Source organism: Enhygromyxa salina, assembly GCF_000737335.2.
Classification (GTDB): domain Bacteria; phylum Myxococcota_A; class Polyangia; order Nannocystales; family Nannocystaceae; genus Plesiocystis; species Plesiocystis salina_C.
Genome location: NZ_JMCC02000064.1, coordinates 1 through 53,425 on the forward strand (window position 1 = coordinate 1; position 53,425 = coordinate 53,425).

Below are 53,425 nucleotides of genomic sequence, written 5' to 3' on the forward strand. Positions count from 1 at the left end.
GCGCGGTCGCGTCGGGGCCCGGCGGCGAGCGGCGCTGGGAGCTGCACCAGCCGCCGAGCACCGGCGCCGTGTGGTCGATCGAAGCTGACGCGCCGACCCGGGTGATCATCGAGCGCGTCGAGCCACGATCGCCGCGCTACGCCGCGGTCGAGGTCGAGCAGGAGCTGCTCGAGTGGATCGCCAACGATGGGGCCATGGATCAGATGCCCACGCTGATCGGACCAGCTGACGACCTCTCCCGCCGCCTGGCGCTTCACGCCGCGCTGGCCGGCGAACTGAGCCGGCTCGGCGGGGGGGAGCGTCGCTTCGAGCGCGCGATCGAGGCGTGGCGGATGCTCGCGGCGATCAACCAGATCGATCGCGCGCGGCCGGACGTGCGGCCCTACTATGTGCGCGATCGGGCCCGGGACCGGCCGATTGGCCTCGACGACACGAAGCCGGTGCGGCTGGCGGTCAAGAACAGCAACGACTATCGCCTCGCGGACCAGCCGCGCAGCTGGACGATCGATCGCAAGGGTCCTGGACAGCTGCGGATCTCGGCGCGGGCGTGGGCGCCAGCTGGGTCCACGCTGCAGGCGGCCGAGCTGCGGGTCCACGCTGGCGGTCGCGTGATCGAGCGGCTGCTGCTCAGCGATCGCGCGGCGATGTACAGCGTCGATCCCGACACCGCGCTGCCGCAGCTCGAGCCCTTGTTGACCGAGGCCGGCGATCCGGTCGGCGAGTTCGCCGATCTGACGGTCGTGCTCGCGCCAGGTCGCCGCGACTACCAGATCGAGCTGGTCGGGGGTCCGGCGTTGATCTCGATCGAGGGCGCGCGTCGAACCGAGGCGTCGCTGTTGTCGCTGCGTGGGTGGACGCCAGGCAAGCGGGCCAAGGCGGCCACGCGGGGGCTGGCCAAGACCAGCGCGCCCGGACACGAGTGGCTCGAGGTGTTGCTCTCGCGTGAGACCCTGACGCCGCTGCCGATCGTCTCGAACGATCCTCGACTCGACGCGCTGGCCCAGCGCAGCCCGCTGCTCGCTGTCGCGATCTTGGCCCAAGCGGCCAGCGACAGCCGGCTCGACGAGCGCGCGATGGACCACCTCGTCGAGCGGGTTCGGCCGTGGTTGGCGGCCCTGGCTCGAGATCCCAGCGTGGCGCCCGAGGTCCGCGGGCAGCTGCGGACCCAGTGGTTGGTGTTGGCGGCGACGCTGGGTCGCCGCGAGCACTCGCGCTTGCTGGTCGAGCAGGTCGCTGGCGGGGCGGATCCGATCGGCGAGCTGCCGGTCGAGGGTCTGCGGGTGCTCGCCGAGCTGCTCGAGCCCACGCGGGCGTTGGTCCGCAGCCCCGCGCTGGCGCTGCTCGAGCTGGCGCGCACGCGGGCCCCCGCGGATGACGATCTGCGCGCCCAGACCCTGCGCTTGTGGAGCTTGGCGTCGACCTGGTCGCGGCGTCGCCCCGTGTCGCGGCACTCGTCGTCGGCGCTGCCCATGTTCGCCCCGGTCGGCGAGTGGCTGGTCGCGCGCGAGGGGCCGCTCGTCGATCCGGCCGAGCACGCCGACAGCTGGCTCCGCCTCGACATCGGCCGATCCGCGCGGGTCCGGGCCGAGTTGGGACCGCAGACGATCCGCCGCGAGCTCGATGACCCCTCCGACGACGAGACGCCCACGCCGGAGACTCGACGTCTGCGCCTGCTCGCCGTTCATATTGCGACGCCGCTGGGCGAGCTCGAGCCCGCGCTGCTACAGGTCGACGGCCAGCGTTGGTACAGCCCGCAGCTGGCCGGCGTCCAGCGCCACCAAGTGGCCGTGACCGAGGGTGAGCACGAGATCCGGGTCGACGGCCCCCCGGGGACCGTGGCGTGGGTCGACGCCCCACCCGCCGACGTGAGCGCGCTCGATCCCAGCGAAGTCGGCCGACGCGAGCGCATGTGGCCGCTGGCGTCGTCGAGCTGGTACCTGCCAGGTCCGGCGGTGCCCGGCGTGGTCCGCCTCGAGCTGCGCTGGCCCCAGAACATTCCGCCGCGGCCGGTTTGGATCACGATGCATCAAGTCGGTGAGTTCGAGCCGGGCACCGAGCCGCCAAGCAAGACCGTGCTGTTCGATCCTCGCACGCCTGCAGCCGCTGGCGCCACGCAGGAGCTCGACCCGGGTGTCCACGTGATGGACATCGATCTCGAGGCCTTGCCGATCCGCAAGAGCCCGTGGGCCTCGCCTCGCCACGACATCAACCTGACGATCGCAGGACCGACCGAGCAGCTGATGTTCGACGTCGAGGACGGGCTCGAGATCGCGGCGTCGCTGTCGCTGCGTCGGGGCCTGCGTCCAAGCGACCTCGGGGCTGGAGCGGGCGGGGACGCCGAGCTCGACCCAACCCTCGTCGAGGTGTTCGACGGCCTGACCGCGCTCGACGGGGTCAGCATGCTCGAGGAGCTGCGCCAACTCAGCCGGCTGCTGCTGGTGGTCCCCAGCGACCTCGATCGTCGGGCCCGGCGCGCGGCGTTGTTGCTGATGCTCGGCGAGACCGGCAACGCGCGGGCTGATCTGCTGCGGTTGGCGGCGTGGTCGGACCGGGCCGATCTCTTGCTTCGCCAGCGCGAGCGCGCCGACGCGCTGCTCGGTGAGCTCGAGCGCCGGTTCGACGCGCTGATCGAACCCCGCGAGATCGTCGTCACGGATCTGAGCCGCCCGCTCGATCCGATGCTCACCGAGCCCGCGCTCGCGGCCCACATTGGCGCGGAGCGAGCCCAGCTCGAGCCGTGGTTGGGGGTGTGGGGGAAGCTGCGCGAGGGCACCAACGACGACGCGCTGGCGATCGTCGAAGCCGAGCTGGCGCGCCTGCAGCTCGAGCGCGAAGCCAGCCCAGCGTCGACCGAGCTCGACGCCTCGCTGCTGCTCGCCGAGCTCACGCGGGCCCACCTGCTCAGCGCAGACGTGGGTCGGGAGCGCGAGGCCGGGCGCGCGTGGGTGGAGCTCTACGGGCGCATGCAGGGCGACCCAGGACACATCCGCGAGCCGATCGCCGTGGGGCTCGCGGCGGTCGGGCCGCTGCTCACCCATCTCGACGAGCCGGGCAGCGACGCGCGTGACGCTGGCTTGGCGTTCGGTCTGTCGCGGGAGCTCGAGCCAGGCTATGGCCACACCAGCGTGCGCAGGCTGGCGTTCATCGCCGCGCTGCGCAGCGACTGGAGCACCCTCGATCACAGCGAAGACAACGCCGGGTTCGAGCGCCTCGAGCTGCCCGTGTCCGAGCTCGAGCCCGGGCCCTCGGCCCAGGTTCGTGAGGCGCTGTTGGTCGCGCCGTGGTCCAGCGGCGAGTCCGAGCAGCTGATGCCCGGGCGCAAGGGCGTGCTGGCGTGGGACGCCACGCCGGGTCGGGTGACAGCCGAATTCTGGTGTCGCGTCGCGCGTCCCGATCTCGCCCCGGGGCGCGGCGTCGGGGCTGACGATCCCAACGCGTTTGGGCGCGCGCATGTGACCCTGCGCCTGCGCGCCAAGGGCCGCGCCCCGGTCGACATTCGTCAGGAGGTCGAGGTTCAAGACGCCAAGATCCTCACCGTCGAGCTGCCAGTGGGTCGCCGCGCCCGCCACCAGCTCGAGGTCGTGCTCGGCGACGATCCGATCTGGCTGTGCTCATGGCGGACCCGCACGGCGCCGAGCAACGCGAGCGACGACCCGGCGCAGCTGCAGGTGGTCGAGGCGTATCGGCGCGCGCGCTGGTGGACGGCCGAGTCGGGCAAGCCCGTCGAATTCATCGTGCTCGGGCCGGCGAGCTTGCACGTCGAGACGCGGGCGCTGACCACCGCGGACCCCGACAAGCAGGCCCAGGAGTTGATCGCGAGCATCGAGGCGCTCGGTGACGCAGCGCCCGCCGGGGGACCCGAGCGGGGCTTGTTGCCGCTCGATGGCGAGCGCGAGCGCGCCGTGATCACCGAGACCCGGCGCCACTTCGAGGTCGCCCACGCGAGCGGCCACATCGTGCTGCTGACCGAGGCACTGCCCTATCGGGTGCGACTCAGCAGCGACCAAGGTCGCGCGCTGATCCGGGCCCGGGTTCGGCGAGATCGTCCCGACATTCCCCCGCCAGCGCAGGTCTCGATCCGCGAGCTGGACCCGCGGGTGTCGCCCTATGTCGACACCTTCGACTGGCGCAGCGTCGGCCTTGCGAGCCCCGTGCTCGCGCGCGACGAGATCGAGCCGATCCGCAACCGGATTGGATCGCTCGATGCCCGCGTCAGGGTTGGACTCGACGACATCGGCAACGTCGACGACTTCGTCCCGCAGTTCGGTCTGCACGCGCAGATCGGCTGGCGTCGTGAGCTTGTCGAAAATCTGCTGTGGATGCGCGTGGCCGCCCAGACAGCAGTGCGGGTCCAGAGCCCGGTCGCGGCTGGCGGGATCATTGGCCTCGGCGCGCGGCTGCCCGTGATCGGTGCGCGGCTTGGCGCCGAGCTCGACGTGATGGCCCACTCGTTCCTCGGTCGCGCCGAGGCCAGCGTGCGCCTGTACGGCTTCGTCGATCGTCTGTTCTGGCTGGGCCGCTATGTCCAGCTGCGGCCCGGCTTGAGCGTGGGCCTGCGCTACCAGACCTTGAACCGTGCACGGGTTGCGAGCGCGCCCGGGGTGCTCGAGCCGCACCCGCGCGTGTACCAGCGCTACCTCGAGGATCACCCGATCCAGCTGCGTCCCGAGCTCGAGCTGCGCGGCTATCCCTTCCAAGATCTCGCGGTGTTTGGGGTGGCCTCGCTGATGCCCAACCTCAACGGCGATCCGGTCCCGCTCGACCACGTCAACGTCGAGGTTGGGCTCACGGGCATCGGCCGGCGGCCCCGGCCGTGGGTCCCGACCTGGGGGCTGAGCTACCAGCTGTCCTCACGCTTCGCCGATCGAGATCGCAGCTTGACGACCCTGCGTCATCGGGTCGACGCCGAGCTCGGGCTCGGGGTCTGGGCCCGCGACACCGCTCGCGTGGCGTTTGGCCTGCGCAACCAGCTGTATCTATCCAACGGCCCCAGCCCGGTGCGCGACATCATCGAGCTGTGGATCCGCGTGGACGCGGTGTTTGGCCGGCGCCTGCGTGACTACGGGCCCGGCGAGCTGTGGTTTGGCGAGCCGTGGGCTCCGCGCGGTTGGGGTGACGACGAGCACCAGGCTCGCTCGACCCAAGCACAGGGGCGAGCGCTCGCACGACCGCGCTGAACCGAGGCCCCGCACGACCGACCGCGCGCGAGAACTGTACACAAAGCGGATCGCGGCCAATTGCCTACAGGTTGCCGATCTGAGCGTCTGAGCGCGATGTCCCGCTCGCCGGTTCGGGCCACCGCGCGAGAATTGAGGCGTGTGAGCCGATCACGCGCCTTTCGTTCGCGGGACGGGGCTCTTGGCTCGGGTTAAGCTCCCGTGCCCCGCCTGCTTTCATGGCCCCACATCGCTCAGGATCCTTCACTCGCACGCCGCCGCCGGCCGCCGCCGTGGCTGCGCTGGTTCAGCTGATCGAGCAGGTCCTGCCGCCGCTGCAGGCACGCTGTCGGCGTGATCGCCTCGAGCCGCTCGCGCTGCGGATCGCAGAGCTCACCGATCCGCGCGACTTCGCCGGCGAAGATCGGCTGGGCCTGCGGCTCGCGAGCCTCGCCGTGCTCACCGTCCGCGTGATCGGTCAGCTGCAGCTCGAGCTCGCCGAGCTCGAGCGCCACGTCGCGAATCATGTCGAAGCCTACGCGCGGGCCAAGACGGACACCGCTCGCCGCAACCGCCTCGAGCTGATGATCGACGAGACCGCTGCCGACGCCCGCGCGGCCCGGGCCGATCGCCTGGCGCTCAGCCGTCACCTCGATCTCGACGCGCTGCGCGAGCGCTACGACGACCAGCGCGAGGTCTTGGTCGTGGCGATCGAGCTTGGCATCATGATCGTCGGCCCGGCGATCGAGCAGGCGTTGGTCGCCGAGGACTGGGACGCGAGCTCGTCGTTCGTGCACGACGCCTCGCTTGGGCTGTACAGCGAGGTCCGCACCGTGCTGGCCCAGGTCGAGCCGGTCTCGTTCTTGCTCAACCAGCTCAGCTTGCTGCGACGCTGGCCGTCGCGTCTGGCCTGCCTCGAGAGCCTCGAGGCCGCGCTCGCGTGCCTGGGCTTGCCGATCCTGCCCGCGCTGCCAGCGATCCCGGCGCTCCCGCGTGGTCGTGGATATCGCAACGAGTCACCGCAGCGCGGCGTGACCGATCTGCGCGCGGGCTTGTTGGTGATCGCCGAGGACGTCAACGAGCACGAGTGGGTTCAAGCGCGGGCGATCGCCTGCCTGCGGCGCGTTGACCCCGAGGTCCATCGCGCGTGCGTGCGCCGGCGCTTGGGCCTCGACGCGACCACCCCGCCCGAGTGGCCCAAGCGCGACTTCTTGGTGCGTGGGTTGGTGATCCAGCAGCTCGCCGCGCAGCTCGAACACAGCGCCGAGGCCGAGCTCTTGGCCGAGGCGATCGCGCTGGGTGACCCCAGCGAGTTCGTGCGGATCGCCCACGCCAACGCCCTCGAGCACCTGGCGCTCGAGCGGCCCGAGTCGTTCTTCGAATTCGCCCGGCTGCTCACGCGGGTCGGGGACGGCGCGGCCCCGGTCGAGATGCCGCGGGTCCACGCCAGCGCCTGCCTCGCTATGGTTCGCGGGCTGCGAGTCGCGAGCGACACCCAGGCCGGCGAGCAGGTCGCCGAGGTCATCGTCGAGCGGCTCGTCGCCACGATCGTGGGGATCAGCAACCCTCTGATCGCCCGCGTCGCGTGCGAGCAAGCGGCCGCGACCTGCGAGCTGCTCGCCGAAGCCCCCGGTCTCGAGAGCGCGCTGCAGCGACACGCCCACACCCTGGTCGAAGCGCTGCACACCTGCCTGGCCGACGTGAGTCGCAGCGCCTCGATCCACGAGGCCGTGTCGATTGCGATCGAACAGATCGACGTCGCGCTTCGGCGCGAGCGCGCGGCGTGGACCAAGGCGCTGAACGAGGCGGTCCAGCGGGTGCCATCGGGCGGCCAGCGGCGGATCCCGCTGCCGAGCCACGAGGGCCAGCGCCCCAGCCACGACGAGCTCGTGCGGATCTTGCCGATGCTGACCCGCAACGACTGGGGTCTAGACGTCGACCAGCGAGGCAAGCGGCTGTTGGTGCGGCGCGGGGATCATCGGGTCACCCGCATGTGGCGAACGCTTCACGAGCTGCGCCACCCGGCCGGCAACAAGCGCCAAGCGTTTCGGCACACGGTCGGTCGGCGGCTGGTCGGCAAGCTGCGCGCGCACCCGGGCCGGCTCGACGAGGTCACCGCGACCGTGGTCCCGGGTGAGCGGCTCAACCTCGACGCCGAGGGCGGCTGGGGTCGCCACCTGCCCCTCGTTGACGACTTGCTGGGCCTGCAGTGGCTGCGTGGGCTTCGGCGCGATCCGGTCGAGGTCCTGTCGAGCCACGGCGTCACCAGCATGCGCCTGCGCGGCAACCTGGCCCGCCGGCTGTGGTCGCGCTGGCGCTTGAATTTTCGCTACGCGGAGCTCTCGGAGCTGCGCCGTCGCGCGCTGATGGCCGACGAGCCCAGCGAGCGGCGTCGCTACGCCGATGAGCTGCGCAACCGCTACGGCGTCGAGCTCGAGTTTCGGGCCCACCCCTCGGTGATCGGCGAGCGCCCGGTCCCGCCGCGGCTGCGCGCGCTGTTTCCCGGGGACCCGAGCAAGGCCGCGCCCGAACCCGAGGCCCCGACCGAACCGACGCCGGATCCCGAGACCGATCCTGCGCCCGAGGCTGCGCCTTTGGGGCCGGCCGCGGTCGTCGTCGGCACCCACGCGCCAGCCCCCGAACAGCCGCGCGCCTCGCTAATTCCGATCGCCAGTCTCTCGGCCGGTGGCGCCGCGCTGCCGGATCTGCGCGCGGGCATGAACGAGTGGCTGCGCGACAACCTGCACTACTTCCTGACGCTCGAGGGCAACAGCCAAGAGGCGCTGGGCCTGTTCGCGCTGGGGCTGTCGGGGTGGTTTTTGGGCTCCGGCTACGCTCGCCGCCGCAAGATCGCCCAGGCTCGCGCCGCGATCCCGCTGTCGATCGGTGGCTGGGGCACGCGGGGCAAGTCGGGCACCGAGCGGCTCAAGGCCGGCTTGTTCCACGGGCTCGGGTTTCGAACCTTCTCGAAGACCACTGGCTGCGAGGCGATGTTCATCCACTCGGTCCCGCTGGGTCCGCAGGTGGAGATCTACACCTTCCGGCCCTATGGCAAGGCCACGATCTGGGAGCAGCGCAACTTGTTGGTGCTCGCCGCCGGGCTCAAGAGCGAGGTGTTCTTGTGGGAGTGCATGGCGCTCAACCCCGAGTACGTCGACATCCTGCAGCGCGGCTGGATGCGCGACGACTTTGCGACGATCACCAACACCTACCCAGATCACGAAGACATCCAGGGCCCGGCTGGGATCGACGTCGCCACGGTGATCGGTCGGTTCATCCCGGAAGGCAACCTGGTGGTCAGCTCCGAGCTCGCGTTCAACCCGGTGCTGCGAGACTCGGCCAAGGAGCGCGGCGCCGAGCTGCTCGAGATCGGCGACTACGAGGGTGATCTGCTCCCCGATGATCTGCTCGGTCTGTTTCCGTACTCGGAGCACCCGCGCAACATCGCGTTGGTCACCGAGCTCGCCCGGCAGCTGGGGATCGACGACGAGCTGGCGATCGTGTGCATGGCCGACTACGTGTATCCCGATCTGGGGGTGCTCAAGTTCTACCCGGACGTCCAGGTTCGCGGGCGCACGCTCTCGTTCGTCAACGGCTGCTCGGCCAACGAGCGGGCTGGGTTCTTGAACAACTGGAAGCGCACGGGCTGCGTCGATCTGGCCGCGGCCGGGGATCCGGCGCGCATGGTCATCACCGTGGTCAACAACCGCGATGATCGGGTGAGCCGCTCCGAGGTGTTCTCGCGGATCCTCGTCAATGACGTCGCCGTCGACGCCCACGTGCTGATCGGGACCAACCTCGCGGGCCTGCAGATCTTCGTTGACCGCGCGCTCGAGAACTTCGCCGCCGAGCAGGAGCTCGTTGACGCCGAGGCGCTCGTCGCGGGTGGGGCCGGCCACGAGCGCGCCCGCAACCGGCTCAAGGCCCTGTTTGGTCGGGTTCGCGGTCCAGTCGAGGGCTGGTGGGAGCAGCTGTGCACGCTGCTGCGGCTGGGCCTCGCCGCGCTCGGTCGCCGCTTCGATCCCGACAGCGCCGAGGCGCTCGCGCTGCAGTCCTGCGTCGCCAAGCTGCGCGGCAGCGAGGGCAGCCACGAGTTCGAGCCCGTCGTCGCCAGGCTCGCCAGCGACAAGGAGCTCAACGCCGCGGTCCGCCAGGTCCACGATCGCAGCGCCGAAGATCCAACCCTCATCCACCCCCACGAGGTCGGCCGCGCCGCAGACTATGAAGATTTGCTCGCCCACTTGCGTGATCGCATCGCGCGGATCGTGATCGCCGGCCGGTTCGCCGCCAAGCTCGAGCCCGTGCTCGAGGCCCGCAGCCCCGCGGCCCTGACCAGCTTCACGACCGAGCTGACGCGGGCCTGGATCACCTTGTTTCGGGCCCAGGTCATCATCGTGTGGGACTCTGGGGCGACCGGCGATCAGATCATCGATCAGTGCGCCCGGGCCGTCCCGCCCGGCGTCCACGTCACGGTCATGGGCACCCAGAACATCAAGGGCACCGGCCTCGACTTCATCTACCGATGGTTGGCGCTCGACGCCGTGTGCATTGGCCTCGACAAGCTCGACAGCGACGACGAGCAGACCCGCCTCGACGCCCTGCGCAGCCTCGACGCCCACTCGGACTTCGGGTTCACCGACACCGGCATGATGGTCAAGCGCCTGCCCGAGATGACCAAGGGCAGCGGCCAAGAAGCGTCGCTGCGCGCGGCCCTGCGCGAGAAGGCCGACGCGATCCACCGCCAGAAGCTCGCCAAGCTCGACAGCGCGGGCGGGGCCGCGGCCAAGGGCGGGAAATTCTGGACATCGATCGAAGGTTGGATCGACTTCATGGACGGCGCCGTGCGCTACCGGCAGTCGCGGCAGCTCGTGCAAGACCTCGTCGACTTCCGCGTCAGCCACAACAAGATGGCCGTCGAGATGCGCGAGATCTATGCGCGGGCCAAGGGTGGTTGGTTGGGGAAGGCGCTGGCGGCCAAGCTCAAGGCGCGCAAGAGCGGGTAGCGCCGCCAGGCTGCGACCTTGCATCCGCGCGCACGGGCCGAGATACTGAGGCCGATGGAAGTCGATCGTTCGCGCTTTTTGCTGTTGACCGCTGCCCTGGCCCTGGCCGCGTGCAACAAGGAAACCGAGACCAAACAGGACGAGAAGGCCAAAGAGGCGCCCGCGGCCGAGGCCAAGGAGGCGCCGGCAGCTGACAAGAAAGAGCCGGAGCCCGAGGCCAAGGAGTTCGGGGTCAAGGGGGCGCCCGAGCCGAGTCCCGATGGCAACGCGCTGCCCCCGATCGAGCCCGAGCCTGAGGAAGTGCCGGCACCCTCTCCGATCAAGGAGTAGTCGGCGAGCGCCGATCCGCGGCGCATGTCAGTCGCAAAGCGCGACCTTGTTGCCGTTGAGGATCCTCGCCCCGCCAACGTCGACGATCTCCGAGTAGTCCATCACCAGGCACTCCGACAGCTTCTCGTTGGTCAGCACCTTCAGGTCTCCACCGATCGAGGTCACGCCCAGGCCATCGAAGCTGGTCAGCGCGTCGTTGTCCTCGATCAAGAGATCGCCGCCCACGCTCACCAGGCTCTCGAAGCCGGTGAAGTTCTCGATGATCGGACTGCTCACCAACTGGAGGCTGCCGGTGAGTGAGCTGAGCGCCTCGAAGCCGCTGAAGTCGGTCAGGTCGTCGTTGGCGGAGATCTCGAGCCCTTTGGCCGAGGTCAGCGCGGGGAACGAGCCGAGATCCGTGAGGCCGCTGTTGGCGGTGATCGAGATCGAGCCAACCGTGGTGAGCTGCTTGAACTCGATCAGGGTTGGCATCACGTTCATGCCCGTGATGATCAGGGTCCCGACCCGCTCGAGGTTGCCGAGCCCGAGCAAGGTCGTGAGCTGCGGCGCGTAGCGGATCTCGAGGATCCCGACCTCGCGCAAATTCGAGAGCCCGGTGAGATCGGTGACACCATCGGTGATCGTGATGCGCTCGGGTACGCACTCGCCCAGCTGAAACTCCTCGATCTCTGCGTTGGAGCTGATGACGATGCTTGGACCAGGGGTGTCCGTGTCGAGGCAGCTGGGCTCGCCGGTGTCTGTCTCGGTCTCGCTCGCGACGGGGGGATCCTCGGAAGGGCAGGCGGTCAGCATCACCAGCGCGAGCGCGGAGCAGCAGGGAAGGGCAAGGGTAGAAGCACGCACCTCGGGAGTATGCCAGGGATGTCCGTGGACCCCAGACGGATTGTGGAAGTCTCCGTGGGCCCCAGACGGATTGTGGAAGTCGGGCTGGGTGCGACACACGTACGTGCGTCGCGCGAGGCGATCCACGATCGCGCGCCATTGCTGCCCGTGGCACCGCAGCCGCTCGCTCTCGCCGCAGCGATCGCAGGAACGGCGACGCGCTCGCTGTCTCAACCCGTGTTTGTCACACCCGTGTTCGACACCTCGCCCGCAGCTCCCAGGTTCCCGCGCAGCGGAGCGCGCACGCCCCGTCCTCCAACGAGGAGCGCGCTGTGGGTTGCCCGCGGCCTTCCGGCTTCAACGGGTCGAGTTCGTGGCCGCGGCTCGTCACCGGCGGCAACGAGCGGTAGCAGCCGCCGACCGACGAGGGGGTGGCGCGCGGTCAATCGGTAGTATCCGCGGCCGTCCGCGCCGCGCGTTGGCCTCGACAGGTGGTTCGCGTTGGGCCCTGCGGGCACACCACCGCCTCGACCGGCAGTCTGATGGAGCCGCTCCGCGGCGCGTTGGCCTCGACTGGGAGGGCTGGGAGGTCAGGGACAGTCGACGACGGCATCAACCAGTAGCTGCGGGCGCCTCGCGTGCGGGCCTGGACCTCAACAGGTAGTCGGGTCGGCGCTCACGCGACCGCTTGAACCTCAACGGGTACGAGCCGGCGGGCGCCTGTGCCGCCCGGCCGAGGTCTCAATTCAGGTTGCCGCGGGGAGCCGGCCCGCGGGTGTCGGTCATGTCGTCGGGCCGAGTCGTCCCGCGCTCGTCGCTACTCGCCCGCTTCGGGCGCGATGCCGATCTCGGCGCTGACCGCTGCCTCCTCGGCGATCAGCTCGTCGAGGTCAATCAGCTCGGACGCGTCGGGGGCCTGCTCGGGTTGCGGCTCGACCTGGCCGGCTCGCCCCTTGACCCGCTCGCGCTCGAGTTGCTCACGGACCGCGTCGATCGGTCGAAGCGCCGCACGGATCATCGCAATGTTCTCGGGATCATCGTCGCGGATCATGGCCAGGAGCGCGATCAGGTAGTTTTGGATGGTGCGCTGCAGGTCGAGCCCCAGCTCACGGAGGTTGACGCTCGAGCCGCGCTCGCGAGCCGAGCGCTTTTCGATCATTGCTTCATAGTGGCTCTGAGAGTCGCGCAGCGCCTCGTAGAAGTCCGGGCCGATCCAATTGCTGAGCGCCTCGCCGTACTCCCCTTGCTCGATGACGCTCCACAACGTCAGCATGTATTCGCCCTGTTCGAGGTACGACAGTCGCGTGAATTCGACCCCCGACGTGCCCAACAGACGCTCGCGGACGACGCGCGCGAGCTTGGCCTCATCTGCCGCGCTCGCGTAGTCAAACCCATCAGGTTGTTGGTTCGCGGCGAGCCGCCTGACCCCGTCGCGCTCGAACACCTCCCAATGCCCGAGTCGCTCGTAGAGCGCGACCCATAGCAAATCGACGACGCGATCGAGCTCGGCCTCCTCCGCCGGGCTCGAGCCGCTGGTCTCGATGTGTCGATCGACGTACGCCTGCGTGATTGTCTTGATCGCACTACCCATGACCTTGGCGGATTGCTCGAGATCGGGGCTGGCATGCTTGGGTTTGCGCTTGTGGAGCAGCCGCGCGAGGGCGAGCTGTCGGCGGCCCGTGGTGCGAGGAACAAAGAAGTAACGAGCGCGATCGAGGGCCACATTGAGCATGGCTTTTGACCCTATCGAAGAAGCCTGGGGGTGTCGACCACGCGCCCCGACGCAGCACCGCAGGGAGGTTGGCGTTGGGCTCGAGGGGCTCGTCGGTCGCCCATGTCCTCTGGCTGGCGCCATCAGCGCGGGCTCGGCCTGAGCTCGAGGGGCTTGGCGTGTCAATGAGGGCTTGCACCCAGTGATGCAGCTGGGTAAGCTCGCGCGATGTGCGCAGGGCGAACGGGCAACGGAAGAGGAGTTTGGATTGGCATGCTCGGCGCTGCCCTTGCCGTCGCTGGGTGTGCGCCGGACGATGGACCGCAAGGCGAGGATGAGGTTGGCGGGACCGGCGACTTGGGCGGTGAGCTGGGCCCGGGAGGGCCCGGTTGCGATGAAAACTGGGTTGCCCTCGATGGAGCGGCGCCGCCTGCTCCAGACGCCGAGCTCCCCGAGTTTCAGGCGTTGGTGGCAGGCGAGCCCACGGGGACCTTGGACGTGTCCGCGGTCCCGGCAGCGCCGCTGGTTGCCCCGCCGCCCACGTTGGCGACCCGCGAGCCGATGACGCTGGGTTGGGATGAGTTTGTCGAGGCGTACGCCGATCCGTGGCCTGGCGGGTGGCTGATCGACGGCGATCAATTCGTGACCTCGCAGCAGCTTCGGGACATCTACCAGGTGCTCACGAACGATCAAGAGTCGCCAGGTCCCAGGCTGTTGGCCTTCAGCGACGAGATCTTCGACGAAGTGTGGAGCGAGCCCCGCAAGCTCGAGTTGACTTGGTGTGTGGGCGTGGTCTTTCCGCAGCCGAACCTGCAGCCGAACAACGACGCCGCCGCGGAGAAGCACCAGGAACGCTACGAGCGGATCTTGCGGGGCATGGAACACGGCACGAAGGCCTGGGAGCGCGCCACCGGAGTCAACTTCGTGCACCTCGCGGAATTCGATGACCCCGCTGGGGGGATCGGCTCGGGCAGCTGTCAGCCTGGGCAGAACAACATCCACTTTCGCGTGCGCATGGGCATTTCGGACGAGTGCGCGGGCCCGTGCGCGGGGGTCACGAACGCGACGCCGATCACCGAGTTCGATCCCCAGTGGGCGGGCCCAGACAACCCCGGCGGGTTCGAGCGCGAGCTCTTGTTTGGGCCCCGGGCTCTGGATTCCGAGCAGGAGATGCAGATCACGGCCCGCCATGAGCTTGGGCACGTGCTCGGCTTCGCCCACGAGCACCTCGCCTTCGATCAAGACGTGTGCAACGAGTTCACGGTGTGGCGCTCGTTGACCCCGCCTGATCCAAAGTCCGTGATGGCCAACGACACGTGCCCCGGGGCGGCCAAGGATCAGCCGCGGCTCTCGGGCTTCGATCGGCTGGGCGCGTTCTATCAATACTCCCGGGCACGTCGGAACCCGTTGATGATGGGCGGGGCGAGCCTGGTCCACGACTACGCCTACGATGGCAGCGAGCGCCCGGGGATCGCCTGGTTCACGCCGCTGGACAATGCGATTCAACAATGGACGTCGACCGGATCGCCGGGTCAGGCGATTACATTTAGTGCGGTCGAGCGGTGCCTGGATGGGCAGCCGCCGCCGTGCGGCGGAGCTGTCGAGACCTCCGTCGGCCTGCGCCCGAGTCCGCTGTTTGTTTCGGGGACCTCCAACGATCTCGATTTGTTGTTGCTCGGCCCGGGTACCGGGTTACCGGACTTTCTCGTGACCAACGACGGCACGAGCTACTCGTCGGCGGCGTTTGGTGGGCCCGACTTCACGATTCCGGTCATCGGCGCGTTTGGTCACGAGATCGACGACCAGATCATCGTCTATCGGCCCGGGCCCGCCAGCGACAGCCTGCTCGACCCGCGGTCGGGGGCGGTGCACCCGGCCGACTACGCCGACTACGCGTTCCCGATCCCAGCCCGGTTCCGGGGGTTTGGCGGCGGGGGGAACGACGTGCTGTGGTACCAGCCGGACGCACAGACCATCGAGATCTGGGAGTGGGGCCAGATTCCAGAATTTAGCTTCGAGCGCCAAGGCCCCGTGCCGGGACAAAGCATCGAACTCGAGCCAGACGTCGAGTACATGCCGCTGATCGGCGACTTCAACGGTGACGATCGCACGGACCTGTTTTGGTACGCACCGGGGCTCCCCACCGACTGGCTGTGGCTGTCGGTCAGCCCTCAGTTCACCGTGATCTTCGACCGCTTCGAACGGCAGGTGATGAGCGAGTTTCGACCGCTGATCGGTGACTTCAACGGCGATGGGATCGACGACATCTTCTGGTATGCCGCACGCTCCGAGACACCCGATGCCCTCAGCGTCATTTGGCAGTTCGACGAAGGGGGCGGGCACACGCCGCGGGTCTTCTCGATCAACGGTGACTACGCGCCGGTCGTCGGTGACTTTGACGACGACGGATGCAGCGACATACTTTGGCATGACCCGGCGGATCCCGACCACGTCAGCCCGCTGTGGCGGTGCGTCGGCGGCGACGCCTTCGCCTGTGACCCCCCGGTGGAAGCACCGCCGGACGGATTCCCGATCGGAAGCGGACTCTACGGATGAATCGATTCCTCTCCATCATGACACTCGTAGCCGTGGGGTTGACCACGGCCTGCGCTGACGACGGCCCAGCTGCGGTGTGCGAACCCGCGTGTGCTCCCTACGGGCCGTGGCTGCCCGGGGTCGGCGAGTGTGTGGCTGGCAACTGCACCCCGACATTCATGGAGTGCTTCGAGAACACAGAGTTCTCGACATGCCAAGCCCAGTGCGAGGCCGTGGGCTCGACGTGTGCCGAGAACGGCTGCGCGGACGGTACATACATGATCCACTCGAACCTCGAGGACTGCACGAATCCCGAGATGATAATCGGCGGGGTGATCTCGCGCAGGTGCGACGAGGGCATCGACTGGCAGGTGAACACGGCCGCGCGGTGTTGTTGCGAGCAAGACCCCTGACGGCTTCTCTGGTCCTGAGCCACGTCAACCCGCAGTGGCGGTGCGTCGGCGGCGACGGCTTCGCCTGTGACACGCCGGTGGAAGCACCGCCGGACGGGTTCCCGATCGGAGGCGGACTCTACGGATGAAACGACGCCTCTCATTCATGTCGATCACGTGTTTCATGACACTCGCGGTCATGGGCTCGACCACGGCCTGCTCCGACGACGGCCAAGTCGCGGTGTGTGAGCCTGCTTGCGCTCCCTTTGGGCCGTGGCTGCCTGGGGTCGGCGAGTGCGAGGCCGGCAGCTGCACCCCGACATTCATGGAGTGCTTCGAGAACACAGAGTTCTCGACCTGCCAAGCCCAGTGCGAGGCCGTGGGCTCGACGTGTTCCGAGAACGCCTGCGCGGACGGGACCTACATGATCATCTCGAACCTCGAGGACTGCACGGATCCTGAGCAGATCGGCCCGGTGGTCTCGCGCAGCTGCGACGAGGCGATCGAATGGCAGGTGAACACGGCGGCGCGTTGTTGTTGCGAGCAAAACCCCTGATGGCCTGCTGGGTCCTGGGCCACGTCAGCCCGCAGTAGCGTGACCCCCTGCGTGAATGACTCGCCCGCCGCTCCGTGCCCAAGTGCGTTCCCAAGACACGTTGGAGGCGACGTGGAGTCGCACCGACTCAGGGCGAGCGAACGACTCAGCGCGCGACCGTGGGGCGCTGCGCTGGCAACACGACGGCGAGCGGATCGGAGCCAAGGCCCTCGCGCTCGGCCGCGGTCACGACCGGGACCTTGCGCCCGCGCAGCGTGGGCGTGCGCGCCAGCAGCACGGCCAGCGGCGCCATCACCTGCTCTTCGAGCACGCGCTTGAGCGGCCGCGCGCCCCGGGTTGGATGCCAGCCCCACTCCGCCAGCGTCGCGCGGGCCGAGTCGCTGACCGCCAGGCGAAGCTCACGACGCGCGAGCCCAGTGCGCTTGCCGAGGGTCTCGAGCTCGAGGTCGACGATCGCCCGAATGTCTTCCGGCGCGAGGTTGCGAAACGGGACCACGAAGTCGATGCGGTTGAAGAACTCGGGCCGAAAGTGGCGACGCACGGCCGCGTCGAAGCCCCGCCCGAGCTCGGCCTGCGTGCTGTCACCAAACCCGGCCGCGCCGCGCTCGGACACACCCAGGTTCGAGGTCATGATGATCAGCGTCATGCGAAAGTCGACCAAGCAGCCGCCCGCGTCGGTCATGCGGCCCTCGCCAAGCACGGCGAGCAGCAGATCGAACACCTCGGCGTGGGCCTTCTCGATCTCGTCGAGCAAGATCAGCGACAGCGGCTGCTGGCGGACCTTCTCGGCCAGGCTCTCGACCCCCGGGCCGACCGCGAGCAGGCGCTGGGCCGAGCCGGGGAGCATGAACTCCGACATGTCGAGCCGGATCATTCGCTCGGCCGCGCCGAACATGTAGCGCGCGAGCTGCTTGGCCAGCTCGGTCTTGCCGACGCCGGTGGGACCCACGAAGAACAGGCTGCCGACCGGGCGCTCTGGATCATCGAGCCCGGCCTTGAAGCGCGCGAGCACCCGGGCCGCCGTCGCGCATGAACGATCCTGGCCGATCACGCCAGCGCGCAGCCGCGCGGCGATGATCGCCGGGCCGGCCACGGAGTCTTCGCTGATCAGCTCGAGCGGGAGCCCGGTGTGGCGCGAGAACGCAGCCGATGCCTGCTGGGCGCGCATGACCGTGACTTCGCTGGTGGGTCCGAAGCTCGCAGGCGCGGCCGCGCTGTCGGGGCCTGCCGCGGCGTCGTTGTCAGGCTCGTCGAGGGCCGCTGGGGTGCGGGCGCGCTCGGCCAGGGCCGTGGTCTCGTCGTAGCCGTGCTCTTGGTTGAGCCAATCGAGGAACCGAAACCCCTTGCCGGGAAAGCAAGTGTCGCGACGGAACAGCTCGAGGTGCTGAACGACCCGGCGCAGGGCCTCTGGCTGCAGGGCGAGCTTGGGGTTGACCCGGGCTTGGTACGCGCGCAGCAGGCCCGGCATCGCGGCCGAGGGGGTCTCGACAATGTTGACGGTCTCGAACGCCGCGAGCAGGCGAGGGGCCCGGGTCTTGAGCTGCTGGTACTCGTGCGGGTGACACTCCGTGATGAGGCTGAGTTCGCCGGCCTCGATCGCGGGCAGGAAAAAGTCGGCGATCGAGCTGCGAGCGCTGCGGACGTCGAGCAGCGGCGGCAGCTGGCCGACGTACAGATAGTCGCCCTCGTGCGAGAGCTCGTGCACCATGTCGAGGCAGCGCTGCTCCCACTGCCCGAGGTACATCATGCCCGCGATGATCCGCTCGGCCGAGGTCGACCAGATCCGGGGATGGGTACGCGCGTCGCTGGGTCGGGACCCGCGGCGGTGTCGGGCGAACTCGCGGGCGAGCGCCTCGACCCAGGTGGTCTTGCCGACACCCGGCCCGCCAACCAGCAGGATCGAAGCCGGGGTCTCGCGCTCCCACAGGTGCGCCTGCGCCCGCGTGTCGGGGGGCTCGATCAGGCGAGAGCGCCGACGCCGAGCGTGCTGGACCAATTCATCGGCGACGGCGTGAAGGGTGGGGAACACCTCCCAGGTCTCGGGCTGGCTGGGTTTGCGCTTGCGACGACCCAGCACCGCGGGCGACCAGGCCTCGATCCGCTCGGTCCCGAGCGCCCTGAAGTCGAACAACGAGCGCGCCGCCTCGCCCAGCAGCGCGCTGCTGACCGCCTGGCCAAGCACCTGCGGGGCGATGTCGAGGTCCTCGAGGATGAACCACCAGTCGAAGCGCGGCAGCACGACCCGATAGCCGCCCTTGTCGAGCTTGGACCACGCGAACGCCAAGCGCAGCGGGATCGCCTGCTTGCCGATCACCCAGCGCTTCTGCACGACCGCGAGCGGGTGGACCTCGACGTGCACCGTGCGGGCGTTGAGGTCCTCGTCCCACAAGAAGGGATCGAGCGCGAGCTCGCGGGTGATCATGTCCGAGACGATCTGCTCGAGCCCCGCGTAGACCTCGGCCTCGCTGGCCCCGAACGCCGAGGGCAATTGCTGCGTCCAGCCCCGCGCGAGCAAGGTGCCGGTCAGCTTGCCGTCGTGGTGGGTCACGAAGTACACGCGCAGCGAGGATTTCAACGCGACCCCCTTCCGGTGGGCCGCTGGCATGCGGCGCTTCGGCTCATGAGGATCCCTCCGGGGGTGGCTTGGCCGCGCCAAGCCCAGCGTCGGTGATCCGGCGCTCCCGATCTTGGCTGATCGCCAGGCCGACCCGCATCAGCCACAGCAGGGTCAGCACCGGCTCGAGCTGCGCGCCCGTGTGGCTGGATACGTGGCTGAGCGGGTAGTCCTCGACCTCGATGTTGGCCGGGCGCCCGGCCCGGGGCTCCTCGAGCGTGAACCGGCGGATGATCGGGAGCATGGCGTCGGGGTTCTTGGGCAGCTCGGTGCCGGCCTCGAGCGCGTGGATGAACGCCTGGCGCTGGGCCAGGGTTCGGGTGATGAGCTGGGCTGGATCGTCGCGCGGCTCACCGTCGAGCACGCGGACCCGGACGATCTCGTGGCCACCCCCGAGCGTCTCGAGCACCTGGCAGCCCGACTCGCCCGCGAAGAACTCGCGGACGCTGGGGCCAACGAGCTGCAGCACGACCAGCTCGGGATCTTCGCTGCACAGTCGCGCGAAGCCCTGCTCGAATTGGCTGTCGAGCTGTCGCCCCGTCCACAGCCCGCTGCTGGCCGAAGCCAACACGTCGTCGCGGACGGCCTGATCGGGGGCCCGATCTGCGGTCAGATCAGAGGCGGGAGCCGCGAAGGGCAGCCCCGCGTAGGCCTCGAGCTCACCGCGGCCGCGGCTCGCGTAGGCGTGGGCCAGCTCGGCGAACAGCGAGGTCTCGCGGGTCGCGAAGCGCCCGCGCTGGCGTGGATCGCCGATCCGCGAGAGCTCGAGAAACACCACGTGTTGGCGCGGATCATTGGCGCGCTCGAGCGCCCGCTCGAGAAACCACACCTCGGCGATCGCCCGCAGCATGGCCTGGCGCTCACGCAGCGGCAGGCTGGGGCTGAACTGGCGACGATCGAAGCGGCGGACCATCGTCGCGTGGCCGACGTGGTCGCGGACTTGCTCGGCGGGGAAGCGATCGATCTCGAGCTGCTCGCCGAGCCCCTCGTGGGGACCCTCGGGCTCCTCGACCTGACCGCTGAGGCGCTGATCGTAGGCGGCGTGGAGCTCGAGGGCGTCGCGCAGCGCGTGGATCTCCGAGCGCAGGACCTCGAGGTTGTAGAGCGCGTCGGTTTGATGACCGCTGCGCTGGTGATCGCTGGCGGCGTCGCGGTTGAACGCGTCGAGCAGCGTGGCCAGGGTCTTGGACAGCTGCGCCAACCTTGGGCTGTGCTCGAGCCCGCGCAAGAACCCGAGCGCGATCGGGACCTGCTCGAGCAGCGCGGCGTTGGGTCGCTCGAGCAGCTCGCCGAGCCGGCTGTCCTCGGGGATCGGATCGGCCTCGCGCAGGGCTTCTTCGTGGACGCGCAGGGTCGCGCTGCTGCCGTCGCTGGCTGGCTCCTCGTAGATCCAGAGCAGGCGCATGCTGGCCGCGCGGGATCGGGTCAGTGTCTCGACCAACAGCGAGCCCAGGTTGTCTTCGAGCCAGCGCTTGAGCGAGCGGGCCCCGTCGCGCGCGTTGAAGCCCTCGCGGACGATCTTGTCCAGGACCGCGTCAGTCGTGCGCACGAACGAGCTGCGCTCGATCAATCCGCGGCGACCGAGCAGGTGGGCCAGCTCCTTGCGGGCGATCGCCAGCGCCGCGCGCTCGTCGAGGGGCCGGAACTCGACGACCCGATCGATCCGGTTGAACAGCTCCGGCGGGAAAAAGTCGCGGACAGCCTTGGCGATGTCGATGAGGATCGCGCGACGGTCAACGTCGCCAAAGCCCATCGACGAGCCACCGCCCGCGCCCAAGTTGGAGGTCATGATCACGACCGCGTGTCGAAAGTCCGCGACCTCGCCGCTGGCGTCGCTGAGCCGACCGTCGTCGAACAGCTGCAGCATCAGGTTGAGCACCGAAGGATCGGCCTTCTCGACCTCGTCGAGCAGGACCACGCAAAACGGCTGGGCCTGCACGCGGCTGGTCAGCACCCCCTGCGGCGCGTAGCGATCGCCGATCAAGCGGGAGGCCGCCCCGGGCACGTTGTACTCACTCATGTCGAGCCGCACGAGCCGGCTCTCGTCGCCAAACAGGTACGCGGCCAGGGCCTTGGCCATCTCGGTCTTGCCGGTTCCGGTTGGGCCCGTGAACAAGAACACCCCGTAGGGCCGCGCGGGGTCGCACAGCCCGGCCTTGATGCGGACGATCAGATCGCGGATCACGGCGACGGCCTGCGGCTGGCCCATGACCTGGGTGGCGAAGTCCTTGGCCACGTCGGCGGCCTCGAGCGGGAGCTCGGGGGCCAGCAACAGCGCTGGCATGCCCGTGCGCTCGGACAACAGCTCGATGAGCTCGGGCGTGCCGACCTTGGGCCGGACGGCGTCCTCGCCCCCCTGCTGATCCCCGCGCGGCTCTGTGGGCGCGTGCATGAGGATCTCGGCGAGGGCCAAACTTGCCGCCCGCTCGCGCGAGACCCTGTTTTGGGACCCCAGCGCACGCACGAGCTCGAGCGCCTTGCCTGGGTACGCGCTGCCCGAGTACAGCGAACCCGAGAGCTCGTAGATTGATCGAAACACCCGCGGATCAAACCCGCAGCCGAGCGAGAGCTCGAGCTCGCGGGCCTGGTGAACCAGCATCCGCATGGTGGTTGCGGCGTCGGTGGGCTCGATGTGGATCGTCGTGAACAGGTTGGCGAAGCCCGAGGCGTCGGCCTGCAGCTGTTGGTACTGCTCCGGCGTGCACTCGCCGATCAGCGTGAGCTCGCCGCGCGCGACCGGGCCGCGGAAGAACGCCGACAAGCTGCGATCACTCTGGCGTGACTCGCCGATCCGGCCCCACGCGTGGAGATCCTCGGCCCACAGCAACACCCGCTTGGCGTAGGTCTCTTCGAGCAGCTCGATGCAGCGCTTCTCCCACTGCCCGAGGTAGCTCATCCCGGCGATGATCCGGCGGCCGCCGATCTGCCACACGTGGTGAACCCGATCGAGGTTTTGGTGCGAGCCGTAGCCGTCCGCCTCGAGCAGATCGATGATCGCACGCTGCAGCAGCGTGGACTTGCCGACGCCCGGCGGGCCGATCAGCAGAACGGGTGTCTTGCGGGAGCCACACAGGAGCTGGCGCAGCTGCTCGCGGTAGGGGGCCCGCACCATGCCCGGCGAGAGCTCGTCGTCGACGGCCTTGCGGGTGAGATCGAAGCCGAGCTCGCCCAACAAGGTGGTCCCGGGACGTCGCTGGCGAGCGCCGATCTGGGCCATCTCTGGGCCCTTGCGGGGGGGCAGCTGCGTCAGCAGTGACTTCGGCTCGGCCCGAAACGCGACGATCTTCAGGAGCTCGTGGCCCTGGCGACGAAGCTGCTCGAGCTGCTCGGAGCCGAGCCCCGCCGCGCTCCAGCGCCGCTGAAACACGGTGTTGGCCAGGTCCTGCAGGGTGTGGCGCTCGTTGAGCGGAAACCACTCGTGCGGACGCATCGGGTGGTAGGCGATCTCGATCGCCGTGTTCGGTCCGAGCGGTCGCGGCTCGACGATCACCGGGACCCGGCCCGTGAAGCGCACCCGACCGTCGTCGCTGCGGATCGTCAGGTCGAGCTGCACGTGGTGGAGCCGACGGCCACGGACCAGCTGCAGCGAGGGCAGCTCGGCCGGCAGCGCCCGGCGGACACGCTCACGGCACTCCGAGAGAAATTGATCGCGGAGCTTGCTCGATGCCCGGCCCGAGACGCACACCTCGCGGGCGCCAAAGCCCAGCGACCACCACTGGGTGAAGTTGCCCAGGCTGCGCTGGAACACGGTCACGGAGAAGTCGAGCACGGGCATCAGGCGGCCTCGTCGTCCCCAAGCGCGGCTTGCCGAACCAGGGCAGTGAACATCACCGCTTCGATCCGGAGCCAAAACTCGGCGGGCGTGATCGTCATGCGGTCGGCGGTGATGCTGCCGCTGAGTTGGCCGTGATCGTCGAAGTGCGCGCGCTTGGGCGTGGCGTCGAGCTGCTTGCGACCGAGGGGCTTGGTGACCACCAAGTTTTCCTTGTTCCACTCGTCGGCCTGCAGCGCCGCCTGGCGCGAGACCAAGCGAGCCTGCATGTGGGCGGGGCGTTGATCTTTGTCGCGTCGGCGCTCGTGCTGGCAGCTGTGATCGTAGCGAAACAGGCCGAGCTGGCTCTCCATGATCGCGCCCGCGTGACGGCCTTGCAGACACACCAACAGGTCGCGAAACCGGCGCGGCTTGGCCGGGGCGCGCCCGGTCTCGAATTCTGCGAGGAGCCGACGGCGTAGCCACGCTGGCGTTCGCGGCGGCCCCCATCCGCGGTTCTCGGGCCACGGCTGTTGACCGCTGTCGGGCGGCTGCTTGTCACCGTAGACATGAAAGCAAGCCGTCCAACCGCGGTCTTCGAGGCAGTCGAGCAGCGGCAGCAAGTAGATCGAGAACGCGCCGCGGGGGTCTTGTTCCTGCAGGTGCACCGTGATCGCGTGGCGTTCGTTCTCGAGCAGCAGCGCGTCGACGATCGCCAGCTGCAGCGCTTGGTGGGCGTCCTCGGCGGTCTGTTGATAGAGATCCGCTGGCTCGCCTTCGTAGAGCGCGGCGATCGTGAGCTCCTCGGCCGACTCGATCGACTCGCGCAGATCATCGAGGCGCGCGAGCGTGCCGACGACTCGGCCGTGCTCGGCGCGGAGGCGGCCCAGCTCTGCGGAGTGCTCGTGGGCCGGGCGGGTGTCCTTGCGCTTGTGGGCGCCGTAGCCGAGCTCGGCCACGAGCACGCGGACCCGATCTCGCAGGTCGCGAAGCGGCGGGCGCTCGAGCGCTGCGCTGGCGCTGCGACGCAAGGCCGAGACCCGCGAGAGCGCGTCTAGGGTTCGCCGCGCGGTGCGGCCGGTCGGGACCGCGACCTCGAGCGCGAGCTTGGCCTGAACCTCGGCAACGAGCACGCGCTCGCCCTTGCGCTTGCCTGGCGCCGGCTCGCTTGGCTCGAGCGCGGCAGCCTCGCGGACCCGGACCATGCCGCCCTCGCAGCGCGCACCAAGCTTGGCGAGCGTGCGAGCGAGCGGCGCGACCAAGCGATCTTCGAGCTCGCGCCGAAGCGCCCGCGCCCCGTAGGTGTTGGAGTAGCCCTCTGTCGCGAGGCGTTCGACGGTCGCGTCGGCGACATCGAGCGTGATCCCACGCTCGGCGATCCCGTCGCGCTCGCGGACCCGGGCCAGCGAGACGCCCGCGACCTGGTGAATCTGGGCGCGATCGAGCGGATGGAAGGGGATCACGCGATCGATGCGGTTGACGAACTCGGGGCGAAAGTGGGTGTCGACTTGGTCGAGGTAGTAGCGCTCGGCGGCGCTCTGGTCGGCGGCCGCGGAGGTCTCGTCGGCAGCGCCGAAGCCGGTGCTTGGTCGCCGGTGCGCGGCGCCGAGGTTGGAGGTCATGATGATAATTGCGTTGTGAAACCACGTCGTGCGGCCGCGCGCGTCGGACAGCCGACCCTCGCCGCAGACTTGCAGCAAGAGGTCGAACACGGCCGGGTGCGCCTTCTCGATCTCGTCCAACAAGAGCACACAAAACGGCTGCTGACGGACCTTGCGGGTCAGCACGCCGTCGTCGCGATCGCTACCGCGGATCAATCGCTCGGCGGCCAGCGGATCCATGTACTCGCTCATGTCGAACCGAGCCATGCGCTCGGGCGAGCGGAACAAGAAGCGCGCGAGGGTCTTGGCGACCTCGGTCTTGCCGACCCCCGTTGGGCCCACGAACAAGAAGGTGGCGAGGGGCTTGGCGGCCGGCTGCAGCCCAGCCTTGACCGTGCACAGGGTCTCGGCCACCCGTCCGATCGCCTCGTGCTGGCCGATCACGCGGGCGCTGAAGAACTCGAGAATGCGCTGGTACTCGAGGCTTCGATCCTCGCGCAGCAAGAACATGGGGATCCCCGAGTGGATCGAGAACCCGCGGTAGACCTCGTCTGGACCGATCGCGCGTGGCTCACCCGCGTCGTCGCGCTCGCCTTCTTGTGCCGCGCGCAGCGACGCGTAGAAGCGCACCGCCTTGCCGGGGAACGCCTGGTATGAAAAATACCGCTCCGCGAGATCGACCAGTGCCGTCGCGGCGTCGCGCTGCGGCGGCAGGGACAGGGTCGGGCGATCCGGGTCGACGCGGCGATCGTGCTTGGCCCGCGCTTCGAGGATCGTCCGGGTTCGCTCGGCGTCGAGCGCCGCGATCGGGATCCGGTTGAGGTAGGCGAAAAAACCGACGTGGCGCTTTTCGTGGTGCTCGAGCAGCTCTGGCGTGATCTCGCCGAGTACACGCACGCGCCCGCGCTCGAGCCACGGGCGCATGCTGGCCGCGACGTCGCCAAGCTCCCCGCTCGTGCGCGCGAACAAGTCGGCGAGGTTGTCGAAGTACAGCACCGCGTCCAACGCTTCTGCCGCGGCCATCACGTCGTTGACGCGCTGCTCGAGCTGACCAAAGCCCGACTGACCGGCGACCAGCTGTGCCCCCGAGGTTGCAAGGATGTCGGGCAGCCGGCCAGGCGACCCCGCAGCCTGCAGCCAGGCGTGGACCATGCCCTGGACGACCGCCGTCTTGCCGCTGAGCTCGGGGCCGACGAGCATCAGGGCCAGCCGCTCTGGGCCCCGCAGCAGCGCGTCGAGGCTGGCGACCTCGCGCTCGCGGTGCAGCACGGGCGGCTGTCGAGCGCGGCGCAGCTCTTCGACCATGTCGGTGCCAACGCGGCCAAGCAGCTTGCGGGCATCCGACTCGCTTCGCTCGCGCGCGCGGCGACGTCGAGCGGCCGCGCGGGCCTTGGCGCCGGCTCGTTCTTCGCGCTCGACTTCGATCGTGAGGCGCTCGAGCTCGAAGGGATCCGCGCCGCGCAGGAGGCCCAAGAATGCGTGACCATCGAGCTCGCGGGCGGCCACGACCCGCTCGATCTCGGCGCGAATTTTTGGGGCGCGGACCAGCGGGTCCGCGCCACCACCTGCGATCCAGACCGCGTGGCGCAGGTTGAGCACGACCGCCCAGGCGTCGGCGCCATCGGGCACGATCAGGCAGGGGAAGGGGAGCGGCGTGGACAGCGACACCCGATCGGGCAGGTCGTCGCGCTGCAGCGGGACATCGACGATCTGCAGCTCGCCCTCGGCGTGGGGATCGTAGCCGGCGAGGGCGTCACCGGGGACTCGCACCAGGTGTTCGCGCAAGAACAACTCTTGTTGCTCCAGCACCTCTTCACGGGTGCTCGCGTGCGCGACCTTGTCGGGCTCCGCGAATGGCCAGGCCAGGAAGTCACCGCTCGGCAGCTCCTCGACGACCAGCAGCACGACGAGTTGAAGAGGCTTGGACATCGTCAGCGGACAGCCGAGTGTAACAGGCGCCTGGGCAAGCGCCTGTGGCGTGTACGCCCATCGGTGGTCCGCGGCCTACTTGATCGAGATCTCTTTGGTGATGACGGCACCCCCGCGCTGGACGGTCACAGACAAATGATTGGCCCGGCGAAGCTTCTGGTACATGGCCAGCGCGTCGTCGATGGTGCCGAGCTTGCTGCCATTGATCTCGCTGACGACGTCGCCGTTCTCGAGCCCGATCATGGTCGCCAGGCTGCCCTTGCGCACTCCCGAGACCCTGAAGCCATGCGTCTCGCCGTCTTGGGTGACCGGATACATTCGCGCCTGGGTCATCAGCTGCTGAGGGTTCTTCATCAGCTGGTCGACGAACTTGCGGTCGACTGTGCACGAGTTCTCGTTTGCGCAGTCGATGGCTTGCTCGGCGCCGTCGAGCGCGACCGATGAGCGCCCGTTCGGTTTGGCGGTGGGGGCGGGGGCCGCGGGCTTGATTGGGGCTGGCGGTGGCGGCTCGTCACCCAGCGAGATGAACTCGCGACGCCCCTGGTTGAGCAAGACCACCCGCCCGCGCTCGACGGCGAGGATCGTGACGCCTGGGCGAACCTGATCGTTGGCCGTGTATGGGCCCAAGCTGTTGCTGTCGAGGTCGCGGATCGTTGCCATCGACCAGGTCGGATCGTCGGACTCCATGGTTGCGAGCAGCTGCAATCGCAGCGGGCTGGCCGCCTCACCAGTGAACTGCGCGTCGGCGGCCGCGAGCAAGGGTTGCTCTTCGATGGGCACACAGGTCGGGCAGAACATGTTGTGATCGACGATTGTCTCGGCGCTGGTTTGCTTGAGCGTGCCCTTGTCGGCCATCGCCGCGAGCGCCTTGTCATTGATGCTGGCGCGTTGCTTGGCGGCCAGGCTCTCCGGGCTCTCGTCGTCGTCCTCGTCGCTCTCCTCGTCCTCGTCGCTCTGCTCGTCCTCACTCGCTGCTTGGCCGACATCCGAGACATCGAGGAGCAACTTGGATGCAATGTGGGTCGAGAGTGCGCTGCCCGCGAAACAGACGACCAAGCCAATGGCGAACAGCTTGATGAGTCCAAAGTGCCGCGAGAGGACATGCATACGCCCTTGGAATATGCAGCATGCGTGCCAGCAGAAACTTGGGGAGACACGAGGTCACAGACCCAGCTGGAGGGCATTTGGACCGTGGTCTCCCTCGAAATCGGTGACAAAGTGGCAAGCCCGACTCGGCGCCCGCGAAGTGTTTTCAGCTCGCCTGAGCATGGTGGCAGGCGCGATACCGAGACGACCATGCACATGTGCCTGTAAATAGGATGCACAAACGCCGGATCACATGAAAGCTGGGTGGCCCGGATCTGGGCCACGCCCGCACCAGACGGCGAGCCGCACTCGACGCTCTCAAAGGCCCCTGCGCTGCGGAGGCGCAGCCCTAGGCGCTCGCCTCTTGGCCTTGTAATAGATCAAAATCACTCAGCCTTTTCAATCTGGCGCTCGGTGTGCGGCACGAGAGCCGCACACCCCAAGTTCGTTCCGGGTTAGGTGCGGAGCTGAGGCCCAAGGGCGAGGAGCGGCGACGACGCTGTACACTGCCATTGGGCCTCAGTGCCGTGCAAACCCCGGATCCAAATTTAGGGTGTGCGGCACTAGTTTGGCGGCGGGGTCGACTCCAGACGCTTCGCGGGCATCTGGGTCCGAAGGACCTCGTCGACCCAGGGACGCAGGTAGTTGCGAACGGCGCGCAGTCCACGGGACAGGCGGCTGCGCACGGTGTTGTATTGGATGTCGAGCTCCCGCGAGATCTCGCGGTTCGTCGCCCCGCACATGTGGAGCTCGACGACGCTCCGGTAGTGGTGATCGAGGTCGGCGACCGCGTCGTTCAGGCGGTGCAGGTACTCGACCCGCGCGAGGCGATCGTTTGGCGGTGTCTGCAGCCCCGGCGGCTCGCTGCTTGGGGCTTGTTCTGTCTCGATCCGGCGCCCCAGCTGGCGGTGGCGCTCGGCCATGACCCGTCGTGCGACCGAGAACACGTAGTGGCGGAACGTGGACTCGCTCCGGAACCGGTCGATCCGTCCAATCGTCTCGAGCAGCGTAATTTGCGTCAGTTCCTCTGCATCGTCCCTCGGCAAGCGCTTGCGGTAGTACGACCTGAGCGCGCTCAGGTAGCGACTGGCCAATAGGTTTCCGGCGGCTGTGCTGCCAGCTCGCATCGCCTCGATGATCTCGTCGTCGGTCACCTCGAAACGCTATCAGCGGCATAGGACCATATTTGGCCCGGCGCTGCCGACGCGGGATTGATCGCCGACGTGAGCCCCAAACGCAACCATGCTGATCTTCACGGATGTTCCACGCACATTGGGGGACCCCGTTGAGGATCCCGTGTGGACCGCGACGTCACCCGGCCGCGCTGACGGCCTGTTCTAGCGACCTCAGTCGCCGCCCCGTTCGAGCTTGCGGGCCAGGGTGTTGCGTCCGATTCCAAGGCGGCGCGCGGCTTCGCTCTGGTTGCCGTCGCAGGCGTCGAGCACCGCGTCGATGTGGGCCCGCTCGAGGGTGGCGAGCGAGACCTCGGGATCACCGAGCCGCGGCCCGCCACCGAGCGGCGTTACCGGGCCGACACGGCGGGGGCGGAGGGCCAGCGGGAGATCCTCGGCGTCAATGGTGCCGCCGTCACACAGCACCACGGCGGACTCGATACAGTTCTCGAGTTCGCGGATGTTGCCGGGGAAATCATGGGCGAGCAGCCGGTCCAGCGCCGCGGGCGTGACCTGGCGGATCGCTCGATCGTGACGCCTGGCGTAGCGATCGACGAAGTGCTCGACGAGACGCAGCAGGTCCTGACGCCCACGCTCGCGCAGCGGTGGCAGCCGGATCGGAACCACTCGGACTCGGTAGTAGAGATCCTCGCGGAAGTCACCGCGATCGATCATCGCAAGCAAGTCACGGTGGGTCGCGCAGATGACTCGGATGTCCGCGTGAATGGTCTGGGTGCCACCGACGCGCTCGAACTCGTGATCTTGCAGGACCCGTAGCAGCTTGGCTTGCAAGGCCAGCGGCAGCTCGCCGATCTCGTCGATGAACAAGGTGCCGCCACCGGCGGCCTCGACCTTGCCGCGGGTGCTTCGATCGGCCCCAGTGAAGGCCCCGCGTTCGTGACCGAACAGCTCGTTCTCGATCAGCGCCTCGGGCAAGGTCGTGCAGTCGAGCTTGACGAAGGGCTGGCCACGCCGCGGCGAGTTCACGTGCACCGCCCGAGCGATCAGCTCTTTGCCGGTGCCGCTCTCGCCGTTGATCAGGACCGTCGCGTCAGTCCCGGCTGCTTTGCGGACGACCGCGTAGACGGCCTGCATCGCCTCGGATTCCCCGACGATCTGGTTGAAGGTGTAGCTTGGGCCGACGCGAGCTTGCTCGGCAGGGTCGAGGGACACGGGCCCGCGCGCCCGCAGCTCGGCGTAGAGGCTGGTGGCCTCGAGCACCTGCCCAGCCTGGTTGGCGAGGACGATCGCGTTTTGCTCGTCGTCAGCGTCGAACAGGCCGCGCGCGGCGTTGAGCAGCTGCAGCACGCCAATGACCTCACCGCGGCTGTCCCAGATCGGCATCGCCAACATCGAGCGGGTGTTGAACCCGGTCTGTCGATCGAAGGTGGCGTCGAAGCGCGGATCGTCTGCGGGGTTCGAGACGCTCAGGACCTTGCCCTCGGACGCGACGGTCCCGGCGATGCCTTGCCCGAAGTCGAGGCGGATTCGCTCGAGCTCGGGCAGATGGGCGACGACCGAGCTGAGCGAGCGGGTCCGACCGTCGACCAAGTACAAGGTCCCGCGCTCAGCTGCGAGGCGATCGACGATCGTGTCGACGACCGCGACGAGCAGCGCGTCGAGCTCGACCCCTCGGGTCAGGAACGGGGCGGCCGCGAGCGCGACGGTGTCACGCTCGAGCGCCGGGGCCCGCTGGTCCTTGCGGTTCACCAGCCCTAGGTTGGCCCACGCGCGTGGGCGAGGAAAGCTGCCGCTGTCGCGCGGCGTGGTCGGTGTCTGGGTCATCGCCGAATTCGGGGCTCCGGGCGGTGGCTACTGGGCACATGCGGCGATCGACACGGTCGGGCGCGCGGCCGCGACGTGGGCACGTCCTGGGCTCTCACCAAGCTCGATGACCATGCCCTCGCGTGCAACGCTGGTCGCGCGAAGCCGTCGTCGTGCCCGTGCAGCGAGGGCGTCCATGAACCCGTCATCGTGGCTGGGGTCGTGGTGAAACAGGCACAAGTTGCGAACCCCAGCCGCCTCCGCGACCGCAGCCCCGCCCTCGAAGGTGCCGTGGCCCCAGCCTTTGCGGCTGGGGCCAGCGATGCCAGCGTACTCCTCTGGCGTGTACATCGCGTCGTAGATCAGGACGTCGGCCTCGCGGGCAAGCTCGACGAGCGCGGGCGGGGGCACCTGCGGATCGTGCTCGAGATCGGTCGCGTAGACGATCGCGTGACCCTCGTGCTCGACCCGCCACGCCACGCAGCCATTGGGGTGATCGACAGCGGCGTGGCGGAGCTTGGCTTCGCCAACCCGCACGACCTGGCCCGGGTTGAGCTCGTGGAAGCACAGCTCGCTGCCCATGATCTCCAGTCCAACGGGGAATGTTGGCGGACGCATTTGCTCGCTGAGCACGTTGCGAACGAAGGGCGCGTCGTCGCCGGTGCGCACGTGCCAGACGTCGAGGCGGTTGCCAGGCACGTAGGCCGGCCCGAAGAACGGAAAGCCTTGAATGTGGTCCCAATGCAGGTGACTAAAAAATAGGTTCGCGTGGACTTGCCCCGCTCCGCTCGCGCGGTTGAGGTCGTTGCCGAGCCCGCGGATGCCGGTGCCAGCGTCGAAGATCAGCTGCTGGCCGGCGACCTCGACGGCGACGCAGGGGGTGTTGCCGCCGTAGCGACGGGTGGCCTCACCGGCGGTGGCGATCGAGCCTCGGACTCCATAAAAACTGATTCGCATGGTTGCTCTCCTTGGTCGCGCTTCGTTGCGCTCGCGGTGGAGGACTGCAATCACCGTTCGAACCACGAACGCGAGCAATTCCAGCGGCTTAGGTGTCGGCGGCGCGGGCGGTGCTCCACGCTGGTGCAGCACCTGATCGATCTTGGATCGACTCACGCGCCGCGCAGCGCGAAGTAGACGTCACGCTCAAAGCCGCAGCGTGGGCAGCGAACTCGGGCCACGCGGAGGCGTTTTCCAGCGATCAGCTCGGCGCCGTGGGTCTCGCAGCGAACGGAACCTTGGCAGACCGGGCACGGCCAGCGCTCGGCGTGACGGTCGATCACCGCGGGCGAGGCGACCACGATCGCGCGGCTGGGGTCCCCACCGGGGAGCTGGTCGGCCGCTGGCAGCTCGGGGTGGGTGGGGCGCTTCACGACGAACAGCCAGACCAGCAGCATCGCCGCCGCGAGCCCAACCAAGATCGTCACGCCCGAACCCTCATGAAGCGCCAGACCAGCACGGACGCGGGCTCATGTATCGCTCGCTTCGACATCTGCGATGTGCCCCGCGATCAGCTCTGCGACCTCGCGCGGCGCAAGCACGGGGCCCATGTGGCCGACGTCTGCGAGCTCGACGTGGCGGCAGCGGGGCATGACCTGCGCGAACACATCGCAGCAACGTTGGCCCGCGCGCGTCGAGGTGGCGCCCGAGATCACCAGCGTCGAGAGCTGGCCGAGCGCGTCGACGTAGCGGGTGTGGGGAACATCATCGAGCGCGGTCTCGCGGACTTCTTCGAACATCTTGCGGCTCGATCGCATCCACGCGCGTCGCTCGTCTTCGTCGAGCTCGGCGAAGCTCCCGGGGCCGCTCCAGTAGTCGATGAAGCGCTCGACCCACGCCTCGCTGCCACCGAAGGCGTCATCGAGGAAGCGGCCGTCTGCGTCGTAGTCACCGAGCTCGGCCAGGCCAAGCGTGTCGCCGGTCGAGCGCAGGAGCCCAAAGCAGGTGGGCTCGTACAGCGAGAGCGAGCGCAGCAGCTGCGGCCGACGCAAGCCAGCCCGCAGGCCCACGCGGCCGCCGTAAGAGTGGGCGACCAGGTGAACGGGGCGCTCGCACAGATCGAGCAGCGCGTCGACGACGTCAACATCGTACTCGGTTCGAAACGGCCCTGGCCGCGGCCAGTCTTCGGACTCGCCGTAGCCGATGAGGTCGACGCACAACACGTCGTGCCCGCGTCGGCTCAGCAGCTTGGCGAGGCGCCGCCACTGGAGGCCGGACAGGCCCGTGCTCGGCAGGCACGCGACCGGCGACAGCTCCGCTGGGGTCGCCGCCGGGAACCGGTGATAGGCGATGCGCAGTCCGTGGACGGTGATCGATGGCATGCGAGGCTGCTCAGTGGCGCGAGCGTCGGCGTGGTCGCCCGATAGCGGACACGCCGAGCATACCGAGCATGCCGAGCATGCCAAGCGCACCGGCTCCCGCACCGGATCCCGTTGTAGGCTGGGCCGAGCACGCGCAGCCGTCTGCGGTTGCGAACGCGTCGTCCTGAAACCCGCTGGAGACCCCGCTCTCGCCGTCGTCGTCGTCGCTGGGTGCTTCGGGCACGCACGCGTCGTCGATACAGATCAGGCCGGGATCGCACCCACCGCCCATCGTGCACACACAGCCCAGGCTGCCAACGTTGCAGTCGGTGTCGGAGTCTGGACCCGTGTCCCCCTCACCCCACGAGTCTGTGTCGCCGTCGCCATCTCCGGAGTCGCCATCTCCGTCGCCGTCGCCGTCGCCGTCGCCGGAGTCGCCATCGCCGTCACCGAGATCTTCGACGCACGCGCCTTGGGCCTGGGTGATGAGGGTGTCTTCGCCGTAGTAGAAGCGGAGCACCTGCTGGTAGTCGTAGCCCTCGTTGTTCTCGAGGCAGCGAGCGCCCCACTGCGACATGCAGCCGCGATTTTGGCCGAACCCCGCTTCGTTCGGCTCAAACACCCAGCCCAGCGCGGTCTGTTCTACGTCCGCGCTCGACTGGCCCTCGTTGTAGGTGACCCAGTGCTCGGTCCCCACGTTTGGGTTGCCGACGCAGGCCGGAGGCGGCGTGTTTGGGTCGCCGGCAACATAAAAAGCGTAGGTCAGCACGCCGTTGTAGTTGATGTACTGACCGCTGGTCTCGGCGACGGCTTGGTACGCCTTGGCCGAAGGCTCGGCCCCGCAGGTGTAGACCTGGCAGCCCTGGCTGTCGCACACGCTGCCTTGGTTGGCGATGTAGTAGTAGGCGACCGATCGCGCGGCGATCGCCTGAGCCTTGAGGGCCTCGAGGTTGGCGCCGCCGTTCTCACACGTGATCACGTGCGGGAGGTAGTCGGTCTCCATGTCCTTGACGCCCTTGCCTTCGACGAGAATCTCGCAGTAGGCCTCGGGCAGCGGCGCCGGGATCCAGGCGTCGGGCGCCGGCGTGACATCGCCTCGGAACGGGTCGTGCTCGTCATCGTTGGCGACGCACGACAGGGTGATTGCGGCCGCGCACACAGCCGCTGCGAGTGAAACGAGGACGATGCGGCGACCCATCACGCCAAAATGGTCGCATGAAACTATGTCGGGGTGTCACCGAAAACCGGGGGCAGGCCGGACCCGGTCATTGACCGGTCAGTACACGAGCCGGATCCGTGCGAGCGGCCCGATTGGCCGGGAAGAACGCTCCGATCACACAAAACCCAATGGCGAAGCCAAACGCCGCCAGCAGCAGCCAGAGCGGAAACTCGAAGTAGGTCCGCGGCTTGTAGGGGAAGTCTGGGATGTAGCTGGCGGACACCCAGTCGAACACCCGACCGGCAGCGATCGCCAGCGCCACTCCCACCGCGCCCGCGAGCGCACCGACGATCGCGGCCTCGCTGATGATGATGCGGCGGATGTCCCCGCGGCTGGCCCCGATCGCCCGCATGATCCCGAGCTCTTGTTGGCGCTCGTAGATCAGCATGAAGAACACATGCATGATGTTGATCGCGGCGATCCCTACGATCACGACGCTGACGAACCCAAACACCATCATGAAGATGGTGATCAGCAGCGCGGCCTGCTCGGCGCCGGTGTCGGTCACGTCGAGGTTGAGCTCTTTGACCGCGGCGGCGACGACAGCGACGTCGTCTTTGGAGCCGATCTGTAGCACCGCCGAGTGGTACATGGACGCGGAGGCGGGCTCGCCAAACTCCACGTTGAGGCGCCTGACGTAGCCAACAGGAAACGTCATGCCGAGGTTGATCGCCTTGTCGGAGAACCCGACGAGCATGCCCCGGGCCTCGTAGGTGTGGTCCTTGGCCGAGGCGTCGACCATCGACGCGCCAAACGTGAGGTCGAAGGTGAAGCCGACGGCGGAGTCGGGGTTGATCTTGGGGAACCCGTGCGCGCGCCGAACCGACCCGTTGTAGAGCTCGACGATGTGGTTCGAGATGATGATCGGGATGTACTTGCGGCAGCGCGGCTGCTCGATCGGCTTGGGCGGCGGCGCTTTGCCAGCCTTGGCGGCCCGGGCCACGGCCTTTTCCCAGGCGGCCAGCTCGTTGACGCCCCAGCAGTACGATTGCTCGTCGTGGGCCTCGACGCACTGCTCGTTGGTCTCGCAGGGGGTCGCCGAGGGCAGGGTCTGCCAGTCGTCCCAGGTTGTGGCGTCGGCCTCGAAGTCTTCGAACACCAGCCGCTTGGCGATGTCGCCCCGGACCAGCTCGGGCTCGACGCCGTCGGCGATGAGCTCGGCCCGCAGGTTGTTGCCGAACAGCTTTTGCCCGCCCCAGACCATGGACGGGATCGTCAGCTTCATCTTGGGGTAGACGGCTTCGACGCTGGGGATCGCCTTTAGCTGGGCGACCTTGGCGTCGTCGATGATCTCGTTGCCCAGCGGCACGCGCAGGACCGAGACGTCGACGTCGAAGCTCTTGGGCACGACCTCGAGCTTGTCGAGCGGGAAGATCTTGCCAAGCACGACCTTGCGGACGCCGCCGCCCAAGGCCAGGAAGAAGGTGAACGCGGCGATCCCAACGATGATGCCGATCGACGCGAGCAGGAAGTGCCTGCGGTTGCGGCGGATGTCGTCGACCGCGATGCGGAACAGGCGAGCGGCCCTCATGCCGAGTGCGCCTCCGTCGTGCCAGCCGTGTCGCCAGCTGCGTCGCCAGCCGCGTCACCAGTTGGATGCTGGAATTCGCCAGCGCCCTCGACGATCTGACCTTGGTCGATGTGGACGATCCGCTTGCAAGCCTGGGAGATCATGTGGTCGTGGGTGACGATCACGAGCGTGATGTCCTGTTCTTCGTTGAGTCGGCGAAACAGCGCGAGGATGGACTGCGCCGTGGTGATGTCGAGGTTGCCGGTTGGCTCGTCGCAGATCATCAGGCGCGGCCGGTTGAACAGCGCGCGGGCGATCGCAACCCGCTGTTTTTGCCCGCCCGAGAGCGTGTTGGGCAGCGCGTCGCACTTGTCGGAAAGCTCGACCTCGGCCATGACGGCGCGCGCTCGCTCGAGCGCCACGCTGCGCTCGATCGCGTCACCGCCGCGGGCGAACACCGCCGGCAGCGCGACGTTCTCGATGCAGGTCATGTGCTCGAGCAGGTAGAAGCTCTGGAAGATGAAGCCGATATTTTGATTGCGATAGGCGCTGATCGACACGTCGTCGAGCTCGCGCAGCTGCTTGCCGTCGACCTCGACCGAGCCTTCGTACTGGCTGTCGAGCGCACCCACGACATTGAGCATCGTGGTCTTGCCGGAGCCAGAGCGCCCAACAATAGCGACGAATTCGCCTGCTTCGATGTCGAGGTCGACACCTTTGAGGACCTCATTGACCACCTTGTTGGTGGTGTAGCTTTTTCGGAGCCCGCGCAGGCGGATCATGGCGCGAGACGATAGCCGCGCGGTGCCAGGTGGTCAAACCCAGCTGTCGTGCGACAGTTTGTCAGATGTGCTCTAGCTGCGGGTTATCGCAGCTTTCGCGCGGTGGACGCTGAGCGTCAGGCCGTTACACTCGGGCCATCATGAGCGACATGGCCACGGTGTTCGACAAGATTCTCGACGGTGAGATCCCCTGCCATCGCGTCTACGAGGACGAGCGAGTGCTCGCGTTCTTGGACATCTCTCCGCTCGCGCCGGGACACACGCTGGTGATCCCCAAGCAGCGCAAGGCGTTTCTGCACGAGCTCGACGACGAGTCTGCCGCGGCGATCGGCCGCGCGCTGCCTCGAGTCGCGCGCGCGGTCATGGCTGCGAGCGGCGCGAGCGAGTACAACATCTTGCAGAACAACGGGCGCGGTGCCCATCAAGCGGTGTTTCACGTGCACTTTCACGTGATCCCGAAGATCGAGCATCAGGGCCTGGGGATCAACTGGCGGCCGGGAGCGCTCGACAGCGGCGAAGCCCGAGACCTGCTCGAGCGCATGCACGCAGCGCTGAGCGCTGAGCGCTGAGGGCTGAGCGGGCTCAGCTTCCGCCAAGCTCGAACGCAAGCTCGACGCTGGTCGGCTTGGTGCCGCTTGGCTTGGGAAACTGCCAGTCCCGCGCGAGCGTGAGCACGCAGTCTTGGACGTCGCGACTGGCAAACGCGGAGCGCTCGCTCAGCTCGGCCTCACTCACGCCGCCGTCGGCGTCGATCTTCAGCGCGACGACGATCGTTCCTGCGAGCTCCGGCGTCGCCGCGAGCGCGCGCCCGTGGCAAGCCCGGATGTCGTCAGCGTGGTCGCTGGCGGTGCGCCGAATGATGTCGCGGTTGAGGCCGCCGTTGATCATGGGGACCTGGATCTCGAGCCGGACGCTGGCGCCGTCAGCTGGGGGGGCGAAGGCTTCGGCGCCGTGCTCACGCTGGGCCTGCTCGCCCTCGGCCTCCTCGTTGAATGCGGCGGGCTTTGCCGCGGGCTCTTCAGGGGGCTGTGCAGTAGGGGCGATCGCGTCGGGCTCCGCCGCGCCGCCGGGGGCTTGGTTTTTCGCGTCGGCGCTGGCGTCGGCGTCTTCGGCGATCGGCGTGCTCGCGTTGTTGGGCGACGCACAACCGAGCACGACGGTGAGCGTGAACAAGAGCAACGAGCGCGGGCCAGTCACAGATCGCATGGCCAGATGGTAGTTGTTTCTGGCGTAGGGTGGGGGAGCGCCCGATCACGAGTACAGCGACCCCGGCCACAGCTTGAGCACCACCGCGCGCTGGGCCCGTTCGCTGCGCCAGTAGTCCGATTCGGGATCCAGCGCGACGCTGCCCGCGATCAGCTCGCGCAGCTGATCCTCGAGCCGCCCGCTGAAGACTGCATCTTGCACGACGACGTTGGCTTCGCTCTCCCAAAAGCTCGCGGTCGCGTCCAAGTTTGCCGAGCCGATGCTGGCCAGCCGCCCGTCGACGGTGACCAGCTTCGCGTGGACATAGGGCCGAAACCGACCGCCGCGGGCAACGACCTGCTCGCAAGTTGGCGGCTCGAATTCGTAGACCTTCACGCCCGCGAGTAAAAGCGGCTCGAGCCGGGCTTTGACCATCAGCTCGAACAAGGTCCGGTGCATGGGCGCGGGGAAGAAGCTGCCGTCGGCACGGCGCGCGGCCGCGCTGCCGGTCAACAGCTCGACCCGCACGCCGCGAGCGAGCAGCCGCCGGATCGAGCGCTCGAGCGCGGTGACGATCGGGAAGTCGTTGACGATGTAGACGTGGTCGTTGGCCAGCTCGAGCATCGACTCGTACATGGCCAAGCCGTTGGCGTCGGCGAGGCCGCGATGGACCACCAACCGACCCGCGGCAGTCCCTTTGACCGCCAGCTCGGGCAGCAACCCGGGCTCGTTGTCGGGCGTCAGCGCGCCGCCCTGTTCGTGCCAGGTCTGCAAGAAGCTGCGCTGGATCTCGCGGACCAGTGGCCCTCCGACCTCGACGTGCGCGTCGAGCCACGGGATCCGCTCGTGGCGGGTGTTGTCGTGGATCGGGATCTCGGCGAAGCCGGTGTAGTACTCGTCGCTGGCGTTGCGGCCAGACACGATCGCGCGGCGTCCATCGATGATGATCAGCTTTCGGTGGTCGCGGCGCTTGAGCTTGGTGACCTCCACGTCGTGGCGCGTCTCGATCCGCTCGACCGCGAGCACGGAGATGTTGGGTTCGGCGCGGAGCGAGCTGAGCAAGGGGTTGGCGCGGCCGAGCAGCTCTTCCTCGGAGTACAGGGCGTCGAGCATCAGGCGAACGCGGACACCGGCGCGGGCCCGGCGGATCAGCGCGACGATCAGCCGCTCGGTGAAGTCGCTCGGCCGAACGATGTAGAACTGCAGATGCAGCGAGTGCGTCGCGCCCTCGATCAGCTCGAACAAGCGCTCGCGTGCCTGCCTGTTGTCGAGCTCGGCGTGGAATTCATTGCCCGGGATCAGCTTGGAACCGGTCGCGTGATCGAGCCGCCACGTGTCTCGATCGGCGCGCTGCCAGGCTTCACGAAAGGCCCGGGCCCGACCTAGCAAATGCTGAAAGTCGCCCGCGTTGGCCCGACGGATCGCCTCGTCGTGGGACAACAGCTCGATCGGATCGGCGCTGTCGCGGTCGGTCGGCGGGATGTCGTCGCTGATGATCGCGCTGACCGGTACGCCCTTGGCGCGGAGCTTGCGAACCGCGGTCAGCCCGAACATCTGGGCGAAGTTGACCCCGAGGCTGGTCAGCTCCTGCTCTTGCCCGCCGTAGATCAGCGTCGCGGTTGGGGGGATGCGGAGGGCGACCATCGCGTCGTGGATCGCAGCTGCCCGGTTCTTCTCGTGGATGTCGAAGAACGCGATCTCGAAGCCGGCTTGTTCGAGGGCCTCGAGCAGCGCGAGGTCGGGGCCGAGGCGCTCGGGGTGATCGAGGCCCGGCAGCAGCAGCTGGGCGTGGATCAGCGCGAGCGGGCGGCCGTCAGCGACCTGCAGCGTGCGGCTACCAATCAGCTCATTGCTTGGACCGACGCGCCCGGTCGCGGTTGCGAGCTCGACCCCAACCCGATAGCGGCCAGGGTCTGGCGCCCGGATCATGGCGCGGACCTCGTTGCGATCTTCGATCGGGTTCTCGGCGACGAGCTGCTTGTCGAGGTAGAAGCGGGCGACCGTGCCGAGCTTGGCGGTGACGCCAAGGTTCGCCTGCAGCTCGACCCACTCGCCAGGGCTGGTCAGCACGTCACGCTCGATCCCGCCGATGAAGCTGCGCAGCGTGGGGCTGCGACTCCAGCGCTCGAGCGTCGCGCTCAGCGCTCCGGCGACGGCGTCAGCGAGCGGTCGAGGCTCGGACTCGGCGCCAGAGAGCGCCGTGTCGGCGTCGAACAAGCCGACGATTTGCCGTAGACGGACGCTCAGGTCGTGGCGGTCGGGCACCTTTGAGAGTATCGGGAGGAGGGCAGGTTGGCGAGCCCCGGCCTGGGAGGGGGCACCAAGCTCAGCTCCCATCGAGGTCGGAGAGTCCGAGCCTCCGGGGCCAGAAAAACAGCGTTCATTGGCGACTCAGGGGGCACGCACGGAGGGCTCGCGGTCGGTTTGCGCCGCGAGCAGACGCCGGTACAGGCGCGCGGCCCGGTCGGGGCGGCGCAGGGGATGTCCGAAGTCCCAAAGCAGGTGGGCAGACGCTCGCAGCAGACCAGGGGCGTGGTTCCAAGACCGCAGGCGCCCCGCGTAGCACAGCGCGCTGGGAGCCAGCTCGCCCTCGAGCAGCGCGAGCAAGTCGGTGGCCCAGCACTCGAGTCCGGCCGCAAATTCCACGGTTGGATCGGGGCAGGCGTGGCTGACGAACGCGCACGCGCGCGGCTCGTAGACCAAGGTGACCGGGGCATCGTCGTCGCGCAGCGACAGACACAAGCGCGACCACGCGCCGCTGTCGAGCTTTGCGGGCAGCGAGTGGAGCTCGCAAAACAGCGGGGTGCCATACAAGTAGCGGGCGAAGTCGACGAGCTCGGCGACGAGCGTCTCGCGTCCGTTTGAGCCAAGCCGGGTGCGTCCGCACGCGGAGGCATAGTCCTGAAGGAGCGGCCCCTCGCCTCGATAGTCGCGGGCGGGCCAGGACGCGGGCGGCCGCGCGCGGAGGAAGGTGCGCTCGCTGTGGGTCGCGACGATCGCGGCGTCGCGCATGACCACGCTGTGTCCGGGGATCGGCGCCGACACCCGACCCGAACCGGTCAGCTCCGCGAGGGCGCTGGCGAGCCGCTGCGAGTCGATCGGGAACAGGTGGTGGTTCATCCAGGCGCGCGCGCGATCGAAGCTCCAGCCACCGCCACAGATCAAGGTGGCGAGTGGAGCGCCCCAGCTGGCCGCCAGCAGGGCGTGGCGGCGCTCGAGCGCGCGCGCGAGCGCTGGCGTATCATCGAGGGAGGGATCGGGCGGCCCTGAATTCACCGGCTCGCGCGCGCGACTGTTCTCAGCTCGGGCTTCAGCTCGGGCGAGGGCTTCTCGCCCGCTCGCGGGCGCCTCCGTAGACTGGTTCACCCTTGGCAGCGAACGCAGCTCCTGAAAGCTGGCGCGCGAACAATTGTTGGCGACGGCCCAGACCCCGGCGCTGCCCAGCGCGCGCAGGCGCGACAGGTCAGCGTCACGCGGGCGCACGTCGATCGAGGTGAACAGGCTGCCGTGCCCGCCGCGATCCTGGATCAGCAAGGGGAACACGTCCCACTCGTCCGCTTGCCGGCCGCCGCGATGGTCAGCGCAGAAGCTCAGCACCCGCAGCTCACCGAGCTCGAGCGACGACTCGGGTTCGAGGGGCCGCACAGCCGCGAACCCCATGTGGGAGAGCAGCTCGCTCGCGGCGATCGAGGACCGGCTCGACAGGTAGATCGGGATGTCGCGATCCAGGCGATCGAGCGAGGGCAGGTCGAAGTGATCGTCGTGCTCGTGGCTGAGGAGCACCGCGTCGATCGGCGGGAACGCGGCGAAGTCGAATTCGCGCGGGGGGTAGACCTCGCCGACCAGACCGCCATGCCCAAAGCGATCACCGAGCAGGGGATCGAGCAGTACGTTGGTCGTGGCGGTCTCGATCAACCAGCCTTGGTGACCGAGGAAGGTCGTTGCGAACATCGGCGGGCCTTCGCTCCGAGCTCCATGCTAGCGACCCTCGCTAGCCGTTGGAGTCGCGCCCTCGACTGATCGCGGCGCAGGTAGCTGTGTAACACCGTTGGGCCAGATCGCTCGCGCGGGCGCCGGGATGACGTACAATCTGGCTGCCCGGTCACCGGACCAGCCGGGCCGCGCATCATGAACAACCCATACGGCATCTCGAACCAGGGACCGGGCTACGGACAGCCGAGCCACGGACAGTCCAGCTACCCCCAGCCGACCCCGCAGTACGCCCAGCCGGGCTACTCGTACCCACCTCCGCCCGGCCAGGCTCCGCCGCCGCAGTACGGTCAACCTGGATACGTCAGCTACGGCCAGGGCGCCGCGCCGCCCAACGCACATGTCCCCGCGCCAGGTTTTCACCAGCCCAACGAGCTGAGCAAGCTGTCGGACGACAGCCAGCTGTGGTTGATGGTCGCGGCCGGCGGGTTCTGGTTTGGGTTCGGCTGGATCACCGGCCCGCTCGGTTGGTACTTCGGCAGCCAGATCCGCGGCAAGTACCGCGCGCTTGGCCACCACCCGTGCTCGTCGGCCAATTGGGCCTGGGGCATTGGCATTGCGACCACGCTGATCACCTACGTGGGGTTGATGTTCATCGTGTTGGCCGTGATGGCGATCGCCGGCGTCATCGCGCTGTAGCGCTGCGCAGGCAGGCCTCGAGCCCGGCGCGATAGTCGGGGTAGCGGAGCTCGACGCCGAGCTCCGCCTGCAGGCGATCGTTGGCCACGCGCACATCGTCCTGCCAGAAGCTGCGCGCCATCGCAGACATGTTGGCCGCCTCGAACGCGACGGCCGGTGGCGGCTCGACGCCGAGCAGCGCCGCGGCGTGGGCCAGGACGTCCGCGCTGCTCGCCGGGTGGCCGTCGGACACGTTGTAGGCCCGGCCCTTGGTGGGGCGCTGGGCTTCGTGAGTCGAGCGCTCGATCGACGCCGCGAGCACCCGCGTGATGTCGTCGACGTGGATCCGGTTGAACACCTTGCCCGGCTTGATCACGCGCGTCGCGGTGCCGGCGAGGACCCGCTCGATCGCGCTGCGACCGGGGCCGTAGATCCCGGCGAGTCGGAACACTCGGGCGCCACGCTCGAGCCACGCGTCTTCGGCGACGAGCCGCCGCTGGGTCCGCGGCTTGCTCGGACGCCGGGGGCTGTGTTCGTTGACCCACGCGCCGCCGTGATCGCCGTAGACACCGGTCGTCGACAGGTAGCCGATCCAGCGCAGCTGCGAGCGGGGCAGGGCGTCGATCAAGGCCGCGTGCCAGCGCAGCACCGGGTCGCCGTCCGGGCCGGGCATGATCGAGTGCAGCAAGTGGGTCGTGCCCGCCAGTGCCTGCTCGGCGTGCTCGAGCGGCGCGTCGGCGTCAAACCGGTGCAAGGCCCAGCCGGGTTGCTGCAGCGAGGCTCGCTTGGCCGCGACGTCGCGGGTGGTGCCGGCGATCTCGAACCCCTGGGCGGCCATGCGCGCGGCCAGACGCGTGGCGCTGTAACCCAGTCCAAAACAAAACAGGCGCGGCGGCATGACCTTGGTAGGTATCCCTCAGGCGCGCGACCGTAGCCACATCTTCATGCCGTGGGCCGGACGCAAGGTCACGGCCGCCTCGAGGCTGAGGTCCTGGCCGGACACCAATTCGACGCTGAAGCGCTGCAACAAGGTCGCTAGCACCAGCTTGGCCTCGTACAGGGCGAAGTTGACGCCAATGCACTGGCGCGGACCGCCGCCAAACGGAAGGTAGGTGTAGCGTGGCCGCGCGGCGACTGTCTCGGGCAAGAAGCGATCTGGGTCGAAGCCCTCGGGGTTGGGCCAGTGCGCAGGGTGGCGATGGATCGTCCACGGTGAGATCGCCACCAGGGTGCCAGCGGGGATGCTGTAGCCGTCGAGCTCGAGGTCGACCAGGGCTTGGCGCTCGATCAACCAAGCCGGTGGATACAGGCGCATGGCCTCGTCGATCACCCGGCCGGTGTAGTCGAGCGCCGCCAGATCCTCCATGCTTGGTGGCCGATCGCCGCAGACCGCACGGATCTCGGCGACGACGCGGCGCTCGATCACCGGGTGACGCGAGAGCAGCATGAAGGTCCACGTCAGCGCCTGGGCCGTGGTCTCGTGTCCAGCCAAGACCAAGGTTGCGACCTCGTCACGCAGCTCGCGGTCGCTCATGCGGATCTGGCCGGTCTCGTCGGTCGCGGCCATCAGCATGCTCAGCAGATCACCGGTGTCTTCGCGGCTGTTGCGGCGCTCGGTGATGATGCCCTGGACCACGTCATCGACGACCTGCATGGCGGCCTTGAAGCGAAGGTTGCGTGGTGTCGGCACCCACGGCGGCGGGACCAGGAGCATCGACACCGCGAGGTGGTTGGCGTGCTCGAGCACCGTGGCCAACGCCGGCCCCATGTCGCCAGCCTTGTCGGACAGCTCGGTCGAGAACAGCGTGAGCCCGACGATGCGGAACGTCAGCGACAACAGCTGCGTGTGCAGATCCACGATCGGCAGCTGCGCCCCGCGGTGGTTGGCCACCAGCTCGTCCCACTCGTCTGCGAGCTCGGTCGAACAGCGGACCATGTGGTCGCAAAACCCGAGCAGGCGCTTGTGGTGAAACGCGGGGGTCATCAGCTTGCGCTGGCGCCTCCAGAACTGATCTTCGCTGGTCAACAAGCCCTTGCCCACGACCAGCTCCAGGCCCTGATAGGTGGGGCTCTTGTGGAAGTCGTCTGCGCGCTCGAGCAACACCGTGCGGATGTCCTGGGGGCGGTGGATCGCCACCATGTCGAAGGGTCCAAACCGGTAGCGGACCGTGTCGCCGTGCTCGCGACGCCCTCGCTCGAACATCGAGAGCGCGTCGGTGCGAACGTCGACCATGCTGCCGAGCAAGGGCAGGCCCTCGGGCCCGGGCGGTAGCTTGCGATCGTGGTTTGACCGGCGACGCGTGAACGCGTTGGCGAGCTGGGCGAAGGCCGGCGACGGGGAGTCCTTCATGGATGGATGATGCCAGGCGTGACGGCGGCGCAGGCTGCGGCGCACCGCGACCCTGTGCACCGCGACCTGATCGAGCCCCGCCAGCTCGGGGACATGTCGAAATTGCCGGACCCGATCAGCGGTTGGTGGAGGCCACGACGTTGTCTGTTGGTTTCGACCCGCATACGATGTGCGCAGCCGTCGACGATCCCTTCGCCCGTGTTGGACCTGATTGGACCTGACTGGACCTGACTGGATAGAGCCGCCCGATGTTTGACCCACGATTGTTCTGTACCCCCCTCCTGACTGCGCTCACGATCTGTGTGGCTACAACCGCCTCGGGCTGCGGCGACGCGGGTGAGCTCGCAGATACAAACGGATCGGGTGAGACCGAGACGACCGGAGCCGACACTGGCGAGGCCGAGGACACCGGCGAGACGGGGGACACCGGCGAGACCGGAGACGAGCAAGAGCCGCCTCCGCCGCCGCCCGCCTACGACGAGTGGGTCCCGATCGAGCTGCCCAACACCTATTGCAGCGACGGCAGCCAATACAAGTTCTTCGTCAATTGGCATGAGGGCGCCGATGACCTCATGGTGATCTTCGAGCCGGGCGGCGCGTGCTGGGACTACGAGAGCTGCTCGGGCGAGCTCGGCAAGCTTGGCGCCGCCAACCCCAACGGGATCTCCGACAACCACATGGAGGCCTGGGGGATCCATTCACCGTTGGTTCGGCGCGACAGCTCGCAAAACCCCATGCGCGACTGGAACATGGTGTTCGTGTCTTACTGCACCGGGGACGTGCACACCGGCAGCCGTTCGGTGACCTACGAGAGCAAGGACGGGACCAAGCAGCTCGCCTACAAGCACGTCGGACACGACAACATGGTCGCGGTCAGCGAGTGGCTGGGCTGGCAGTTCCCGGCAACCGACAAGCTCTACGCGGGCGGCTGCTCGGCGGGCGGAGCTGGTTCCAACGTCAACTACTTCTTCTTGCGCGAGGCGATCGCCCCGAACTTCGGCTACCTCGTCAATGACTCGGGTCCGCTGTTTCCCAACTCGGTCAACTCGGCGCCCTTGCACGAGCAGATCACCACCGCTTGGGGGCTCGAGACCGTCATCGACGAGACCCCGATCGCCGCCGCGCTGACCGAGGACTTCGGGTCGATCAACGCCGAGATGGCCGACCTGTTCCCCGACGATCGCCTGGCGATCACCTACTTCGTTCGTGACTTCAACTACTCGCGCTACTCCTACGAGCGCTTCTTCGAGGGCATCGATGAAGAGGGCATCCACCAGAAGTTCTGGGAGGACTCGCTGCTGCTCATGGACCAGTACGACGACCGCGAGAACCTGGCCTACTTCCTGCCCTACTTCCGCAACATCAACGACAGCCACTGCGCGTCGATCATCGACTTTGGCCTGACCGACGTCGGCGAGTGGCAGCTCGGCGACTTCATCGAGCTCGTGCTCGATGACAGCCTGCCGCTGCAGAGCTTCGTCGACCCCGATGGGTCCCAGGGGCCCTGAATTCACCCCCATGCAACGCCACCAAATGGACCACGAGTTGAGCTGCACGCCCGCGCGCATGTGGCCGCTGTACTTCGAGGACGCCTTCAACGTGCAGATGTACGAGCAGGGGTTGGGGTTCCCCTCGTGCAAGATCGTGGAGCGCCGCGACGACGGCGACAAGCTGTTCCGGCGCATGGCCATGATCCCCAAGCTCGAGATGCCCAAGGCCGTCGCCAAGCTCGTTGGGGACCGGGTCGGCTACGAGGAGTCGGGCGACTGGATCCGCAGCGAGGGCGTGTATCGCTGGCGCCTGTTGCTGGCCGCGTTTGGCGAGAAGCTGCGCGTGGCCGGGACCATGCGCCTCGTCGCCCACGGCGACGGTCACTGTCGGCGGGTCGTGGAGTTCGAGGTCGACGCCAACATGTTCGGGATCGGCAAGCTGGTCGAGAACACCGCGGCCCAGAACACCCTCGAGGGCTGGAACAACAGCGCCAAGTGGATCAACAGCTACCTGAAGGACCACCGCTGAGCTGCGCCATACCGGCGGCCTGCGGGGGTCACCTCCCCTACATCGTTCGGGAGACCTGCAATTGGTAGGTCGTGCACATTGGGTTGTTCTGGAACCTGAACACGCGGACCCACACCGTGGTTGGCCACGGGATGTTGTCCATGTACTCGAGCTGCTCCATGTCGGGGTTGAGATCGCTGAAGCTCCACTCCGACAGCGGCGGGGCGCTTGCCCCAAATTCGGCCGCTAGACCCTGTCCATAGGCTTGCGCGCCGCAGTCGCGGTAGACCTCGAAGCGGTAGTCGTCGTTGCCGTTTTCGGCGAACTCGATCACCGCGGTGCCGGCCATGGGGCGGGTGTCCGGCATCAGCGGGAAGTCGACCTGATACCAGTCTTCGGCGCCGTTGCCTTGGCCGTTGTCGGTGTCGACGATCGCACCGACCGGCATGTCCGTGCTCATCTCACCGATCGGGAAGGCCCCGTGATAGGCGCTGCCTTGCCCACAGCTGGTCCCGACCTGGGCCGGATCTGTCGCGCAGTCGCCGGGGTCACCGTCGCCGTCGCCGGTGGTGCCGGGGTCGCCGTCGCCGTCGCCAGTGGTGCCGGGGTCGCCGTCGCCGTCGCCGGTGGTGCCGGGGTCGCCGTCACCGTCGCCCGTGCCCATGTCGCCGCCAGTCTCGTCGACCGTGCCGGCCTCGGCGTCGGCATCTGTCCCCGCTTCTCCGTTGGAGAACATGGGGTCGTCGCGGTCATCCGTGGGCGAACCACATGCGAACACGAAGGCCGATGCGAGGGGCAGTACGAGGACGGGGATTAGTCGACGGGGTAAAGACATGAAAAATACCAGGCAGCTAATCGTGGACGCGAGGCTAGCACGACTGGGGGAGGGCTTGAAAACCAACGGCCTTCGCCAGGCTCACTTTTGGGTGCGCGAGCGGGGCGTCCGGTCCGGGCGCCGTCGCCACGAAAGCGATGGATTGGCCTTCTGGACAAATGCGCAAGCTTCGCCAGGCGCCCGCCAAAGCGGGGGGGAGCTAGAGTCAGCTCACTGCTCGCGCGCAGGGGCGAGCTGGGCGATCTCGGCGAGCAGCTCGTAGCTGCGCACCCGCGCCGCGTGGTTGTGGGTGATCGTGACGACCAGGAACTCGTCGGTGTCGTAGAGCAAGGCCAGACGATCGAGCCCGCGCGAGACGGTCGCGGGTCCGCCGTACAGTCGCAGCGCACGCAGCTGCCGACGCATGGCCGCAGCCGCTGGGCTCCACTCGTGGGCCAGCGCCTGCTCGGGGGCCGGAAACCGGATGTGCTGACCAAGCTGTAGGCTCAGGTACCAAAGCTCGGTGCTGCTGATCAGGCGTTCGGCCTCGGCGTCGTCGTTGGCGACCAAGATGAACGCCCCCACGGCGACCCGAGGTCGAGGGAGCCACACCGAAGGGACGAAGGCCTCACGGTAGGCGTCGACCACCATCGCGCCCGTGGCCCCGCCGATGAACTGCGCGAAGCAAAACCCCCAGCCGAGCTTGGCCGCCAGCGCGGCGCTCTTTGATCCGGAGCCGAGCAGCCACGGCTGCGGGGGCTCGATCGATCCGGTTGGCATCGCCATCACCGGTTGGTCCGAGCTGGGAACACCGTCGTCGCGCACGTAGCCGCCAAGCTCGCGCAGCTTGGTCTCGAACAGCGTCTGTTCGAGATCGGGCGCGCCGTGGTTGGGCGCCAGCGCGCGCGCGCCTCGGCTGTCGGTGCCCGGCGCGCGGCCGACCCCCAGATCGATGCGACCCGGGTGCAAGGCCGCGAGCATCCGAAATTGCTCGGCGACCGCGAGCGCGCTGTAGTGCATCAGCATGACGCCGCCGGATCCCACCCGGATCGAACGGGTCTTGGCGGCCACGTGGGCCATGAGGATCGTGGGGCAGGGGCCCGCGAAGCTCTCGGTCGCGTGGTGCTCCGCGAGCCAGTAGCGCTCGTAGCCCAGCTGTTCGGCCCGGACTGCCAGATCGACGGACTCGCTGATCGCCTGGGCGGGGCTGCGACCTTCGGCGACGGGGGACTGATCGAGGACGCCACAGCGGTAGCGAGGCATGGGGTGGTTCATACCCCAGTCGGACCGTGCTCGACCGTGCTCGACCGTGCTCGACCGGGCTCGACCGGGCTCGACCGTGCTCGACCGGCCAGCTCCACGCGGGTCGACACCTTCGCTTCGCGTCGGCGACACTGCTGGGGTGACGGCCGTGCGAGAAGGTGAGGGGCTCGCGGGGAGTGGCGGCGCCGCACAGGGCTCGCGCGACTGCGTGCTGGCGATCGACCTTGGCACGTCGGGTCCAAAGGTCGCGGTCGTGACCCTCGACGCGAAGGTCGTCGGGTGGCAGACGCGCCCGGTTCCACTGTCGCTGCTCGACGGCGGCGGCGCCGAGCAGGCGCCCGCCGACTGGTGGCGGGCGATCTGCGAGGCGGCCACCGCGGTGCTCGAGCAGACCGGGGCGGCCAAGCGGATCGTCGCCGTCGCGGTCACCTCTCACTGGTGTGGGACCGTGGCCGTGAACGGGGCGGGCGAGCCGCTGCGACCCTCGATCATCTGGCTCGACGCCCGCGGCGCTCGGCATGTCCCGGAAATCTGCGATGGCCTGATCCGCGTCGAGGGCTACGGCGCGCGCAAGCTGGCCAAGTGGGTGCGTCTGACCGCAGGGGTCCCCAGCCTCGCGGGCAAAGAACCGGTCGCGCACCTGCTGTGGCTGCGCCACAACGAGCCCGAGGTCTACGCCAAGGCCGCGATGTTTCTCGAGCCCAAGGACTGGCTCAACTTCAAGCTCACGGGCGTGTTTGCGGCCACCTTCGACTCGATCACGGCGCACTGGGTGACCGACAATCGCAGGCTCGACTCGATCAGCTACCACCCCGACTTGCTCGAGTGGATCGGGGTCCCACGCGCCAAGCTGCCGGATCTGTGCGGGGCGACCGAGGTCATCGGCGCGCTCACCCGGGAGGCGGCCGCGGGCTTGGGGCTTGGTGCGGCGCGTGGCGACGGGATCCAAGTGATCGGGGGGACGCCCGACATCCACTCGGCCGCGGTCGGCTCGGGCGCCGTCGACGATCGCCAGGCGCACATCTATGTTGGGACCTCGTCGTGGGCGACCTGCCACGTCCGCTACAAGAAGACCGACGTCCTGCACAACATGGCCTCGCTGCCGTCTCCGCTGCCAGGTCGCTACTTTGTCGCGGCCGCGCAAGAGAGCGCGGGCGTGTGCTTTGAGTACCTGCGCGATCACTTCTTGTTCGTCGACGATGCGCTGGGAACGGGCGCCGCGCCAGACGACTTTTGGCAGCGGCTCGAGCGAGTCGGCGCGACGGCGCCGGTCGGCAGCGGCGGGCTCATCTTCACGCCGTGGCTGTACGGCGAGCGCTGCCCCGTCGCCGACGACACCCTGCGCGCGGGCTTTCACAACATGTCGCTGCGGACCGGGCGAGCCGAGCTGATCCGCTCGATCTACGAGGGCGTGGCGTTCAACACCAAGTGGCTGCTGAAGTATCTCGAGCGGTTTGTGGGCGCGCGCTGTGATCCGATCCGTTTCATCGGCGGCGGCGCGATGTCGCGGCTGTGGTGCCAGGTCATGGCGGACGTGCTCGATCGCGAGATTCACCAGGTCCTCGAGCCGCGGGCCTGCAACGCGCGGGGGGCCGCGCTGCTGGCCTCGATCGGGCTTGGGCACCTGCAGGTCGAGGACATTCCCAGCCGCGTGGGCGTGGCCACGTCGTTCTCGCCGAACCCCGCCCACCGTGAGCTCTTGGATCGGCAATTTGCGGCGTACCTGCAGATCCACGCCAAGAACGCGCCGATCCACCGTCGCCTCAACCAATCTGCTCGATCGCGGCGTCGTGGGTCAGCGAGTTGAACCGCGGTGAGACCTGCATCGACGCCAGCGCGAGATCGGTGGTGCGCAGCAGCTCGTGGGCCCGAGGTGGATCGCCACCGAGCCAGTCTGTGACCGCGTCAGCCTCAATGATCGCGGGCATGCGCTCGTGGATCCCACGCAGCTGCGGCCCGGCGGGGACCGTGATGATCGAGAAGCCCGGCGGCTCGAGCACGGCCGCGAACAGCAGCGCCTTGCCGTCGTCTCGGTGAAACCACCACGGCTGCCGCTGCCCGTCCCGCCGCTCCCACTCGAAGAACCCGTCCGCGGGGATCAAGCAGCGCCCGCGCACAAACGAGGCCCGAAACAGCGGCGTGGTTGCGACCGTCTCGGCCCGCGCGTTGATCACCAGCTTGCTCGGCTTGCCCGGGCGCGCCTCGCTGCGCAGGCCAAAGGTGCCGCGATCGAGGATCGCCCGGCCGCCGCGAGCGCGGACGACCCAGTGGTCCTGACTGGGCCCCACGTTGTAGCGCGGCCGGTAGTCGGACCGCGCGAGCCACTGCGACAGCCCTTCGACCTCGAACCCCGGGACCGCGTCGGCCAGCAGCACAGCCGCGGCCCGATGATTCGGCGCGCTGAGGCTCAGGCGTCCACACATGCGCGGCGGCTCCCGCTACTCGACCGGCATGTCGAGCTGGCTGCTGACGTGCGGCTGCTTGGCGAAGGTCGCCTTGTCGAGCGCCTTGTCGAGGCCATCTTGGGCGGTGATCGTGCCCTCGCGCACCAGCCGGTCGAGGGTGGCGTCCATGCCCTGCATGCCGTCGCGGGCCCCGGCCTGGATGATGCTGTCGATCATCGAGGTTCGGTTCTCGCGGATACAGGTCGAGACCGCGTTGGTGCCGATCAGGATCTCGTGGGCGGCGATCCGACCGCTGCCGTCGGCGCGCTTGAGCAGCTGCTGGGCGACGATCCCCGCGAGCGACTCACCCAGCATCCCGCGGATCGCCGGCTGCTGCCCAGCCGGGAACACGTTGATGAAGCGATCGATCGTCGCCGCGGCCGAGTTGGTGTGGACCGTGGCGAAGATCAGCACGCCGTAGCTGGCCAGCTGCAGGGCCAGGCGCATGGTCTCGGGTCCACGCAGCTCGCCAACGAGGATCACGTCGGCGTTCTCGCGCCCGGCCGAGCGGATCGCGTCGGCGAAGCTCGGCGAGTCCGAGCCGACCTCGCGGTGCGTGATCAGACACTTGACCGGCTGATGCACGAACTCGACCGGGTCTTCGATCGTGAGGATATGGCCCGCGCGCTCGTGGTTGATCCACGAGATCATGGCGGCGAGCGTGGTGCTCTTGCCGCTGCCGGTCGGCCCGGTGACCATGACCAGGCCCGAGCGCCGCTTCGCGAGCTCGAGCACCTGCGAGGGCAGGCCAAGCTGCTCGGCTGTGAGGATCTTCGAGGGGATGGTCCGAAACACCGCCCCGGGGCCGGTGTGCTTGTAGAGATAATTGCAGCGAAACCGGGCCCGAACCTGGCCACCGGGTCCTGGCAACGAGTACGCAAAGTCGAGGTCGCGCTCTTTGTGGAACCGCTCGCGGGTCGGCTCGTCGAGCAGCTCGTCGAGCAGCCGCCGCATGGTGGGCTCGTCCAGCGGCTCTTGCCCATGCGGCACGAGGTCGCCCTTGAGCCGCAGCATGGGCGGGTAGCCCACGCTGAGGTGCAGGTCCGAGGCGCCGGTGTCGAGCATCACGCCGAAGTAGCTGTCGATCGCTGGCATGGCGCTATCCCTCATCCTTCTGGCGGCCGCGCCCAAACATGTTGCGCACGGCCCCGAGCGCCGTCTTGCCCAGATCTTGGCCGGAGGCGTCTTGTTTGGCGGCGGCGACCTTGACCCCGCCAGGGGTGATCATCCGCGGATCGTCAGCGTAGCGGCGCGCGGTCTGTTCGGTGATCACACCGGCCGCGAGCAGCTCGTTGAGCGAGGTCTCGGCGCTGATCATCCCGTAGTTGCGCCCGCGCTGCAGCAGGCTGGACATCTGAAACAGCTTGTTCTCGCGGATCAGGCTCCACAGCGGCACGTTGCCGGTGATCAGCTCCGCGGCGGCGACCATCTTCGTGCGGTCCGCGGTCGGGACCAGGCGCTGGGAGACCACGACCTTGAGCGCCCCCGCGAGCGTCGAGCGGACCTGGGCTTGGTCCTCGGGCGGGAACATGTCGATCAGGCGCTCGATCGTCTTGGCGCCCGAGGGCGTGCTCATGCTGGCGATCACCAGGTGCCCGGTCTCGGCCGCCTGCAGCGCCATCTCGACGGTCTCGCGATCGCGCAGCTCGCCAATGATGATCACGTCGGGGTCTTCGCGCAGCGCCCCCTTGAGCGCGTGGTGGAAGCTCTGGGTGTGGAGCCCGACCTGGCGCTGGCTGATCACGGCCTTGCGGATCGGGTGCACGACCTCGATGGGATCTTCGACCGTGATGATGTGATGCGGCTTGGTCCGATTGACCAGATCCACGAGCGCCGCCATCGTCGTGGTCTTGCCTTGCCCGCTGGGGCCCGAGACCACCGCGAGGCCCTGGTGGTGCTGCGCGACCTTGTGCAGCTCGATCGGCAGCCCGAGCGCCTCGAGGCTGGGCGGACGCAGCACGATCAGACGAAAGCAGCCCTTGAGCCCGGACTGGCCCTTCGCAAAGTTGACCCGCAGGCGGCCGGTGTTGGGCAGCTCGACCGCGAAGTCCGTGTAGCCAAGCTCGTGCAGCTGCGCGGTGGCTTGCTCGCCCGCCTGCTCGAGCAGCGACATCAGCATGCGCTCGACATCTGCAGTCTCGAGCACCGGGCCCATGGGCTCGAGCTCGGCGAGCCGACGCAAGCGCGCCGGTTGGCCGCCGATCACGTGGACGTCGGTGCAGCCAGCCTCTCGAGCCTCGCGGAGCAGCGCACGGATCCGAGCTTCCGGGCCGCCCTTGTCCCAGGTGCAGCGCGGTGGTCGGGTCGTGAAGTCGACGCCTTCGCCGTGCCTTGGCGCGGATGCGGATGCGGATGCGGGGGCGGATGCGGAAGGTGAGCCCCGGACGGCGTCGACCGATGCCACGGCGCTGGCGATGAGGGCGTCAGCGGCGGATGGTTTGGCGGCGGCCGGTTTGGCGGCGGCCGGTTTGGCGGCGGCCGGTTTGGCGGCGGCCGGTTTGGTGGCGGCCGGTTTGGCGGCGGCCGGTTTGGC

Annotated in this window: 35 protein-coding genes; 11 read left to right on the forward strand and 24 right to left on the reverse strand. The window is 68.4% G+C overall.

The annotated features are described in order from the left end of the window. The 3 genes from DB30_RS23455 to DB30_RS23465 form a co-directional block, all read left to right on the forward strand. The coding region (locus DB30_RS23455; protein ID WP_165703916.1) for a hypothetical protein at window positions 1-5,177 on the forward strand (5,177 nt) is incomplete at its 5' end. Window positions 5,178-5,395: 218 nt separating this feature from the next. Beyond that, on the forward strand, window positions 5,396-10,159 hold the full coding sequence (locus DB30_RS41625) for a hypothetical protein (RefSeq protein WP_146660275.1): 4,764 nt from the start codon (window positions 5,396-5,398) through the stop codon (window positions 10,157-10,159). 54 nt (window positions 10,160-10,213) lie between these two features. After that, window positions 10,214-10,489 carry a hypothetical protein gene (locus tag DB30_RS23465; protein WP_052552762.1) on the forward strand — a complete coding sequence of 92 codons (276 nt, stop codon included), beginning with the start codon at window positions 10,214-10,216 and terminating at the stop codon, window positions 10,487-10,489. A 27-nt stretch (window positions 10,490-10,516) separates the two neighbouring features. Here the strand turns inward: DB30_RS23465 and DB30_RS23470 are convergent, their stop codons facing one another. Then, entirely contained in the window at window positions 10,517-11,332 is an 816-nt protein-coding gene (locus DB30_RS23470; RefSeq protein WP_146660277.1) for a hypothetical protein, read from the reverse strand. 796 nt (window positions 11,333-12,128) lie between these two features. Next, complete coding sequence (locus DB30_RS23475) at window positions 12,129-13,043, reverse strand: hypothetical protein (protein ID WP_052552766.1); 915 nt, start codon at window positions 13,041-13,043, stop codon at window positions 12,129-12,131. 252 nt (window positions 13,044-13,295) lie between these two features. Here DB30_RS23475 and DB30_RS23480 point away from each other — a divergent pair, with 252 nt between their 5' ends. The 3 genes from DB30_RS23480 to DB30_RS23490 all read left to right on the forward strand — a co-directional run bounded on the left by DB30_RS23480 (window position 13,296) and on the right by DB30_RS23490 (window position 16,505). Continuing rightward, window positions 13,296-15,578: a hypothetical protein gene (locus tag DB30_RS23480; protein ID WP_052552768.1), complete on the forward strand. Its 2,283-nt coding sequence runs from the start codon at window positions 13,296-13,298 to the stop codon at window positions 15,576-15,578. A gap of 17 nt (window positions 15,579-15,595) precedes the next feature. Next, on the forward strand, window positions 15,596-15,970 hold the full coding sequence (locus DB30_RS23485) for a hypothetical protein (protein WP_146660279.1): 375 nt from the start codon (window positions 15,596-15,598) through the stop codon (window positions 15,968-15,970). A gap of 124 nt (window positions 15,971-16,094) precedes the next feature. Beyond that, window positions 16,095-16,505, forward strand: coding sequence for a hypothetical protein (locus tag DB30_RS23490; RefSeq protein ID WP_146660282.1), 411 nt, complete (start codon window positions 16,095-16,097; stop codon window positions 16,503-16,505). A gap of 145 nt (window positions 16,506-16,650) precedes the next feature. Here the strand turns inward: DB30_RS23490 and DB30_RS23495 are convergent, their stop codons facing one another. The 12 genes from DB30_RS23495 to DB30_RS23550 all read right to left on the reverse strand — a co-directional run bounded on the left by DB30_RS23495 (window position 16,651) and on the right by DB30_RS23550 (window position 36,230). Further along, window positions 16,651-19,080, reverse strand: coding sequence for an AAA family ATPase (locus DB30_RS23495; RefSeq protein ID WP_240480309.1), 2,430 nt, complete (start codon window positions 19,078-19,080; stop codon window positions 16,651-16,653). Window positions 19,081-19,123: 43 nt separating this feature from the next. After that, the gene (locus DB30_RS23500; protein WP_052552772.1) at window positions 19,124-22,894 is read right to left on the reverse strand and encodes an AAA family ATPase; all 3,771 of its coding nucleotides are present in this window, start codon (window positions 22,892-22,894) and stop codon (window positions 19,124-19,126) included. Next, window positions 22,894-26,400 (reverse strand): AAA family ATPase, encoded by a 3,507-nt coding sequence (locus DB30_RS23505; RefSeq protein WP_052552773.1) that lies wholly within the window; start codon window positions 26,398-26,400, stop codon window positions 22,894-22,896. The genes DB30_RS23500 and DB30_RS23505 overlap by 1 nt, the downstream gene beginning before the upstream one ends. Window positions 26,401-26,475: 75 nt before the next feature. Beyond that, entirely contained in the window at window positions 26,476-27,507 is a 1,032-nt protein-coding gene (gspC, locus tag DB30_RS23510) for a type II secretion system protein GspC (protein ID WP_052552774.1), read from the reverse strand. A gap of 542 nt (window positions 27,508-28,049) precedes the next feature. After that, complete coding sequence (locus DB30_RS23515; protein ID WP_052552776.1) at window positions 28,050-28,640, reverse strand: RNA polymerase sigma factor; 591 nt, start codon at window positions 28,638-28,640, stop codon at window positions 28,050-28,052. Window positions 28,641-28,832: 192 nt separating this feature from the next. Beyond that, a complete protein-coding gene (locus DB30_RS23520) occupies window positions 28,833-30,443 on the reverse strand; it encodes a sigma-54-dependent Fis family transcriptional regulator (RefSeq protein ID WP_052552777.1) in 1,611 nt (536 codons plus the stop codon). Window positions 30,444-30,470: 27 nt separating this feature from the next. Further along, window positions 30,471-31,379: an MBL fold metallo-hydrolase gene (locus DB30_RS23525; RefSeq protein WP_052552780.1), complete on the reverse strand. Its 909-nt coding sequence runs from the start codon at window positions 31,377-31,379 to the stop codon at window positions 30,471-30,473. A 152-nt stretch (window positions 31,380-31,531) separates the two neighbouring features. Then, complete coding sequence (locus tag DB30_RS23530) at window positions 31,532-31,846, reverse strand: hypothetical protein (protein WP_052552782.1); 315 nt, start codon at window positions 31,844-31,846, stop codon at window positions 31,532-31,534. A 42-nt stretch (window positions 31,847-31,888) separates the two neighbouring features. Continuing rightward, complete coding sequence (locus DB30_RS23535) at window positions 31,889-32,740, reverse strand: alpha/beta fold hydrolase (RefSeq protein ID WP_052552784.1); 852 nt, start codon at window positions 32,738-32,740, stop codon at window positions 31,889-31,891. Between the two features lie 10 nt (window positions 32,741-32,750). Further along, a complete protein-coding gene (locus DB30_RS23540; protein WP_146660284.1) occupies window positions 32,751-33,917 on the reverse strand; it encodes a SpoIID/LytB domain-containing protein in 1,167 nt (388 codons plus the stop codon). A gap of 67 nt (window positions 33,918-33,984) precedes the next feature. Continuing rightward, window positions 33,985-35,469: an ABC transporter permease gene (locus tag DB30_RS23545; RefSeq protein ID WP_052552787.1), complete on the reverse strand. Its 1,485-nt coding sequence runs from the start codon at window positions 35,467-35,469 to the stop codon at window positions 33,985-33,987. Further along, on the reverse strand, window positions 35,466-36,230 hold the full coding sequence (locus DB30_RS23550) for an ABC transporter ATP-binding protein (RefSeq protein WP_052552789.1): 765 nt from the start codon (window positions 36,228-36,230) through the stop codon (window positions 35,466-35,468). The genes DB30_RS23545 and DB30_RS23550 overlap by 4 nt, the downstream gene beginning before the upstream one ends. A 140-nt stretch (window positions 36,231-36,370) precedes the next feature. On the opposite strand from DB30_RS23550, the gene DB30_RS23555 reads away from it, so the two are divergent. Continuing rightward, on the forward strand, window positions 36,371-36,799 hold the full coding sequence (locus DB30_RS23555) for an HIT family protein (protein WP_240480310.1): 429 nt from the start codon (window positions 36,371-36,373) through the stop codon (window positions 36,797-36,799). 13 nt (window positions 36,800-36,812) lie between these two features. Here the strand turns inward: DB30_RS23555 and DB30_RS23560 are convergent, their stop codons facing one another. The 3 genes from DB30_RS23560 to DB30_RS23570 form a co-directional block, all read right to left on the reverse strand. After that, the gene (locus tag DB30_RS23560) at window positions 36,813-37,436 is read right to left on the reverse strand and encodes an AgmX/PglI C-terminal domain-containing protein (protein ID WP_146660286.1); all 624 of its coding nucleotides are present in this window, start codon (window positions 37,434-37,436) and stop codon (window positions 36,813-36,815) included. A 45-nt stretch (window positions 37,437-37,481) separates the two neighbouring features. Continuing rightward, window positions 37,482-39,680 (reverse strand): phospholipase D-like domain-containing protein, encoded by a 2,199-nt coding sequence (locus tag DB30_RS23565; protein ID WP_052552793.1) that lies wholly within the window; start codon window positions 39,678-39,680, stop codon window positions 37,482-37,484. 126 nt (window positions 39,681-39,806) lie between these two features. Further along, window positions 39,807-41,366 (reverse strand): MBL fold metallo-hydrolase, encoded by a 1,560-nt coding sequence (locus DB30_RS23570; RefSeq protein ID WP_052552796.1) that lies wholly within the window; start codon window positions 41,364-41,366, stop codon window positions 39,807-39,809. A gap of 177 nt (window positions 41,367-41,543) precedes the next feature. Here DB30_RS23570 and DB30_RS23575 point away from each other — a divergent pair, with 177 nt between their 5' ends. Beyond that, window positions 41,544-42,044: a hypothetical protein gene (locus DB30_RS23575; protein WP_052552798.1), complete on the forward strand. Its 501-nt coding sequence runs from the start codon at window positions 41,544-41,546 to the stop codon at window positions 42,042-42,044. Here DB30_RS23575 and DB30_RS23580 read toward each other — a convergent pair. Together DB30_RS23580 and DB30_RS23585 are read right to left on the reverse strand one after the other, a co-directional pair. After that, window positions 42,031-42,921, reverse strand: coding sequence for an SDR family oxidoreductase (locus DB30_RS23580; RefSeq protein WP_052552800.1), 891 nt, complete (start codon window positions 42,919-42,921; stop codon window positions 42,031-42,033). The genes DB30_RS23575 and DB30_RS23580 overlap by 14 nt on opposite strands. Window positions 42,922-42,939: 18 nt before the next feature. Beyond that, the gene (locus DB30_RS23585; protein ID WP_052552802.1) at window positions 42,940-44,373 is read right to left on the reverse strand and encodes a cytochrome P450; all 1,434 of its coding nucleotides are present in this window, start codon (window positions 44,371-44,373) and stop codon (window positions 42,940-42,942) included. A 248-nt stretch (window positions 44,374-44,621) separates the two neighbouring features. Here DB30_RS23585 and DB30_RS23590 point away from each other — a divergent pair, with 248 nt between their 5' ends. Both DB30_RS23590 and DB30_RS23595 read left to right on the forward strand, forming a co-directional pair. Further along, window positions 44,622-45,881: a pectin acetylesterase-family hydrolase gene (locus DB30_RS23590; RefSeq protein WP_146660290.1), complete on the forward strand. Its 1,260-nt coding sequence runs from the start codon at window positions 44,622-44,624 to the stop codon at window positions 45,879-45,881. Window positions 45,882-45,891: 10 nt separating this feature from the next. Continuing rightward, complete coding sequence (locus DB30_RS23595; RefSeq protein WP_052552806.1) at window positions 45,892-46,392, forward strand: DUF2505 family protein; 501 nt, start codon at window positions 45,892-45,894, stop codon at window positions 46,390-46,392. Between the two features lie 37 nt (window positions 46,393-46,429). Here DB30_RS23595 and DB30_RS41630 read toward each other — a convergent pair whose 3' ends face one another. Then, window positions 46,430-47,149 (reverse strand): hypothetical protein, encoded by a 720-nt coding sequence (locus DB30_RS41630; protein WP_205633045.1) that lies wholly within the window; start codon window positions 47,147-47,149, stop codon window positions 46,430-46,432. Window positions 47,150-47,416: 267 nt separating this feature from the next. Further along, complete coding sequence (locus DB30_RS23605) at window positions 47,417-48,448, reverse strand: LLM class flavin-dependent oxidoreductase (RefSeq protein WP_052552819.1); 1,032 nt, start codon at window positions 48,446-48,448, stop codon at window positions 47,417-47,419. Between the two features lie 139 nt (window positions 48,449-48,587). Here DB30_RS23605 and DB30_RS23610 point away from each other — a divergent pair, with 139 nt between their 5' ends. Continuing rightward, window positions 48,588-50,255, forward strand: a complete 1,668-nt coding sequence (locus tag DB30_RS23610; protein WP_276204375.1) for a xylulokinase — start codon at window positions 48,588-48,590, stop codon at window positions 50,253-50,255. Here DB30_RS23610 and DB30_RS23615 read toward each other — a convergent pair. The 3 genes from DB30_RS23615 to DB30_RS41635 form a co-directional block, all read right to left on the reverse strand. Continuing rightward, a complete protein-coding gene (locus tag DB30_RS23615) occupies window positions 50,212-50,871 on the reverse strand; it encodes an SOS response-associated peptidase (RefSeq protein ID WP_052552810.1) in 660 nt (219 codons plus the stop codon). The two genes, DB30_RS23610 and DB30_RS23615, sit on opposite strands and share 44 nt — an antisense overlap. Window positions 50,872-50,886: 15 nt before the next feature. After that, a complete protein-coding gene (locus DB30_RS23620; RefSeq protein WP_052552811.1) occupies window positions 50,887-51,987 on the reverse strand; it encodes a type IV pilus twitching motility protein PilT in 1,101 nt (366 codons plus the stop codon). Between the two features lie 4 nt (window positions 51,988-51,991). After that, the coding region (locus tag DB30_RS41635; RefSeq protein ID WP_146660298.1) for a type IV pilus twitching motility protein PilT at window positions 51,992-53,425 on the reverse strand (1,434 nt) is incomplete at its 5' end.

Excerpts from the sequence above, each read along its gene's own strand:
- DB30_RS41625 (WP_146660275.1), top strand. The coding sequence starts at position 5,396 with ATGGCCCCACATCGCTCAGGATCCTTCACTCGCACGCCGCCGCCGGCC.
- DB30_RS23465 (WP_052552762.1), top strand. The coding sequence starts at position 10,214 with ATGGAAGTCGATCGTTCGCGCTTTTTGCTGTTGACCGCTGCCCTGGCC.
- DB30_RS23475 (WP_052552766.1), bottom strand. The coding sequence starts at position 13,043 with ATGCTCAATGTGGCCCTCGATCGCGCTCGTTACTTCTTTGTTCCTCGC.
- DB30_RS23480 (WP_052552768.1), top strand. The coding sequence starts at position 13,296 with ATGCTCGGCGCTGCCCTTGCCGTCGCTGGGTGTGCGCCGGACGATGGA.
- DB30_RS23485 (WP_146660279.1), top strand. The coding sequence starts at position 15,596 with ATGACACTCGTAGCCGTGGGGTTGACCACGGCCTGCGCTGACGACGGC.
- DB30_RS23490 (WP_146660282.1), top strand. The coding sequence starts at position 16,095 with ATGAAACGACGCCTCTCATTCATGTCGATCACGTGTTTCATGACACTC.
- DB30_RS23500 (WP_052552772.1), bottom strand. The coding sequence starts at position 22,894 with ATGCCCGTGCTCGACTTCTCCGTGACCGTGTTCCAGCGCAGCCTGGGC.
- DB30_RS23505 (WP_052552773.1), bottom strand. The coding sequence starts at position 26,400 with ATGTCCAAGCCTCTTCAACTCGTCGTGCTGCTGGTCGTCGAGGAGCTG.
- gspC (WP_052552774.1), bottom strand. The coding sequence starts at position 27,507 with ATGCATGTCCTCTCGCGGCACTTTGGACTCATCAAGCTGTTCGCCATT.
- DB30_RS23520 (WP_052552777.1), bottom strand. The coding sequence starts at position 30,443 with ATGACCCAGACACCGACCACGCCGCGCGACAGCGGCAGCTTTCCTCGC.
- DB30_RS23525 (WP_052552780.1), bottom strand. The coding sequence starts at position 31,379 with ATGCGAATCAGTTTTTATGGAGTCCGAGGCTCGATCGCCACCGCCGGT.
- DB30_RS23535 (WP_052552784.1), bottom strand. The coding sequence starts at position 32,740 with ATGCCATCGATCACCGTCCACGGACTGCGCATCGCCTATCACCGGTTC.
- DB30_RS23540 (WP_146660284.1), bottom strand. The coding sequence starts at position 33,917 with ATGGGTCGCCGCATCGTCCTCGTTTCACTCGCAGCGGCTGTGTGCGCG.
- DB30_RS23545 (WP_052552787.1), bottom strand. The coding sequence starts at position 35,469 with ATGAGGGCCGCTCGCCTGTTCCGCATCGCGGTCGACGACATCCGCCGC.
- DB30_RS23550 (WP_052552789.1), bottom strand. The coding sequence starts at position 36,230 with ATGATCCGCCTGCGCGGGCTCCGAAAAAGCTACACCACCAACAAGGTG.
- DB30_RS23555 (WP_240480310.1), top strand. The coding sequence starts at position 36,371 with ATGAGCGACATGGCCACGGTGTTCGACAAGATTCTCGACGGTGAGATC.
- DB30_RS23560 (WP_146660286.1), bottom strand. The coding sequence starts at position 37,436 with ATGCGATCTGTGACTGGCCCGCGCTCGTTGCTCTTGTTCACGCTCACC.
- DB30_RS23570 (WP_052552796.1), bottom strand. The coding sequence starts at position 41,366 with ATGTTCGCAACGACCTTCCTCGGTCACCAAGGCTGGTTGATCGAGACC.
- DB30_RS23575 (WP_052552798.1), top strand. The coding sequence starts at position 41,544 with ATGAACAACCCATACGGCATCTCGAACCAGGGACCGGGCTACGGACAG.
- DB30_RS23580 (WP_052552800.1), bottom strand. The coding sequence starts at position 42,921 with ATGCCGCCGCGCCTGTTTTGTTTTGGACTGGGTTACAGCGCCACGCGT.
- DB30_RS23585 (WP_052552802.1), bottom strand. The coding sequence starts at position 44,373 with ATGAAGGACTCCCCGTCGCCGGCCTTCGCCCAGCTCGCCAACGCGTTC.
- DB30_RS23590 (WP_146660290.1), top strand. The coding sequence starts at position 44,622 with ATGTTTGACCCACGATTGTTCTGTACCCCCCTCCTGACTGCGCTCACG.
- DB30_RS23595 (WP_052552806.1), top strand. The coding sequence starts at position 45,892 with ATGCAACGCCACCAAATGGACCACGAGTTGAGCTGCACGCCCGCGCGC.
- DB30_RS23605 (WP_052552819.1), bottom strand. The coding sequence starts at position 48,448 with ATGCCTCGCTACCGCTGTGGCGTCCTCGATCAGTCCCCCGTCGCCGAA.
- DB30_RS23615 (WP_052552810.1), bottom strand. The coding sequence starts at position 50,871 with ATGTGTGGACGCCTGAGCCTCAGCGCGCCGAATCATCGGGCCGCGGCT.
- DB30_RS23620 (WP_052552811.1), bottom strand. The coding sequence starts at position 51,987 with ATGCCAGCGATCGACAGCTACTTCGGCGTGATGCTCGACACCGGCGCC.